This is a genomic window from Rhizobium sp. YTUHZ044, from assembly GCF_051123975.1.
GTDB lineage: Bacteria > Pseudomonadota > Alphaproteobacteria > Rhizobiales > Rhizobiaceae > Rhizobium.
Genome location: NZ_CP101426.1, coordinates 2,484,086 through 2,539,758 on the forward strand (window position 1 = coordinate 2,484,086; position 55,673 = coordinate 2,539,758).

Annotated in this window: 57 protein-coding genes, 1 tRNA gene, 1 pseudogene and 1 riboswitch (2 of these 60 running past the window's edge); of the genes and pseudogenes, 26 read left to right on the plus strand and 33 right to left on the minus strand. The window is 62.4% G+C overall.

What is annotated here, in order from left to right:
• Positions 1-338, plus strand: partial view of a DUF6130 family protein gene (locus tag NL154_RS12445; RefSeq protein ID WP_221122676.1) — the 3' portion only. Its footprint begins 112 nt before the window's first position; only the last 338 of its 450 coding nucleotides appear in the window; the start codon falls outside the window, past its left edge; it ends in the stop codon at positions 336-338.
• Here NL154_RS12445 and NL154_RS12450 read toward each other — a convergent pair.
• A pseudogene (locus NL154_RS12450) lies at positions 338-448 on the minus strand (dihydrofolate reductase family protein); the annotation flags it as partial. The gene NL154_RS12445 and the pseudogene NL154_RS12450 sit on opposite strands and share 1 nt — an antisense overlap.
• 49 nt (positions 449-497) lie before the next feature.
• Between NL154_RS12450 and NL154_RS12455 the strand changes: the two are divergent.
• From NL154_RS12455 to NL154_RS12465, 3 genes are all read left to right on the plus strand, one after another.
• The gene (locus NL154_RS12455; protein WP_210630847.1) at positions 498-1,100 is read left to right on the plus strand and encodes a hypothetical protein; all 603 of its coding nucleotides are present in this window, start codon (positions 498-500) and stop codon (positions 1,098-1,100) included.
• Positions 1,101-1,460: 360 nt separating this feature from the next.
• Positions 1,461-1,727 carry a DUF2277 domain-containing protein gene (locus NL154_RS12460; protein WP_210631600.1) on the plus strand — a complete coding sequence of 89 codons (267 nt, stop codon included), beginning with the start codon at positions 1,461-1,463 and terminating at the stop codon, positions 1,725-1,727.
• Positions 1,728-1,881: 154 nt separating this feature from the next.
• On the plus strand, positions 1,882-2,268 hold the full coding sequence (locus NL154_RS12465) for a cupin domain-containing protein (RefSeq protein WP_210630846.1): 387 nt from the start codon (positions 1,882-1,884) through the stop codon (positions 2,266-2,268).
• A 72-nt stretch (positions 2,269-2,340) separates the two neighbouring features.
• On the opposite strand, the gene NL154_RS12470 is transcribed toward NL154_RS12465, so the two are convergent.
• Together NL154_RS12470 and NL154_RS12475 are read right to left on the minus strand one after the other, a co-directional pair.
• Positions 2,341-2,787, minus strand: a complete 447-nt coding sequence (locus tag NL154_RS12470) for a DUF4168 domain-containing protein (RefSeq protein WP_210631599.1) — start codon at positions 2,785-2,787, stop codon at positions 2,341-2,343.
• 174 nt (positions 2,788-2,961) lie between these two features.
• Positions 2,962-3,825, minus strand: coding sequence for a DMT family transporter (locus NL154_RS12475; protein ID WP_210631598.1), 864 nt, complete (start codon positions 3,823-3,825; stop codon positions 2,962-2,964).
• 181 nt (positions 3,826-4,006) lie between these two features.
• On the opposite strand from NL154_RS12475, the gene NL154_RS12480 reads away from it, so the two are divergent.
• Entirely contained in the window at positions 4,007-5,428 is a 1,422-nt protein-coding gene (locus NL154_RS12480; protein WP_210630845.1) for a PLP-dependent aminotransferase family protein, read from the plus strand.
• Positions 5,429-5,559: 131 nt separating this feature from the next.
• On the opposite strand, the gene NL154_RS12485 is transcribed toward NL154_RS12480, so the two are convergent.
• The 4 genes from NL154_RS12485 to NL154_RS12500 all read right to left on the minus strand — a co-directional run bounded on the left by NL154_RS12485 (position 5,560) and on the right by NL154_RS12500 (position 9,759).
• The gene (locus NL154_RS12485; RefSeq protein ID WP_210630844.1) at positions 5,560-5,961 is read right to left on the minus strand and encodes a response regulator; all 402 of its coding nucleotides are present in this window, start codon (positions 5,959-5,961) and stop codon (positions 5,560-5,562) included.
• Positions 5,962-5,971: 10 nt separating this feature from the next.
• On the minus strand, positions 5,972-7,714 hold the full coding sequence (locus tag NL154_RS12490; RefSeq protein WP_434732751.1) for an ATP-binding protein: 1,743 nt from the start codon (positions 7,712-7,714) through the stop codon (positions 5,972-5,974).
• 167 nt (positions 7,715-7,881) lie between these two features.
• Positions 7,882-8,511, minus strand: a complete 630-nt coding sequence (locus NL154_RS12495; protein WP_434732752.1) for a Vgb family protein — start codon at positions 8,509-8,511, stop codon at positions 7,882-7,884.
• A 27-nt stretch (positions 8,512-8,538) separates the two neighbouring features.
• Positions 8,539-9,759 (minus strand): helix-turn-helix domain-containing protein, encoded by a 1,221-nt coding sequence (locus NL154_RS12500; protein WP_221145413.1) that lies wholly within the window; start codon positions 9,757-9,759, stop codon positions 8,539-8,541.
• 115 nt (positions 9,760-9,874) lie between these two features.
• Here NL154_RS12500 and NL154_RS12505 point away from each other — a divergent pair, with 115 nt between their 5' ends.
• From NL154_RS12505 to NL154_RS12520, 4 genes are all read left to right on the plus strand, one after another.
• A complete protein-coding gene (locus NL154_RS12505; protein WP_210630841.1) occupies positions 9,875-10,672 on the plus strand; it encodes a DUF899 domain-containing protein in 798 nt (265 codons plus the stop codon).
• Positions 10,673-10,677: 5 nt separating this feature from the next.
• Complete coding sequence (locus NL154_RS12510) at positions 10,678-11,013, plus strand: hypothetical protein (RefSeq protein WP_210630840.1); 336 nt, start codon at positions 10,678-10,680, stop codon at positions 11,011-11,013.
• A gap of 145 nt (positions 11,014-11,158) precedes the next feature.
• Positions 11,159-12,181, plus strand: coding sequence for an LLM class flavin-dependent oxidoreductase (locus NL154_RS12515; protein WP_210630839.1), 1,023 nt, complete (start codon positions 11,159-11,161; stop codon positions 12,179-12,181).
• 182 nt (positions 12,182-12,363) lie between these two features.
• Positions 12,364-13,269, plus strand: coding sequence for a LysR family transcriptional regulator (locus NL154_RS12520; protein WP_221164145.1), 906 nt, complete (start codon positions 12,364-12,366; stop codon positions 13,267-13,269).
• A 14-nt stretch (positions 13,270-13,283) separates the two neighbouring features.
• Here the strand turns inward: NL154_RS12520 and NL154_RS12525 are convergent, their stop codons facing one another.
• The 3 genes from NL154_RS12525 to NL154_RS12535 form a co-directional block, all read right to left on the minus strand.
• Positions 13,284-14,516: an MFS transporter gene (locus NL154_RS12525; protein ID WP_210630837.1), complete on the minus strand. Its 1,233-nt coding sequence runs from the start codon at positions 14,514-14,516 to the stop codon at positions 13,284-13,286.
• The gene (locus tag NL154_RS12530) at positions 14,513-15,163 is read right to left on the minus strand and encodes an ArsR/SmtB family transcription factor (RefSeq protein WP_210630836.1); all 651 of its coding nucleotides are present in this window, start codon (positions 15,161-15,163) and stop codon (positions 14,513-14,515) included. Before NL154_RS12530 ends, NL154_RS12525 begins: the two co-directional genes overlap by 4 nt.
• Positions 15,164-15,349: 186 nt before the next feature.
• A complete protein-coding gene (locus NL154_RS12535) occupies positions 15,350-16,447 on the minus strand; it encodes an adenylate/guanylate cyclase domain-containing protein (RefSeq protein ID WP_434732753.1) in 1,098 nt (365 codons plus the stop codon).
• Between the two features lie 456 nt (positions 16,448-16,903).
• Here NL154_RS12535 and NL154_RS12540 point away from each other — a divergent pair, with 456 nt between their 5' ends.
• Positions 16,904-17,128: a hypothetical protein gene (locus NL154_RS12540; RefSeq protein ID WP_210630834.1), complete on the plus strand. Its 225-nt coding sequence runs from the start codon at positions 16,904-16,906 to the stop codon at positions 17,126-17,128.
• 80 nt (positions 17,129-17,208) lie between these two features.
• Here the strand turns inward: NL154_RS12540 and NL154_RS12545 are convergent, their stop codons facing one another.
• Positions 17,209-17,517: a GCG_CRPN prefix-to-repeats domain-containing protein gene (locus NL154_RS12545; protein WP_210630833.1), complete on the minus strand. Its 309-nt coding sequence runs from the start codon at positions 17,515-17,517 to the stop codon at positions 17,209-17,211.
• 173 nt (positions 17,518-17,690) lie between these two features.
• Positions 17,691-18,137, minus strand: a complete 447-nt coding sequence (locus tag NL154_RS12550) for an SRPBCC family protein (protein ID WP_210630832.1) — start codon at positions 18,135-18,137, stop codon at positions 17,691-17,693.
• 463 nt (positions 18,138-18,600) lie between these two features.
• A riboswitch (FMN riboswitch) is annotated at positions 18,601-18,743 on the plus strand.
• 79 nt (positions 18,744-18,822) lie between these two features.
• On the opposite strand from NL154_RS12550, the gene NL154_RS12555 reads away from it, so the two are divergent.
• Together NL154_RS12555 and NL154_RS12560 are read left to right on the plus strand one after the other, a co-directional pair.
• On the plus strand, positions 18,823-19,257 hold the full coding sequence (locus NL154_RS12555) for a 6,7-dimethyl-8-ribityllumazine synthase (RefSeq protein ID WP_210630831.1): 435 nt from the start codon (positions 18,823-18,825) through the stop codon (positions 19,255-19,257).
• A 300-nt stretch (positions 19,258-19,557) separates the two neighbouring features.
• Positions 19,558-20,247: a VOC family protein gene (locus tag NL154_RS12560; protein ID WP_434732754.1), complete on the plus strand. Its 690-nt coding sequence runs from the start codon at positions 19,558-19,560 to the stop codon at positions 20,245-20,247.
• A 132-nt stretch (positions 20,248-20,379) separates the two neighbouring features.
• Here the strand turns inward: NL154_RS12560 and NL154_RS12565 are convergent, their stop codons facing one another.
• Both NL154_RS12565 and NL154_RS12570 read right to left on the minus strand, forming a co-directional pair.
• Entirely contained in the window at positions 20,380-21,156 is a 777-nt protein-coding gene (locus NL154_RS12565; protein ID WP_221164142.1) for a DUF1194 domain-containing protein, read from the minus strand.
• Positions 21,157-21,375: 219 nt separating this feature from the next.
• The gene (locus NL154_RS12570) at positions 21,376-22,278 is read right to left on the minus strand and encodes a LysR family transcriptional regulator (RefSeq protein WP_210630828.1); all 903 of its coding nucleotides are present in this window, start codon (positions 22,276-22,278) and stop codon (positions 21,376-21,378) included.
• Positions 22,279-22,464: 186 nt separating this feature from the next.
• Here NL154_RS12570 and NL154_RS12575 point away from each other — a divergent pair, with 186 nt between their 5' ends.
• Positions 22,465-23,190: an SDR family NAD(P)-dependent oxidoreductase gene (locus NL154_RS12575; protein WP_221145423.1), complete on the plus strand. Its 726-nt coding sequence runs from the start codon at positions 22,465-22,467 to the stop codon at positions 23,188-23,190.
• Positions 23,184-23,672 carry a RidA family protein gene (locus NL154_RS12580; protein ID WP_221145424.1) on the plus strand — a complete coding sequence of 163 codons (489 nt, stop codon included), beginning with the start codon at positions 23,184-23,186 and terminating at the stop codon, positions 23,670-23,672. Before NL154_RS12575 ends, NL154_RS12580 begins: the two co-directional genes overlap by 7 nt.
• A 54-nt stretch (positions 23,673-23,726) precedes the next feature.
• On the opposite strand, the gene NL154_RS12585 is transcribed toward NL154_RS12580, so the two are convergent.
• Complete coding sequence (locus NL154_RS12585) at positions 23,727-24,266, minus strand: Pycsar system effector family protein (RefSeq protein WP_210631596.1); 540 nt, start codon at positions 24,264-24,266, stop codon at positions 23,727-23,729.
• A 130-nt stretch (positions 24,267-24,396) separates the two neighbouring features.
• Between NL154_RS12585 and NL154_RS12590 the strand changes: the two genes are divergently transcribed.
• The 4 genes from NL154_RS12590 (at position 24,397) to NL154_RS12605 (ending at position 32,344) form a co-directional block, all read left to right on the plus strand.
• On the plus strand, positions 24,397-28,113 hold the full coding sequence (locus tag NL154_RS12590; protein ID WP_434732755.1) for a FecR domain-containing protein: 3,717 nt from the start codon (positions 24,397-24,399) through the stop codon (positions 28,111-28,113).
• Positions 28,113-30,080: an adenylate/guanylate cyclase domain-containing protein gene (locus tag NL154_RS12595; protein WP_221145425.1), complete on the plus strand. Its 1,968-nt coding sequence runs from the start codon at positions 28,113-28,115 to the stop codon at positions 30,078-30,080. Before NL154_RS12590 ends, NL154_RS12595 begins: the two co-directional genes overlap by 1 nt.
• A 554-nt stretch (positions 30,081-30,634) precedes the next feature.
• The gene (locus NL154_RS12600; RefSeq protein WP_210630823.1) at positions 30,635-31,192 is read left to right on the plus strand and encodes a DUF308 domain-containing protein; all 558 of its coding nucleotides are present in this window, start codon (positions 30,635-30,637) and stop codon (positions 31,190-31,192) included.
• 171 nt (positions 31,193-31,363) lie between these two features.
• Entirely contained in the window at positions 31,364-32,344 is a 981-nt protein-coding gene (locus tag NL154_RS12605) for an SDR family oxidoreductase (RefSeq protein WP_210630822.1), read from the plus strand.
• A gap of 566 nt (positions 32,345-32,910) precedes the next feature.
• Here the strand turns inward: NL154_RS12605 and NL154_RS12610 are convergent.
• Positions 32,911-33,663: a nucleotidyltransferase domain-containing protein gene (locus NL154_RS12610; RefSeq protein ID WP_221153461.1), complete on the minus strand. Its 753-nt coding sequence runs from the start codon at positions 33,661-33,663 to the stop codon at positions 32,911-32,913.
• A 272-nt stretch (positions 33,664-33,935) separates the two neighbouring features.
• Here NL154_RS12610 and NL154_RS12615 point away from each other — a divergent pair, with 272 nt between their 5' ends.
• Positions 33,936-34,631 carry a fumarylacetoacetate hydrolase family protein gene (locus tag NL154_RS12615; protein ID WP_434732756.1) on the plus strand — a complete coding sequence of 232 codons (696 nt, stop codon included), beginning with the start codon at positions 33,936-33,938 and terminating at the stop codon, positions 34,629-34,631.
• Positions 34,632-34,641: 10 nt separating this feature from the next.
• Complete coding sequence (locus NL154_RS12620; protein ID WP_434732757.1) at positions 34,642-35,172, plus strand: gamma carbonic anhydrase family protein; 531 nt, start codon at positions 34,642-34,644, stop codon at positions 35,170-35,172.
• A 176-nt stretch (positions 35,173-35,348) separates the two neighbouring features.
• Here NL154_RS12620 and NL154_RS12625 read toward each other — a convergent pair whose 3' ends face one another.
• Both NL154_RS12625 and NL154_RS12630 read right to left on the minus strand, forming a co-directional pair.
• On the minus strand, positions 35,349-36,056 hold the full coding sequence (locus NL154_RS12625) for a methyltransferase family protein (RefSeq protein WP_210630818.1): 708 nt from the start codon (positions 36,054-36,056) through the stop codon (positions 35,349-35,351).
• A gap of 214 nt (positions 36,057-36,270) precedes the next feature.
• The gene (locus tag NL154_RS12630; protein WP_210630817.1) at positions 36,271-36,672 is read right to left on the minus strand and encodes a hypothetical protein; all 402 of its coding nucleotides are present in this window, start codon (positions 36,670-36,672) and stop codon (positions 36,271-36,273) included.
• A 311-nt stretch (positions 36,673-36,983) separates the two neighbouring features.
• Between NL154_RS12630 and NL154_RS12635 the strand changes: the two genes are divergently transcribed.
• Complete coding sequence (locus NL154_RS12635) at positions 36,984-37,355, plus strand: hypothetical protein (RefSeq protein ID WP_434732758.1); 372 nt, start codon at positions 36,984-36,986, stop codon at positions 37,353-37,355.
• A gap of 20 nt (positions 37,356-37,375) precedes the next feature.
• Here NL154_RS12635 and NL154_RS12640 read toward each other — a convergent pair whose 3' ends face one another.
• The 6 genes from NL154_RS12640 to NL154_RS12665 form a co-directional block, all read right to left on the minus strand.
• Positions 37,376-37,774 (minus strand): ester cyclase, encoded by a 399-nt coding sequence (locus NL154_RS12640; protein ID WP_221153458.1) that lies wholly within the window; start codon positions 37,772-37,774, stop codon positions 37,376-37,378.
• Positions 37,775-37,842: 68 nt separating this feature from the next.
• On the minus strand, positions 37,843-38,418 hold the full coding sequence (locus NL154_RS12645) for a transglutaminase-like cysteine peptidase (protein ID WP_434732759.1): 576 nt from the start codon (positions 38,416-38,418) through the stop codon (positions 37,843-37,845).
• A 158-nt stretch (positions 38,419-38,576) separates the two neighbouring features.
• Positions 38,577-40,082 (minus strand): hypothetical protein, encoded by a 1,506-nt coding sequence (locus tag NL154_RS12650; protein WP_434732760.1) that lies wholly within the window; start codon positions 40,080-40,082, stop codon positions 38,577-38,579.
• A gap of 143 nt (positions 40,083-40,225) precedes the next feature.
• Complete coding sequence (locus NL154_RS12655; RefSeq protein WP_064803581.1) at positions 40,226-40,624, minus strand: Fur family transcriptional regulator; 399 nt, start codon at positions 40,622-40,624, stop codon at positions 40,226-40,228.
• A complete protein-coding gene (locus NL154_RS12660; protein ID WP_210630811.1) occupies positions 40,621-41,433 on the minus strand; it encodes an iron chelate uptake ABC transporter family permease subunit in 813 nt (270 codons plus the stop codon). Before NL154_RS12660 ends, NL154_RS12655 begins: the two co-directional genes overlap by 4 nt.
• Positions 41,426-42,376 carry an ATP-binding cassette domain-containing protein gene (locus NL154_RS12665; protein ID WP_210630810.1) on the minus strand — a complete coding sequence of 317 codons (951 nt, stop codon included), beginning with the start codon at positions 42,374-42,376 and terminating at the stop codon, positions 41,426-41,428. The genes NL154_RS12660 and NL154_RS12665 overlap by 8 nt, the downstream gene beginning before the upstream one ends.
• 101 nt (positions 42,377-42,477) lie before the next feature.
• On the opposite strand from NL154_RS12665, the gene znuA reads away from it, so the two are divergent.
• The 4 genes from znuA (at position 42,478) to NL154_RS12685 (ending at position 47,194) form a co-directional block, all read left to right on the plus strand.
• Positions 42,478-43,560: a zinc ABC transporter substrate-binding protein ZnuA gene (znuA, locus tag NL154_RS12670; protein WP_434732761.1), complete on the plus strand. Its 1,083-nt coding sequence runs from the start codon at positions 42,478-42,480 to the stop codon at positions 43,558-43,560.
• 144 nt (positions 43,561-43,704) lie between these two features.
• Positions 43,705-44,910 (plus strand): zinc metallochaperone GTPase ZigA, encoded by a 1,206-nt coding sequence (zigA, locus tag NL154_RS12675; protein WP_210630791.1) that lies wholly within the window; start codon positions 43,705-43,707, stop codon positions 44,908-44,910.
• Positions 44,911-45,385: 475 nt separating this feature from the next.
• On the plus strand, positions 45,386-45,769 hold the full coding sequence (locus tag NL154_RS12680) for a VOC family protein (protein ID WP_210630789.1): 384 nt from the start codon (positions 45,386-45,388) through the stop codon (positions 45,767-45,769).
• A 93-nt stretch (positions 45,770-45,862) separates the two neighbouring features.
• Positions 45,863-47,194, plus strand: coding sequence for a hemolysin family protein (locus NL154_RS12685; RefSeq protein ID WP_434732762.1), 1,332 nt, complete (start codon positions 45,863-45,865; stop codon positions 47,192-47,194).
• On the opposite strand, the gene chrA is transcribed toward NL154_RS12685, so the two are convergent.
• Positions 47,195-48,616, minus strand: a complete 1,422-nt coding sequence (gene chrA, locus NL154_RS12690) for a chromate efflux transporter (protein WP_434732763.1) — start codon at positions 48,614-48,616, stop codon at positions 47,195-47,197.
• 1 nt (position 48,617) lies between these two features.
• Positions 48,618-49,433 carry a chromate resistance protein ChrB domain-containing protein gene (locus NL154_RS12695; protein WP_210630785.1) on the minus strand — a complete coding sequence of 272 codons (816 nt, stop codon included), beginning with the start codon at positions 49,431-49,433 and terminating at the stop codon, positions 48,618-48,620.
• 332 nt (positions 49,434-49,765) lie between these two features.
• Here NL154_RS12695 and NL154_RS12700 point away from each other — a divergent pair, with 332 nt between their 5' ends.
• A complete protein-coding gene (locus NL154_RS12700) occupies positions 49,766-50,080 on the plus strand; it encodes a hypothetical protein (RefSeq protein ID WP_221145435.1) in 315 nt (104 codons plus the stop codon).
• Between the two features lie 513 nt (positions 50,081-50,593).
• On the opposite strand, the gene NL154_RS12705 is transcribed toward NL154_RS12700, so the two are convergent.
• The 7 genes from NL154_RS12705 to NL154_RS12735 form a co-directional block, all read right to left on the minus strand.
• Positions 50,594-50,896: an acid shock protein gene (locus NL154_RS12705; protein ID WP_210630781.1), complete on the minus strand. Its 303-nt coding sequence runs from the start codon at positions 50,894-50,896 to the stop codon at positions 50,594-50,596.
• 805 nt (positions 50,897-51,701) lie between these two features.
• Positions 51,702-51,998 carry a hypothetical protein gene (locus tag NL154_RS12710; RefSeq protein WP_210631595.1) on the minus strand — a complete coding sequence of 99 codons (297 nt, stop codon included), beginning with the start codon at positions 51,996-51,998 and terminating at the stop codon, positions 51,702-51,704.
• Between the two features lie 141 nt (positions 51,999-52,139).
• Positions 52,140-52,215: transfer RNA gene (locus NL154_RS12715), tRNA-Lys, on the minus strand.
• A gap of 219 nt (positions 52,216-52,434) precedes the next feature.
• Positions 52,435-53,346, minus strand: a complete 912-nt coding sequence (locus tag NL154_RS12720) for a PhzF family phenazine biosynthesis protein (RefSeq protein WP_210630779.1) — start codon at positions 53,344-53,346, stop codon at positions 52,435-52,437.
• A 227-nt stretch (positions 53,347-53,573) separates the two neighbouring features.
• Positions 53,574-54,344, minus strand: coding sequence for an NUDIX hydrolase (locus NL154_RS12725; protein WP_434732764.1), 771 nt, complete (start codon positions 54,342-54,344; stop codon positions 53,574-53,576).
• Positions 54,345-54,352: 8 nt separating this feature from the next.
• Positions 54,353-55,462, minus strand: coding sequence for an endonuclease/exonuclease/phosphatase family protein (locus tag NL154_RS12730; protein WP_434732765.1), 1,110 nt, complete (start codon positions 55,460-55,462; stop codon positions 54,353-54,355).
• 117 nt (positions 55,463-55,579) lie between these two features.
• Positions 55,580-55,673 carry the 3' end of an ABC transporter ATP-binding protein gene (locus NL154_RS12735; protein ID WP_210630774.1) on the minus strand. The gene runs 926 nt beyond the window's last position, so 94 of the gene's 1,020 nt are visible here — the last part of the coding sequence; its start codon lies off the right edge, out of view; its stop codon occupies positions 55,580-55,582.

Genomic DNA, 55,673 nt, shown 5'->3' on the forward strand with positions numbered 1-55,673 from the left:
AAGCCGCGCCCAAGCTCTTCGTGGATCAGCCCCTTGCAGAACCGCTGGCCACCAGAGGCGTGGCCATCATTCCCTATAGAACCGAGAACTTCCGCATCCTGCCCATTTTCGGCGCCAGCGCGACCGATGTCTCGCCTCGGGCCGGACACCTTCATGTCAGCATCGACGACCTGCCATGGCGGTGGGCCGATGCGGGCGGCACCGGCGCCATCGTCCTGACCGGCCTGCCGCCGGGCGAACACAAGGTGCTCATCGAACTTGCCACTCCAGTGCACGAAGTGCTGGGCGGAAAGCCTGTGAAATTTACCGTACCGCCGGTCGGCGGCGCGCAACATTAGGGCTCGCCCTGCCCCACCACGGCCGGGTGCAAGTAGATCCGATATTCGTCGATCAGACCAAGTTCGGTCAGGATGTGGACGAACTCCGGGCCAGCGACGTCGATCTCCCCAATTTCACCCAAGCACGGTGGTAGCGGACTTGGATGAGCGGAATCTGGGATGTCGATCTTGCTAAGAAGTTTGTCGTTACTGGTTGGAATAACATTGGCGGTGCCAGCCTTTGGCGATTGCTTAACCGCCAGTGAGACCAAACAGGGCGTGCTGCTGACCAGAGAAGCGCCTTTCTATTCCGTATTCTACAAGCCCGACGGCCCGGGTCTCACCGAACAGCGGCTGATGGAGCGCGACGGCTCACTGCAGCCGGTGTCGGCCGTATATGTGCACCCCTTGCTCGTCGAAAAGAGAGTGAGTGCCAGCGGCACGCATGAGCTGAAATACGCGAACGCGATTGCGTTGGACGATCTACCACAGAAGAAGGCCTGGCAATCCGGCACCACGCTTTTCATCAATGGCAAAAAAACTGATTCGGGCACGACTTTTATACGGTTCGACGGCTTGGGAGAGGAAACAATTGCATCTTGTTCCTACAAAGTTTGGGCCATTAACAGTCGTCTGAAACTGACGGAATTGCCTCCGATCATTTTCGAACAATACTATTCCCCCGAGCTTCATCTCGTTCTTCGTTCGGTGAGGCTGAGCCCCTCCAACCAACCGTTGAGCGAGGTTCGATTTGATCGGTTCCAAATCGGCTGGGGCAACTAGAGATATCGTGTCCCCTCTATCTTCCCAGAAAGCCCGCTGGGCGCACTCTCCCTGCCTATCACTCCGTCGTCGCGAGTCGATGGCGACTGGCGGCTGTGCCTTTCCCTATCCGGCAGTTTGGTCGAATTGTCCTCACTCCGAACATCTCGTCATCGACGGAGAGTTTCGATGCGGAGGCCCGGAGCCTCCTCCCACTCCATCACAAGTGGCGGCACTCAAGCGGCGTCCGGTCGTGGATCCCTGAACTCGTTCAGATCGGCGCGCCATCTCCCACGCCTCGTTGCAATTCGCGCTCACGCGACTACCTTTCGTGCGAGGCCACTTTCCCCAGTGGCAAAGAGAACATCACGCGAGCAAGCCATGTGCCGAAACATAAAACCACTGTTCAACTTCGATCCGCCTGCAACGGACGAAGAGATTCATGATGCCGCGCTCCAGTTCGTGCGCAAGCTCAGCGGAGCGACCAAGCCGTCGAAGCGCAATGAGGCCGCGTTCGAACGCGCGGTCAGTTCGATCGCAGCTTGCGCCCGTGAATTGCTCGATTCGTTGGAGACGTCTCAGCCGCCTCGCGATCGCGAGGAAGTAGCGGCGAAGGCGCGTGCGAAATCCGCGATGCGGTTCGCGTAAAAAAGGGTCCCGTTCTTACGGGAAGCCTCAGCCGGGCTGCGGATACATTCGCTTACAAAAATGCCGGTTTCCCGACACATGCCCGGTTCAATCATCGACTGAAATGGCGATGCGGCCGATTCGCTGCAATGGTCAATACAGGAAGGATGACACGATGAAAATGATCCAGGCGATACCGCTCGCCCTTCTCCTTGGCGGCGCGGCGATAGCGCATGCGGAACAGCCGCTGCAGCGCACCGACCTCGTCAGAAGCGATATCGATGTACCCGGCCACGAGGCCGTTCAGGTGCGCGTCGATTTCGCCCCCGGCGTTCTCGCGCCGAAGCATGCGCATCCGGGCGAAGAAATCGCCTTCGTTATCGAGGGCACGCTGGAATATCGGCTCGACGGGCAGGAGCCGGTAACGCTGAAGGCCGGCCAATCGCTGTTCATTCCCTCCGGCGTCGTGCATTCGGCCAGAAACGTCGGCAGCGGCAAGGCTTCGGAGCTGGCGACCTACATCGTCCGTAAGGGCGAAGCGCTGGTCGTGCCCGCCAACTGAGGCCGCGTCAGGATTGGGGCGGGCGCGGGAAGCACTCGCCGCGTGGACCCGCGCCTTGGCTCCAGTTTAAGCCTATTGCTGCGGCTGCGCCGGCGGCGGGGTGCCGATCTTGTCCAGAACCTTCTTAGCGAGCGCCGGGTCGCTCTGCGCTGCCGTCAGGATCGACGAATATTCCTCGACGGAGATGTCGTTGGAGGCCTGGACGGTGTCGACCATCTGCTTCTTGGCTTCTTCCTGCAGCTTTTGCTTCGCAGCTTGGTCCTTGGTCGCGTCGATCTTGGCCGAATATTCCTGCCTGACCTTGTCGACCTGCACGTAGGCAACGGCAAAGGCCTCGAGTTTCTGATCACTGACAGGGGCAGCCGCACCGGTACCACCCTGTCCTTGCATCGGCGCCTGCCCCTGTGCCGGCGGCTGCTGTTGCGCCTGGGCAAGCTCGGTCGCGGATGCCGGGCTGAGAGCAAGCAGACTGAACACCGCGGCTGTCATCGTTGCGAGGGATGTGTAACGAGTGATCATTTTCATTCCTTTTCCGGTGATTTGGACGGCAGCAAAGACCGCCTCGGTCGATCGCTCAGCCGCTGGAAAGGCTGGCGAGGTCACGACGATGAAGCCCGGAAAAGGGCTCGGTGCGGCGGTAAAGGGGCCATTTTCTGACGATTGAGCGGCAGCTTTGTGGCCCCAGCTCAACTATTACCGCGCGAACCTGCGCGCCCCCATTACGCAGAAAATGACAGCCACCGTCACCGCGAGCATCGCCCAGGTGACCGGTTCGTGCAGCAGCGTGGCGGCGAGCGCCAGGCCGAAGAAGGGCTGGAGCAGTTGCAGTTGGCCGACGGCGGCGATGCCGCCTTGCGAGAGGCCGCGATACCAGAAGATGAAACCGATCAGCATCGAGAACAGCGAGACATAGGCAAGGCCGATGAGCGCCGGCGTTCCAATGCCGGCGAAACTTTCCGGCCGGTAGACGAACGCGACTGCAATCATGATTGGGAGCGAAAGGACCAGCGCCCAGGAAATCACCTGCCAGCCGCCGAGCGTGCGCGACAGCCGGCCGCCCTCGGCATAACCGAGGCCGCAGGCGACGATTGCCGCGAGCATCAGCAGGTCGCCGACCGGCGAGGCCGTCAGACCTTGCGTCAGGGCAAAGCCCGCCACCAGCGCGCTGCCGAGGATGGAGAACAGCCAGAAGGCCGGCTTCGGCCGTTCGCCGCCGCGGATCACGCCGAAGGTCGCCGTTGCCAGCGGCAGCAGACCGACGAAGACGATCGAATGGGCTGACGTCACATGCTGCAGCGCCAGCGCCGTCAGCAGTGGAAAGCCCGCCACGACGCCAAGCGCGACCACGGCAAGCGAGATGATATCGCGCCCGGCCGGCCGCTTCTCACGAAAGACGATCAGCAGGCAGAGCGCCAGCACCCCGGCGATCGCCGCGCGCGCAACAGTCAGGAAGACCGGATCGAACTGCGCCACCGCCACGCGCGTCGCCGGCAGCGAGCCGCTGAAGATCACCACACCAATCAAACCATTGACCCATCCTGCCGTCATGCGCTCCATCATGCGTTCCCTTCCCAGATGCATGTCGTCGAAACCCTGCGGCCTTGAGAGAACGGCATGCATAAACAATAACCTGAGGCGCGTTAGCTGAATCGAATTCACAAGAACGGGCCGTCCAGCCTTATCCGCCAAAACCGATAGCCACGACAGTGACGGTCTGATACGGTTTCGCAAAACTGTTATGGTTCAAAAGGCAGTACGGATGAACGAAAAGATAGCGGGACGCACCCGCGTCGAGATGGTGATGGCGACGATCCGGCAGCGCATCGCCGGGCGCAGCCTGACGCCGGGGGCAAGGCTGCCTTCGGTGCGGAGCCTGGCGTCCAGCATGAAGCTCTCGACTTCGACCGTCGTCGACGCCTATGAGCGCCTGGCCGCCGAGGGCGCGATCATCTCACGGCCGGGTTCCGGCTTCTATGTCGCCAACCAGGCGGCCCCCTTCGCACTGGCCGAGGCCGGGCCGAAACTCGACCGCGCCGTCGATCCCTTGTGGATTTCGCGGCAATCGCTGGAGTCCGATGAAGCCGATCTCAAACCCGGCTGTGGCTGGCTGCCGTCCTCCTGGCTGCCTGGCGAGGGCATGCGCCGGGCGCTCCGAACGCTTGCGCGCGCCGAGGGGCCGGCCCTTGCCGATTACGGCTCGCCGCTCGGCCTGCGGCCGCTGCGCCAGCTGATTTCGCGGCGCATGGGCGAGCGCGGCATCGAGGCTTCGCCGGCTCAGATCCTGCTCGCCGAGTCCAGCACGCAGGCGATCGACTTGCTCTGCCGTTTCCTGCTCGAACCCGGCGACACGGTGCTGGTCGACGATCCCTGCTACTTCAACTTCCACGCATTGCTGCGCGCCCACCGGGCGAAGATCGTCGGTGTGCCCTACACATCGTCAGGCCCCGATGTCGAACTCTTCGCGCAGACGCTCGCCGAGCATCGGCCGCGGCTCTACATCACCAACTCGGCCATCCACAATCCGACCGGCGCGACACTCTCCCCCGTCACAGCCCACCGGGTCCTGAAACTCGCCGACCAGTTCGATCTCACCATCATCGAGGACGATATCTTCGCAGATTTCGAATATTCGGTCGCGCCTCGCCTCGCCGCCTTTGACGGGCTCGAGCGCGTCATCCATATCGGCAGCTTTTCGAAGACGCTTTCGGCCTCTGCCCGCTGCGGCTTCATCGTCGCCAGGCCCGAATGGATCGAGGGCCTCACCGACCTCAAGATCGCCACCTCCTTCGGCGGCGCCCGGATGACGGCCGAGTTGGTGCTCAAGGTCTTGAGCGACGGCGGTTACCGCAAACACATGGAAATGCTCAGGCAGCGGCTGGCGCGCGCCATGACCGAGGTCACCGCTCGTCTGAAGGGCTTCGGGATAAAACCCTGGCTGGAGCCCCAGGCCGGCATGTTCCTCTGGTGCCGCCTGCCCGATGACATCGACGCAGCTGATGTGGCGCGAGCGGCGTTGGAAAAGCGGATCGTGCTGGCGCCGGGCAATGCGTTCAGCCTGTCGCAATCGGCGACGAATTTCATGCGCTTCAATGTGTCGCAGACGCTGGATGAGAGAGTATTTGCGGTATTGGGGGATGTGTTGGGAAAGGCCGCGCGATAAAGCTACAGCACATCCCTCGGAAAAACCGCGAAGACATCAGAGCGACCGAAAGGTCATGCGTGAGACACCCCCTCTGGCCTGCCGGTAGAATCAGCCAACGATTTCGGACGCGCTGGTCTCACCCCACCCAATCAAAACGACCGATTGAGCGCCTTATCGTTCTCCAGCCGCGTCACGCAGCCCTCCAGCTTGGCGAGCAGCAGGTCGAAGTCGAGCGGCTTCGTCAGATAATCCGCAGCACCGGCCCGCAGGCCGGCGAGCGTGTTTTCCCGGTCTGTCAGCGCCGTCAGCATGATGAAGGGAATGTTGGAGAGCTCCGGGTGATTGATCTGGATTTCCGCCAGAAGCTGATGCCCATCCATAACAGGCATGGAAATGTCGCTGATGACGATATCAGGCCATTTCGACAGGATCATTTCCAGGCCCTCTGCGCCGTTCGAGGCCTGGAGCGTCCTGTAGCCGGCTTCGCTCAACTCTTCGACGAGGAGATTCCGGATCTCGACTTCGTCTTCTATGCACAGGACTGTAACCATAAGCTCTTCCTTAAGCTGCGACTTGTTGATCCGACAATAGAAACTCTATTGGCAGAGAGATGGTGAATGTTGTGCCTTTGCCAAGCTCACTCGTCACCTCGACGGTGCCGCCGTGCAGCTCGATGACCTGCTTGACGACGTTCAGGCCAATGCCGGTTCCGGCAATACCCGTCGCGCTGCGGGCGCGATAATAAGGTTGAAACAGTTTCGGCAGATCATCCGCATCCATGCCGATGCCGCTATCGGCAACGGCGATTTCCACCATTTTCTCTTCAACCCGAGCGTGAACATAAATGTCAGGCTGATCGGGCGAATATTTGACGGCGTTCGACATCAGATTGATGAAGACCTGTTCCATCGCGCTTCGATCGAAGGTCAATACGTCAGGTACGAGTTCGAGATCGAGATGGAAGACATGCGAAGGGCTGAGTTCGCGCTGCCGATCACAGCAGGCGACGAGCAAGGCTTTCAGATTACCTTCGCTCCTCTTCAGTATGATCTGTCCGGTTTCGAGCCGGCCGCTCGCAAGGATGCTCTCCATGAGATCGACCATGCGCACCACCGCGCTGCGGATCACTCCGGCTTTTTCGTGAACATACTCGCCGCTGACGTTGGTCGTCGAGCGGCAGAGCCGCTGGGCGGCCGCATCGATGATGGCAAGCGGCGTTCGAAATTCGTGCGAGGCCATAGCAACGAACTGGCGCTGCAGCGCATTCACCTGGCGTTCGTGCACCAGCAGGCGGTCCAGCTCCTGCCTTTGTCTTTCGATTTTGGCTGTTCGGTCCGCCACCATCTCTTCCAGATGGTGGCGGTGGTGGGTGAGTTCGGCCTGGCTGTCCAGCAGGGTCAGCGAGGTGCGATGCAGTCCTCGTCCGAGCCAGAACACCGCGGCGATCAACAGAGCCAGACAGCCGAGCCCTGCCGGCGCGATCTGCTGGAGCAGCATGAAGCCCGGGCGGATCGGCTGCCACACGAGATAGCCGATCACCCCGCCGTCATAGGACGAGACAGGCACTTGCGCCCGCTCGTCGTCTCCCTTCGAAAGGGAAAAATGCAATCCTTCGAGCCGCGCATAATGGGCAATGCTTTCAGCCGCTTTTCCGTCGATGAACTTGACCGAGACGGCGATGAACTCCTGACCCGCTTCGATCTGCATCCTTGTCGAACTCGGCATAACAGGGCGCGCGCTTGTTATCGCCGGTCTGTTGCCGATCATGATCGTGCGTACCCTGGCCAGCTGGCCAAGCGGTTCGCCACCGCTTCTTTTGCGCTCGACGAGAGCCGCCCGCGTCTCGCCGGCCAGCGCCGTCATTTCCTCGCCGTCGTCGCTGCCGAGGCGCGGCGGCATGGTGTCCGTTCCGTCGCGGAACGCAAACAGCAGGCGATTGGTATTGTCGAAGATGTAGGTTCTATCGTGTCCGAAATATTGGCTCGTCCAGCGGCCGACATTGTCAAGCAACCATTCATGGTTCCGCTGCTTGGAATAAAGAAAGGCGTCGTCCCATTTCGTGACGCTTTCCTGTTCCCGGGGAAGCGCCTTGAACTGCTCATCCAATCCTTGTCGCACAAAGTCGGCCTGGCGGCGCAAGTAGAGATCATCGACGTTCACGGCGGCAATCCATGCGAATCCGCACAGCAATACGGCCGCCGCACAGGTGAGCGCCACCAGGACGAGCGTGATGTGCGATGTGAGCCTGACCTTCAATACTTGCAACCTTTTGATGGCGCCCCTTCCCTCGAAATTGACACGCAAAAGTTGACGGACGGTGAATTGCTCCCCGCAGGTATTTGCGTGGCCGGAGCCGCCGGCACCTACGAGAGCCTAAGCCTGAGGTGCCCCGCAAGGGGCGCCGAAGGGCGAGGCGGGTGCGCTGACGCCGGCTTCTTGCAATGAGCAGCCCCACCCTGGCGGCGCAGCCCTCACGGCCGGCGCACAGTGCGGATCTTGCCGCTATTGCCTCCGCCACAGAAGAAGCAGCCGCCGCCGTCGGATTCGAGGCCGGAGACGCCAGTGCCTTCGGGCATGTCGAGCCGCTCCAGCACCTCGCCGGACTCGGGGTCGATGCGCCTGACATCGCTGTCGTCGCCCTCCCAGGTGCCGTGCCAGAGCTGGCCGTCGACCCAGGTGACGCCTGTCACGACGCGGTTGGATTCGATCGTGCGCAGGATCTTGCCGGTCTCAGGATCGATCTGATGGATCCTGCGGCCGCGATGCTGGCCGACCCAGAGCGTGCCCTCGGCCCAGGCAAGGCCGGAATCGCCGCCATTGCCGGGGGCCGGGATGGTGGAAAGAATCTGGCCGGTCTTCGGGTGGATCTTGTGAATGACGTCCTCGGCAATCTGATAGAGGAACTCGCCGTCGAAAGCCGTGCCGGCGTGAGAGGCGACTTCGATCGACCGCACCACTTCGCCGCTGTCGGGATCGAGTGCGTTCAGCCTGTCGCCCGAGGCGAACCAGACATGCCGGCCGTCGAAGGTGACGCCGTGAACGCGCTCCGCACCCGGAAAGGGTCCATATTCACGCAGAATGGTCGCAGCCGATGTCTTCATGTCTTCCTCCTTGTCGGTTGACCCATACTAGTCGCTCGGCAGCGGTCCCGGGAGTAACAAGATCGTCGGGAAAGAGGAGAGCGGCGGGCTCATCCAGCGGCGCGCCCGCCCGCGTCCGATCGCTTGCACCTTCTCCTCGCCGGCGAGCGCATCCAGCGCCCGCTGCACGGTGCGCGGACTGGTGCCGAGCGCGATTGCCAACGCCGAACTCGACCACGCTTCGCCATCGGCGAGCAAGGCGAGCACCGCCGCATGCGGCCCTTCGACGAGCGGGGCAAGCACTGCAACCTCAGCGGCGCCGGCAGGGGAAAGGGTAAAACCGCGCTCGGTAGCCGAGACTTCCGCCAGCCCGGCTAATTCCGTCCGCAGCCGGCCGATCTCGACGCGCAGCCGGGCGCGATGCGATTCATCGGCATGCTTGCCGCGGAAGGCGCGTGCGATCAGCGCCCCGCGCGACACATCCGCCGGCCAGGCTTCGGCAAGCGCACGAGCGAGGGCGAAAAGCACCGGCCGGCTCGCCAGCGGCACCACCGCACTGCCCGCGCGCACGACATGGCGGCAGGCATCGACGACGAGCGTGCCATTTGAAAAGAGCGCCTCCACCTCGGCAAGCAGCAGCGGCCGTTCATGCCCACGCGAAACCAGGCGCGCCGCCGGCAGATCGAGCACATGTCCAGCGGTCTCGACCTCCGCCGTGAGCACGGGCATGTCGGCCCGCCGCGCCGCAAGCCTTGCCCGTTCGAGCGCCGCGCGCGCCGGCTGCGTCCGCAAGCGCCGGACCGCGATCCCAGCCGCGACAAGCTCATGGGCGGCCAGCAAGGCCGGCGGCAGCGGCGTCGGGTCGAGCGCGGCCAGCGCCTGCTCGGCCTCGTCGAGCCGGCCGATCAGCACCATCAGGCGAATGGCGATATTGCCGGCATGGGCGGCGTTGACCCGGTCGCCATGCGCTTCCAGAACCTTGCGCGCCCCCTCCAGCACCTTCGGCGGCCAGGTGAGATCGCGCGATACGAGCGCGATCTCGGCCTCGGCGACGACACAGCGGGCGCGGGCCACCGCCTCCCGCGGTCCGAATGCGCGCGCAGCGCTCTTCAGCAGCGCCTTGGCGCGGATGAGGTCACCGAGCTGCGCCATGGCGATGCCGCGCAGCGCCAGCGCAGGCGCATCGTCGCGCAGCGCCACCCGTTTCAGCGCGCCAAGCGTATCGCCCGATGCCAGCGCCTGCGCCGCGGCCGTAATCAGCGAGTCCATTCAAATCCCGTCACACTTGTCACTCCCGGCATTTGTCCCTCCCGCCGTAATCTTCTTTCAACGGCAGGCAAGCGCGCCGGATGCTACGACGAGAGACAGGCAAAGGAGAAGACCCATGACGGCAATGCTGAACGCAACTCGCGAGCAATGGCTGGCGGCGAGACTTGATCTGCTCGAGGAGGAAAAGGAACTGACCCGGCGAAGCGATGCGCTGGCGGCCAAACGCCAGCAATTGCCCCGTGTGAGGATCGGCAAGGACTACCACTTCGACACCGAAGGCGGCGGTGCTTCGCTGAAGGATCTCTTCGGCGGGCGTTCGCAGCTCCTGATCTATCATTTCATGTTCGGGCCGGATTACAGCGCCGGATGCCCCTCCTGCTCCTCGATCGCCGACGGCTTCAACGGTTTCTTCGTCCACCTGGAAAATCACGACGTCGCCTTCTGGGCGGTCTCGCGCGCGCCGCTTGCAAAGCTTGAGGCCTTCAAGCGGCGCATGGACTGGAGCTTTCCCTGGGCCTCGTCAGCCGGCAGCGATTTCAACGCCGATTTCAGCGTCTGGTTCAGCCCGGAGCAGCAGCGTCTCGGCGAGATCGAATACAACTACCGTCGCGAACCGCCCGCCCCCGAACCGCCGGCGGGCAAGACCGTGCCGGACTGGCAGTCGCGCGGCAGCGACGAACCCATCGTCCAGATCGCGTCCATGACCGGCACCGACGTTCCCACCTACACCCGCGACCGCCCCGGCGTCAGCGCTTTCGAACTCATCGATGGCGGCGTCTACCACAGCTATTCCAGTTATGCGCGCGGACTCGACGGGCTCTGGGGCGTGTACCAATGGCTGGACCGCGCGCCGAAGGGCCGCAACGAAACCGGCATCTGGTGGCGCCACCACGACCGCTACGGCAAGGAGTGACAACAATGGCGCTCTTCGCTCACGCCTCAAAACGGGCTGACGACGTCAGCCCCTCCCTCGGCACCGCGAGTTGGCTGTCGATCGCCGCCGCTGACGGACCCGCCGACGAGCCGGTCAAGCCCGCTCTCGCCGCCGCCGATTTTCTGTCTCTCGCCGCCGCCCCAACATTTGCGATCATGGCGCTGCTGACGGCAGTAACCGGCAGCGCCGACACGATCTGCACGACTACATCGGATGCCTTCCCGATCGGCGGGATGGTGCCGATGTACCTGCTGATGAGCGCCTTTCACCTGGCTCCCTGGCTGGGGCTTGCCAGCAGGCTGGGGCTGGGGTGCAGATGACGGTTCGGCGCCTCTGACATTGCTTCGCGTCCCGCTTGAGCAAACGCCTCCGGGAAAGCGCGCCGTTCTCTCTGGTTGTGATTGTCTTACGCACCGAAACTATGCCATGACCGATCCACTATGACGCAACGGATAAAGGTGCGACATGAAGAAGATCGGTTTTCTCTCGTTCGGGCACTGGACGCCCTCGCTTCAATCGCAGACGCGCTCGGCGGGCGATGCGCTGCTGCAGTCGATCGACCTTGCCGTGGCGGCCGAGGAGCTCGGCGCCGATGGTGCCTATTTCCGCGTGCACCATTTCGCCAGGCAGCTCGCAGCGCCTTTTCCGCTGCTGGCGGCCGTCGGCGCCAGGACCAACCGGATCGAAATCGGCACGGCCGTGATCGACATGCGCTACGAGAACCCGCTCTATATGGCCGAGGATGCCGGTGCTGCCGATCTCATCGCCGGGGGGCGGCTGCAACTCGGCATCAGCCGGGGCTCGCCCGAACAGGTGATCGACGGCTGGCGCCATTTCGGCTATGCGCCGCCGGAAGGTCAGAGCGAGGCCGACATGGCCAGGCATCATGCCGAAGTCTTCCTTGAGGTGCTGCGCGGCGAAGGCTTCGCCAAACCGAACCCGCGGCCGATGTTTCCGAATCCACCCGGCCTCCTGCGTCTCGAGCCGCATTCGGAAGGCCTGCGCGAGCGTATCTGGTGGGGGGCGAGCTCCAACGCCACCGCCGTCTGGGCCGCCAAGCTCGGCATGAACCTGCAGAGCTCAACACTGAAGGACGACGAAACCGGCGAGCCGTTCCACGTCCAGCAGGCCGACCAGATCCGCGCCTATCGTGAAGCCTGGAAGGCGGCCGGCCATACACGCGAACCGCGCGTTTCGGTCAGCCGCAGCATCTTCGCGCTCGTCGACGAACGTGACCGCGCCTATTTCGGCTTTGGCGGCGACGAAGGCGACAAGATCGGCTTCATCGACGAGAAGACCCGGGCGATCTTCGGCCGCAGCTACGCCGCCGAACCTGACGTGCTCATCAAGCAGCTTGCGGAAGACGAGGCGATTGCCGAGGCCGACACGCTGCTGCTCACCGTGCCAAACCAGCTCGGCGTCGCCTACAACGCCCACGTCATCGAAGCGATCCTCACCCACGTCGCTCCGGCGCTCGGCTGGCGCTGACAGCGAGGCTTGCGCGAGCCTTCAATAGAAGCGGTGGTGATGAGAAACGGCAGCTGTCGTCGGCCGCCATCATTTCGATGCACCCGGGACCTAACTGGCGCGGTCGACGTTGATGATGCGAGCCTTGAATCTGTCACATCGCGACCGACTTAAGGCTGCAGTCAAATCGCTCGAGTTGCCTAATGCCGCGCACGAACCTGAACGATATCCTGATCTTCATGGCCGTCGTCGATGCCGGAAGCTTTATCGCCGGCGGCCAGGCCATGGGCCTCTCCCGTTCGGCAGCGGGAAAGGCCGTCACCCGCCTGGAAGAGCGGCTCGGGGCGCGCCTGCTCAACCGGACAACGAGAACACTGAGCCTGACCGACGAAGGACGACTGTTCTACGAGCACGGGCTGCAGATCCTGGCATCGGTCGACGAGGCGGAGGCGAGCATTGCGGGGCAAAGCGGCACGCCGCGAGGCGTTCTCAGGCTTGCCGTTCCCGGTCTCTTCGGACGGCTCGTCGTCCTTCCCTTACTCGAAAAATATCTTCGCACCTGGCCCGACATGCAGGTCGAAGTGAACTTCACCGATCGCCCGGCCGACAACGTCGAAGATGGCTTCGATCTGGCGATCGGGATTGGCGCGACGCCATCGGCGGCCGACAGCCGGTTGATCGCGCGCGTGATCTCCAGTGACAAGGCGCGGCTCTGTGCCTCGCCCTCCTACCTCTCCGAACGCGGCATGCCTCGCGATATAGGGGATCTGGCGGCCCATGACTGCCTGTTCTTCACCAGCCGCGGCCAAAGGCAGGGCTGGCGCTTTCGCAGTGGTGGCGGCTGGATCAAGGCGCAGGGGCGCAGCCGCCTGAGGCTCGACAGCGGAGAAGCCGTTCGTGACGCCTGCATGGCCGGCCTCGGAATCGCCCTTCTTCCGCACTTCGTTGTCGCCGCCGAGTTGACCGCCGGTCGTCTCCGGCAGGTCCTGTCTGACCTCGAAACCGACGACACGAAGATCGTGGCGCTCTATCCCGACAAAGGCATGCTGGAGCCGCGAGTGCGCTGCTTCATCGATCTGTTGTTCGAGGAAATCGGAGGGCAAGGCTAGGGCCTGCGCGGGGCTCATGCCACGGCCTTGTCAAAACCGCGAAAGCTCTTGAGCGCCAGCGGAAAGAGGGTCGCAGCGAGGTAAGCGAGGCCGCAAAGGAGCAACGCCGCGCCAAGCCCGATCGTGCTGATCAGCGCGCCACCGACGAGGCCGCCGAAGGGGATGAGGGCAAAGCAGAGAGCGGTATTCATCGCCGTGACGCGGCCGGTCAGCGGTTTGGGGATGCGCTCGAAGATCACCGCCGACAGGATAGGGTTGAGGAAACCGGAGGCAAAGCCTGCGATTGCGAGCGTCGCAAAGACGGAGCCGAGCGGCGCATCCACCGCGAGCACCAGAAAGCGTGGACATCCGGTCAGGAGGAAAGCCACGGTATAGACGATCAGACGCGGCATGCGCTCGCCAATAACAGCGGCAATCGCCGCCCCCGCGACGGAAGCGCCGCAGAAGGCGGCGAACATCGCTCCGAGCAGCTCCGGCCCATGACCGGCGTTCTTCGTCCAGACGGGCAGCAGCACGGCGTGATAGGCTTGATCGAGCAGATTGGTGATCGCCACCATGGTGACAATACTGACGAGCACGGCATCGCTGCGCAGAAAGCGCCAGCCTCCCCGGAGATCGTCGAGATAGGATGACGCTGGCCGCGCGTCGGACGCGGCGAGGATCGCAGGAGTGCGGCGGATGCCCGGTATGCCAGTCGCAATGATTACGGTGGCCGCGGCAAAGGTGGCGGCGTTGACGATGAGCGCCTGCCCCGGGCCGATCAGCCCGATCAGCAAGCCGGCGCCGGCCGCGCCCATCGTCGAGGCCAGCCGCTCGATGGCGCTGGAGACGCCGGTCACCCGTTCGAGCGGCACATCGGCGAGAGCGGCGATATCGGGAACCATCGCCTGCTTGGCGGCGTCGGAGGGACCACGCAGCACACCCATGGCAAAGACAAGAGGCAGCAGCATCGGCACCGTCAACACGCCGAAGAGATCGAGAAGCGGAACGAGACCCACCACAGCCATGGAAGCGGCGTCGCAGATGATGGCGATGCGCTTGGCGCCGACCCGGTCGATCAGCGGCCCGCCGAGCGCTTTGGCGAGCACGTAAGGCAGCATCTCCATCATCGCCGTCAACCCGGTCAGCACCGGGCTGCCGGTGGCGCTCAGCACCAGCCAGGGAACGGCGACAGTCGAAAGCCGGGTGCCGGACAGCGATAGCGTCTCGGCGGCGGCGAGCGCGAGAAACGGCTTGCCCCTTCTCACGGCTCGTTATCCCGCTCGCGGTGCGGAACACGGCCTGGATAGGGGAAGGCGTGCAACATGACATAGAAGGGAACGATGTCAGGATTGCGAGACGCCGCCTCCCCCAACGGCGGGGCCTCCCGCATCGCTTCGAGAATGATATCGCTCAGCCGTTTCGTCAGGGCTTCGGCCTTTTCAGCGGTCATCGGGATGATGATGTCGTCGGCGGCCGTCGCCTTGCGCCATTTGGCCGGCAGCTCCGCATATTCCTCAAGCGCCTGCTGCATCTGGCCAACCTGCAGCGAGAGCGCCGCCTGATTGAAGGCGACATCGAGATCGAGCGCCTCCCCCTGCGTCTCGCTTGCGGGCACCGAGGTCAGCTCATGGCGCGCGCGCCACCAACGGTCGCGTCGTGAGCCATGCGGCGCCTCCTCGATGAAGCCATATTGGGCAAGCTGGCGCAGATGATAGCTGGTCGCGCCGCTGTTCAGGCCGAGCCGCGCGGCGAGCTGCGTCGCCGTGGCGGGGCCGTCGATCCTCAGCATGCCGAGCATGCGCAGGCGGACGGGGTGCGCCAGCGCCTTCAGTGCGGTGGGTTCGGGCACGACCCGGCTGACGGTCCGGGAGATGGCGGCATCTGGGGAGGGTCGGGGATTGTACTCATTCATGACCCAAGGATACAATCGCAAACATATCTTTGCAAATATTTCTTTGCAGACCTTTTCCGAAGGAGATTCGAAAACGATCTTCAGCGATGGCCAGGCTTGATCACACGCCTACGAGAATGATTCTTCTGCGCGGTTTGTGGGAAAACATGCCATGGCAGGTGAAGGCGGACAGCCCGATCTCAGGGTTCAAACCCCAGCCAAAGTGAAGATGGGGCAGGGCTCGGTGATGCCGCGCAGGGCATGCTCGCCGAGCGGCGTCAGCGCGGCCTCGGTATTCGCCGCCACGGCACCTGAGATCAGAACGCTGTGGCCGAGCGGCTTGCAGAGCCCTTCCAGCCGGCTGACCAGATTGACCGCCGGGCCGATGGCGGTGAAGTCAAGCCGGTCGGCGGCGCCGATATTGCCCCAGAGGATTTCGCCGAAATGCAGGGCGGCGCCGAAGGGCAGCGGCGCCAGCCCCTCAGCCTCGCGCATCCGATCGAGATGGATCATGCCGGCGCGGCTGGCGGCGACGGCCCGAAGCGCCGCCTCGCAGGCTTCTCGATCAGCCCGGGCCTCGTCACCGGAAGCGGCGGTGACGGGAAAGATCGCCAGCACGCCGTCGCCGATGAATTTCAGCACCTCGCCGCCGAAGGCGTGCACGGCGCCGGCGACGCGGTCGAAATAGGCGTCGAGCGCTGATATCATCGCCTGCGGCTCCGTCACCTGGGAAAGTGCGGTGAAATCCCGCAAATCGGCGCAGAGAAGAGCGGCGCGAATGGTTTCGCCGGTGCCGCGGGCAAGTGCACCGGACTGAACCCGAGCCGCACTGCGCCGGCCGAGATAGGCTTCAAGCAGTGCCGCCCGCGCCTCCCGCGCCGCAAGGGCCGCAAGCGGCGCGGCGGCAAAACGCGCGATCTCCTGCAGCCGCGCGGCTTCATCAGGAGAAAATTCGTCCGCCCCCGTCCTCCTGCCGACGCCCGCCCAGCCGAGCACAGCGCCGTCCCGCGAAGCTCCAATGCTCTCCTCCCAAACCGGCCCAAGCCCGGCCAGCCATTCGCGCCCGGCATCGCTTTGAGGTGCGGCGGCAAAACCCAACGCCTCGATGACGGCTCCGGTTTCGGCTCGCCACAGCCAGGTACGGCGCGCGATGATCGGATGCGGCACCGAAAGTGTCAGCGCGCCGCCGGAAAGCGCCAAGCCATCGGCCAGCAGCCGGCGCCCGAGCTCGGCCAGAAACCGTTCGGGACCGGGCGAAGCCGCAGCCTCGTCAATCAGCCAGGCAAGAGAGGAAGGCAGATCCATGGGTTAACATTGGCATTGCAACAGGACGTGGGCAACCCCGAGACATCAGCCCACGGACACTCCCGCGGCCTCTGAGGTGGTCTCCGGTATCCGCCTGTTGGCAACCAAAACCCCCGACGTCATCCTCGTCCTTGTGCCGAGGATCTGCGACGATCCAATTATGCATCTGAAAATAAACGGTTTTCGTTCAAACAACTGCCCTGGTCAGATACTCGGCACAAGGCCGGGCATGACGGAGGAGACTTTGTCGGCAACTGAGGACACCTCAGGTGTCCGGGGGATTTCCTTTCGGCACTTGCGCCAGCCGGGTCCCTCCGCACCCCTGTCAACCCCACCGTCCAACAACTCTGTGGAAAACCATTCATCACGGTGGAAAACAACCCAATAAACACTTTTAAATTGCGCGACATTGATTCGATTATGTGCCAGCCTGTCATTAGCGATTGAGGGGTTGCGATGGGCACGACATACTGGCCGAAAGACCCGCTTGACGGGAATGACATGACGCTGCTGACGTCGATCCTTCGACGCTGGTGCGAGCGCTATGGGATCGACTTTACAGCCGAGGAAAGCAAGCGGAAGGCGAAGGAACTCGTGGAATGGTTCGAGTTCGGCGTCAAGGATCCGGCCGAGCTTGAAGAGCTGATCGACGGAAAGCACTGGCTCGTCAGCCGCATTTGAGCGCATTCGTTATTTCAACGGATAAAGGCCGGGCGAAACATCGCACCGGCCCTCGTTTGTCTGCCTCTGTCAAAGGCTTTTTAGTAGTCATCCCGCCAGCGGCGTTCGCGGTCCCAGCGCCGCTCATAGCCCCAGCGCGGGCCATCCCAATCGCGATGACGCCGCTCCCAGCCCCAGCGGGGCGGACCGCCATAGAAAGCTACAGGCGGCGGGCGGTGCCAGTTGCGCCGGCATTCGCCCCAGCGGGTCAGGTGCCAACCGCGACCACAGGCGTAGTCGACCTTTGTGACAGTGCTCTCAACCTTGATTGCCCCGATCGGCATCGCCTGAGCCGTGCCGATCGAGAGGCTGCCAGCGAGCAAGGCAGCCGCGATAGAAAGTGCCTTCATCGAAAACTCCATTTCATCCAGCCGCAATCACCTTAGGACCGCCAAATTGAACTGGAGATGAACTGCACGTTCATGTTTGCGGACGAAAAAGCAGCACTTTTTTGACCGCGGCAAACCGTTCTTCCCGTAGCGTCAAGCGCTTGAGGGGCGTCCCGCCGCCTGCCGAAAACCGTTCATCTCCTGCCGTAAAATGGATCTGGACCGGGGTTGCGCCCGGCGGCGACCTCGGTGAGCCGTCCGAGGTAATGCGCCCAGCCTTCCTCGTGGCCAGCGCACTGCTCCGCACTCGGCAGGCCGCTATGGGTGAGCCGCAAAAGCGTCCCGCCTCCCTGCTCGATCAGGTCGATCTCGACCAGACTCGACCCGGGCGGCACCACCTCGCTGCCATCCCAGCCGAAGCTGTAGGCAAGCCGATGCACCGGCACCACCTCGCGAAACGAGCCGCGCGCAAAACGGGCGCCGGTGACGTTGACGAGATAGAGCCCGCCGGGCTCCGGCTCGACCTCGGCCTCCGTCCCCATCCAGCGCAGGATCTTCTCCGGATCGGTCATCAGCGCAAACACCGCCGCCGGCGGCGCTGCAAGATGCGTCTCGCGGCGCACGACGAAAGATTCTGGCATCGCTCTCTCCCATGGTTGCTGCTCTACCCCTCAGTGAGGCGGAGCAGCATGCTTTTTCGACATGGATATTCCTCAGCAGAAGCATGTAGGCGGAAGGGCATGCTCAACAAGGGTGGTGGAGCATGTGCCCTTCGCTGACGCTCAGCGCATTCGCTCCCATCGTCGCTCACCCCCTCATCTGCCCTGACGGGCTTCTTTTCCCCGCTGGGGCGAAGGGGAAGCAAGCCTCACGGTGACCATACCTACCGCAAACATCTCAAATGGAGCGAGGCGCCCGCCGCGATTCCCCTTCTCCCCAGCGGGGAAAAGAAGCCCGGCAGGCAGATGAGGGGCGGGGAGCGAAAGCGATGAACGCCTTGAGCTGCAGCGAAAGGCAAATGGCCATATTAGAGGACACACCAACGCACCCATCCGGAAACCATCTTACCCTATTGCCAGCCCGCCGCCTTGCCCCTATTGTCCGCGCCGTTCTCAGGGCGGGGTGAAAGTCCCTACCGGCGGTATGCAGTTTCGATTGCGAGCCCGCGAGCGCCTTCCTCGGAAGGGTCAGCAGATCAGGTGAGATGCCTGGGCCGACGGTCATAGTCCGGATGAAAGAGAACGTGCGCTGCTGCTGCCCTCCGGGCTGGCGGCGGATGCTCGTGATCGCCTTGGGTGATGTGTCTGTACGCCAAAGGAGATTACCATGACACCCACCCGTTATGCCTTCGTCAAAGCCGGCTGGCACGCCGATATCGTCGACCGTGCGCTTGAAGGCTTCCAACAGCTTGTTCCCGCCGAACAGATCGACATATTCGATGTCCCCGGCGCTTTCGAAATGCCGCTTTTGTCGCGCGATCTTGCCGCGACCGGACGTTACGCCGCCGTCATCGCCGCTGCCTTCGTCGTCGACGGCGGGATCTACCGCCACGAATTCGTCGCCCAGGCCGTCGTCGACGGCCTGATGCGTGCCGGCATGGATACGGGCGTGCCGGTGCTATCCGTTTCGCTGACACCGCACCAGTATCAGGAGACGGAACACCATACCCAGATCTATCGCGCGCACTTCGTCGAGAAAGGCCGCGAGGCGGCACGCGCCGCCCTGATGATCGGCAAAACGCGCGCCGCCCTTGCGGCATAGAAGCCCGCGCGACAGGCGCAGGATCGGTCCGCTATCCCCCAACTGACGAAGTCGGCCAACCGCTCTTTCGTCATGCTCGGGTTTGTCCCGAGCATCTACATCAGGTGCAGCAGATCATCGGCCAAGGCCGAGGACGACGCCAAATAGAGGACGGGCTTGTCGACAAACTGACGGCGGGAGAAGCCCGCCGTCTTCTCCAACAGCAGAATAATTGATTCGACGCCCACCCCACGCTGTGGTCCACTCGATCCCGACATGTATCGCCATTCTTAATGCGTCCAAACCTCAAGGGAGCTGAAGATGAGCAATGCAATGCGCAGTCAAACCCCCATCGAAATTCCAGAAACACGGCCGATCGACACCAAGCTCGAAGTGGTCGTCATCCCCGTTTCCGACGTCGACCGCGCCAAACGCTTTTATGAGAACCTGGGCTGGAGGCTCGACGCCGACTTTGCCAATGATGTCGATTTCCGGGTGATTCAGTTCACCCCGCCGGGCTCCGGCTGCGCCATCATCTTCGGCAGGAACGTCACGGCCGCCGCCCCCGGCTCAGCGCAAGGGCTCTACCTGATCGTCTCCGACATCGAGGCCGCGCGGCGCGATCTCATCGCCCGCGGCGTCGAGGTGAGCGAGGTCTTCCACGACGCATCGGGCGTCTATGCCGGCACGGACGAGCCCTATCTCTTCGGCCGCCTGCGCGTCGCCGGCCGCGACCCCGAGCACCGCAGCTACCGTTCCTTCGCCTCCTTCAAGGATCCGGATGGCAACGGCTGGTTGTTTCAGGAAGTCACCACCCGCCTGCCGGGACGCATCGACGCCGATGAGACGGCCTTCTCGACATCGAGCGACCTTGCGGCGGCACTCCGCCGCGCCGCCCAAGCCCACGGCGAACACGAGAAACGCAACGGCGGCAAGCATGACGAGAACTGGCCGGACTGGTACGCCGAATACATGGTCAGCGAGCAGGCCGGCAGGCAGCTGCCGTTGTAGGTTGCGGCGACAGACGCTGGGAGTACCCGCTTCGCCTTCGAGCCCCTCAGGGCGAGGCTTCTTTCCTTTCTAGGGGTGCCATGCGGCACCCCCGTCTCTGCTCGTCCCAAGTCGCGCGCCATAGCCCGCACCTCATCGATCAAATATATCCCGCCACTGCTTCTCGCCGATCAGACAATCCGTCGTCGGCGCGTCGGCGGCGATCCTCTCCACCCCAGGCGACGGGGAAATGCCGCTAATCTCGAGCACCAGCTTTCGGCGCACGGCGATGGCGAAATCCTCGATCTTGTTGACCGGCAGCACGAAGCTGCCGGGGCCGCCGATCACGCAATCGGCATAATATTTGTCGAGCCCGCCGGGTGCATCGGAAGGACGCAGCATGATGGTCAGCCCGTTGATGATCATGCCTGATGCCACCGCCTTGTCGCGAGCGGGTGTGACAGGATCGCCGGAATTGTTGGGGCCGTCGCCGGAAATGTCGATCACCTCGCGCCTGCCGCGAAAGGGACCGGTGATGATCATGCTGGCGCCCTGATCGATGGCGGTGGAGATCGAGGTGCGCCGTTGCGTGGCGATCGGCCGGGCATCGAGCTTGTCGGCGAAAGCGATCGCATCCGCTTCCGTCTCGATCACCTGCCAGTCGATCATCGAATCCTGGACGACATAGCCAGCCCATTCGAAATAGCTGATGGCAATGCGGCCGGTGAGACCGCCCTTGACCGCATCGATGAATTCCTTATGCTTCAGCGCCTCGACATAACCGTCGCGCTGAATGCCGATCTCCTCGAAATCCATGGACCGCGAGGTGTCGACGGCAAGCACAAGCGTCACGTCGACCTCGTTTCCGCCCGCCCCAGCTGCCGGCGCGACGCCGGTAATAGCCATGAGCACAGCAAGTGTCGTCAGCATCGGCAAATCCTCGTCAGGAAGCGAACAAACTGTAACACAGCTTGCGGAGGTGCGGGTGCTCGGACGCGCCGGCGGTTTCAATTTTCAGTGATTACAAAGCGCCAGGCGCGCCAAATTGAGGGTGTCGAAATCGTGGCGCCTGTGAGTGCTCGTTTGGCGTATTCCCGGGCCTTATGTCAGGCCTGCTATGGGACATCTGTCCCTTATGCCATCCCGCATTCAGTGGAGCGGCAACCACAATGGGCTTTTCCATGTCTTCAGCGCTTCCAGAAAGACCTGAAGGCGCAAGGGCAGGAAGCGCCGGGTGGGGTATACGGCATGTACGAAGATTTCCTCCGACGACCAGTCGGGCAGCAGGCGGATGAGCTCACCTCTCCGGATTTCGTCGTCGCAATAGGTCGAGGGCAGCAGCCCGATTCCGTGGCCGCGATAGGTAAAGGCGCTGACTGCATCAAAATCCCGGCTGGAGACCGGCCCCTTAACACGGACGTCGATCGCTCGCCGACCGCTGACCAGATGCCACTCCCCTTCGCCGTTGCGGCCGTTCAGGAGCACGCAATCATGATCCCTAAGGTCCTCCGGCTTCGAAGGAAGCGCCCGGCCTTCGAAATAGCTGGGTGCGGCGACGAGATATCGGACGCTCTTGCCGAGCCGTTGCGCGACGATGGAGGAGTCCTTCAGCTCGCCGAAACGGATGGCGAGGTCGATATTTTCGGCGATCAGATCAAGAAACAGATTGGTGACGAAAAGATCGATTTGAATATCGGGATAGATCTTCAGAAAACAGGAGACGAATTCGTAGAAGGGTTCCTGCCCGAAGATCACCGGAACGGAGATCTTCAACAATCCCTCCGGCTTTCTTTGCGTTTTCGTAAGAGCCTGCTCGGCGTCCACGAGATGAGCGAGCGGCTCGCTGCACCTATTGTAATAGGCCTGCCCCTGCGCGGTAAGACTGAGCTTACGCGTCGTGCGCTGGATGAGCGTCACACCGAGCTGTTCTTCTAACGATGTCACCTTCCGACTGACGGTTGAAACGGGCATGCCGAGGGAATGGGCCGCACGGCTGAAACTCCCGTACTGCGCCACCTTTACGAAAACAGCGATGTCGTTGAGGTCCGCCATGCCTTCACTTTTGCATCATTGCAAAAGAGAATCCAGATATTTCCATCTAATCGAGCAATAGGGTTTTCGCCATATTCACCTTGCGAAAACACACCAACCGATGGCCGGCGCTAAGGCGCCGGCCCATCTCGAGCGACCCGCCCTCGCAAGGCTCGTGTTGCCCGAACCAGATTAATGGAGTTCAACATGACCAAGCAAAAGACAGTCATCATTACCGGGGCCTCCCAGGGTATCGGAGCAGGCCTCGTCAATGCCTTCGTCGAACGCGGCTACAACGTCGTCGCCACCTCCCGCCAGGTCAGCGCGTCGGATGCTCTCACGGCTTCCGACAGGCTGGCCCTCGTCGACGGCGACATCGGCGATCCCGAGACTGCGGCCCACGTGGCCAAAACCGCGATCGACCGTTTCGGCTCGATCGACGCGCTCGTCAACAATGCCGGCATCTTCTTGGCCAAGCCGTTTGTCGATTTCACGATGACGGATTTCAGGACGTTGTCTTCGACCAATCTCGAAGGTTTCATCCATCTGACCCAACTGGCCGTCAGACAGATGCGCGCACAGAAGTCAGGCGGCAGCGTCGTCAGCATCACGACGCCATTGACCGATCATCCGATCGCCGGCTTCTCCGCTTCGGTGTCGATGATGACGAAAGGCGGCATCAACGCGATCTCCAAGAACTTGGCGATGGAATATGCGAACGAGAAAATTCGCTTCAATATCGTGGCTCCCGGTGTCGTGGACACGCCGCTGCACAAGGACAATCCGAAGGATTTCCTGAGCACGCTGTCGCCGATAGCTGGCATTTCAAATGTCGATGAGATCGTCGAAGCGGTCCTCTTCCTGATGGAAGCCCCGCGTATCACCGGGGAGGTGCTGCACGTCGACGGCGGAGCACATCTGGGCAAATGGTAAACCATCGAAAAGCGCAGGCAGCCAGCGCGGAACGGCGGCTGCAGGACCTCGGCATCACGCTTCCCCCGCCGCCGACGCCCTTCGGGGCCTATGTCGAGGCAATCCGGACAGGCAAGCTGGTCTTCTTCAGCGGCATGCTGCCGGTCATCGACCGCAAACCGCGCTATATCGGCCGCGTCGGCGGTACGCTGACGGCCGAAGACGGCAGGAAGGCAGCCGAAACGGCGACGCTCAGCGCCCTCGCCGCCGCCAGAGAGTACCTCGGCTCGCTGGACAGGGTCGTCAGGGTCGTCAAGCTCGGCGTCTATATCGCCACCGAAGGCGATTTCCGCGACCACCCGAAGGTCGCTGATGGAGCATCCGAAATGCTGCTCCAGGTCTTCGGCGAGGAAAGACTCTCCGGCCGCGTCGTCCTCGGCGTCGCCAGCCTGCCCTTAGGTGTGCCGATCGAGATCGAGTTCGTCCTCGAAGTCGAAGATTGAATGATCAGGGCGCGCCTCGGCGCGCCCCGCATCCCTGGCATCGCCGCCTCACCCTCACCCGGCAATCAAAAGCAAGACATAGGCGATCACGCTCACCATCAAGCCACGAAAGGCGAAGGTGACGCAGCGATATTTGTTGCAGGCGATGGCAGAGAGGATGTTGGCGTTTTCAAAATACTGGTCGAAGAGGTAGCGCTCGTCACGGCGAACAGCGGCCTCGAAGAACATGTCGCGATGCTTGGGCCAAGAGCCCCAGAACAGCGAGGTGGAGGCGCCGAGACGCCGCGGCAGCACGACAAGAATCGCCGACAGGATGGAGAAGACCGAGGCTGCGGCAAGCAGGCCGGAAAACAGTATGCTGCCCGGCGTGCCGCCTGTGTAGCGCCCCAGGCTGAAGACGGCCCGCACCTCGCTGGAACTCACCAGAAAGGCAAGCATGAAAGTAAAGATATAGGCGGCCTTCTGATCGGATATCTTGATCTGATCATAAAATATGTCGTTGATTTTCTTGATATGATCGAAATACTCGGTGCTGACGTCCCCGCTTGAGGGATTGCTCAGCATTACCTCAGTGGCATTTTCAAACTCGCTCACCTGAATACTCCATACCCCAAAGTGTTTCCCTGATATTACACTCCTCGGCGAAAGCAAGAACACGTGTGCAACATGCTTGACTTTTCCACTCTACGCGGACAAAGGGGAAGCGGGGTATGGGGTCGAGGACATGCGGGGTTATTCCAGTAACATCTGTCGCATCGGGATGGCGCTTGCGTTTGCCGTGCCCGGTTTCGGGCTGCCGGCGATGGCTGATCCCGTGCCGCGCGCCACGCCGGTCGCCGGCTCGGTGATCGCCCGAAAGACCGGCGAGGAAGTGCGATTCATCGACGTGTCGGACTGGCGCGTCGTTGACATCAACCAGGATCTGTTGACTGGCGACGTGCTGCGCACCAATGCCAATGGCCAGCTCGCCATCGTCTTTTCCGATCATACGCAGGTGCGACTCGGCCGCAATTCCTCCCTGCAAGTCAAGAAGATGGCCGCAAGCGGCGATACGGTGCTCAATCTCCAATCCGGCACCATCTGGGCACGCGCAGAGCGCGGCGGCCAGGGCCTGACCGTGGAAACACCGGCCGCCGCCGCCGCGATCCGCGGCACCGACTGGACGATGACTGTCGAGGGCGCCAAGACCTCGATGATCGTGCTCGAAGGCCGCGTGGCGCTCTCCAACCCGCAGGGCAGCGTCGAGGTCAGCGAGGGTGAAGGGGCAGTCGCCACCATCGGCCAGGCGCCGCACAAGATCATCAGCGTCAATCCCGACGACCGCGAGCAGATGCTCTTCTATCTGGACCTGCGCGACGGCTTCGACCTGATGCCGACCTCGCCATTGCGGGCCGACCGCATGGCGACGGAGCGCCGCCGCCTGCTGGCGCTGCCGCCGGAGCGCCGCACCACCGAAGACTGGCTGGAACTCGCCGAAGTGCAGAGCGCCTTCGACGGACGCCAGGCCGCAGCCGCAACACTAGAGAATATCCGCGGCCGCAAGCTGACGGCAGCCCAGCAGGCCCGCATCGACCTGATCGACGCCACCATCGCCGGCTCTGAAAAGCGCTATGGCGATGCCGCCAAGCTCTTCCAGAGGGCCCTGCCGCATCTCGATCCGACACGCCGCAACATGGCGCAATATGGCGCCTATTTCGCCCGCTCGCTTGCCGATCCGAAGCATGCCGAACCGCCGCCGGCCAATACCACCGGCCCCTACGGCGCCATCATGCAGGCCTATACGGCCGGCTTCCTGCAAAACCCGCGCGCAGCTCTCGAGATCATCAAGAAAGCCGAACAGCGCTATCCCGACGATCCGACCCTGCCGGCGGTCCGCGCCCAGCTGGCGCAGCTCACCGACGACCGCGAACAGATGAAGGAAGCGATCGAACGCTCGCTGGCGCTCGACCCCGACCATCCGATGGCGCTCTCCGCTCGCGCGAGCTACAAGGCGGTTTATCAGAGCGACATCAACGGCGCGCTTGCCGATCTGAACCGCGCCATAGCACTTGCCCCCGGCGCATCAGGCACGCTGAATTCGCTCGGCCTGCTGGAGAGTTCGCGCGACGCCAATGGCGAAGCGGAAAAGGCCTTCAAGAAGGCGATCGAGCTCGATCCGCAGGACCCGCTGCTGCACGCGAACTTGGCAATCCTCTATCTCGACCAGGGGCAGATGAAGGAGGCCAAGCGCGAGATCGATACGGCAATCGCCCTCGATCCATCCTTCGATCTCGTCCTGCTCGCCCGCGGCCGCTATTACCTGCAGACCGGCGAGCGCGACAAAGCATTGCAAGATCTGCTTGCCGCCAGCACGGCCAATCCGGCGCATTCGCAGTCGCAGTTGATGCTCGCTGCCGCCCATTACGAAAAGGGCGACCGCATTCCATCCCAGCAGGCACTCGACAATGCCGACCGCCTCGACAAGAACGATCCGGCTATCTCGGCATTCCGCACTGCCGTCGATATCGACGATTACGACGCCGACGGCGCGATCCGCAACGCGCAGGAATTCCTGCGCCGCTCGCGCGCCCGCGGCGGCGATTACAGCGGCCTCGGCGCCAATGCGAGCGCCGGCTCGACGCTGAACGACGCCTTCCGGCTCCAGGGGCTGGATGCCTGGGGCCGCTATTACGGCGATGCGGTTTTCGATCCCTTCCAAGGCAGCGGCTATATCGATCAGTCGATCAAGGGCAGCATCTTTCCTTTCGTCAACGCGACGAACTTCAGCGACGACAATATCATCCAGAACCGCGGCAACGCGTCGAGCTACTCATCCTTCATCCAGGGCCTGCTGATCTCTCCGCACATGCTCTCCGGCCGCTCGCGCTCGGCAACCCTATTCGACGTGCCCTTCATCGAAGGCTCGCTCGGCGGCGGCATCAACAGTGTCGACGGCCATACAAGGCGCATCGGCGAAGCCGATATCCAAGGCTATTCAAACGCGACGATCCCGATCAGCTTCTACGGCAATCTGACCTGGGAAGAACTGGCGCTCGACCGCGACTACCGGGATTTCGGCGGTGTCCAGACGGATAACAAGCTGCTGGGCGCCAACGGTTATCTGACGGCAACAGTCACGCCTGACGATCGCGTAGTAGCCTTCGTCAACCATGGCAAGAATGATGGAACACTGAATGCGTTGTCCTCAAACACCGGGTTCATGGAACTCCTGTTCCGTGTCCCTATCGCGCTGCCTCTCTACACAACAGAGCAGACCGCACGAGAAACCACATATGCCGGCATCGGCTGGAGCCATACGTTTGCCTATGAAAACGTGTTGAATGGAGCGTTGCTTTATTCAGGAAGCAAATCGACCACGAACAGCGCGCTTGATGTCGACGTGGACCCGGTGTTTATCGGCGCAGGGGTTCCCTTCGTCATTCCCTTTACCAACGTCACTCAGGAGATCGAATCTCATACCTATATCGGCGCTTTGAGCCATTCCATAGGTGCCGGACCTTTGACATTTCGCTACGGCATCGAAGGCGGCTGGATGGATGCCAGCAGCAGCGTCGATACGACGCTCCTGGGCTTGACAGCTCCTCCCGATCGTACCGAGAATACCATCGATATCGGCCGCGCCTATGTCGATGTGCTGCATGAGATCACGCCCGATCTCAAGGGCGAATACGCCTTGTTCGCCACGCGCATGGAGGGGGACGGCATTGATATCAGCCGGCTGGAGCCGCGCTTCGGTCTTGCCTGGGCGCCGGTTGAAAACCATTGGCTGCGTGCTGCCTTCATGCGTCAGAGCTTTGATACCACCGTGCCGACTCTTTCCCCGATCGGCGTACTTGGGCTGCAGGCGAACCAGTTTTCGAACAATCTGCAAGGCTATACGGATACGGTCGCCCTCCAGTGGGATGCCGAATGGACCGACCGTTTCTTCACGTCAGTGGAGTACCAGCATCAGGAACTGCATGATTTCTCGATCGATTTTCCGCTCATCTCGCTGCCCTCGGATACGAGTCTGCCGATCTCGCGCGGCCGCATCGATCGCGCTGCCGTCACCGCCAACGTCGTGCTCGGCCATGGTTTCGGCCTTTCCGCCACCTACGCCTACATGGATTCGGAAAACAGGGATCCGCTCGAACCGATCTACGGCGGCCCCCTTCCCTTCATACCGCAGAATTCAGGACAGATTGCGCTGACCTGGGTCAACGAAGCCAAGGTCAAGGCGACGGTTGCCGCCAACTATATCGGCGAGCGCGACGGCGATCGGTTCGGCACCAAACTCGACGATTATTGGAGCCTCGACGCCCACTTGGTCTGGGAGCCCTTCGACAAGCGCATGGAGCTGGAAGCGGCCGCCTATAATCTGCTCGACGAGGACTTCGAGATCACGCCCGGCGTGCCCGGCTGGGGCCGCGCCTTCAAGGGCACCCTCAAAGTCCGCTTCTGATGCGGGTGCGGGACAAGCCCCTGCAGGCCAGGCAGACCAGGAGCCGCCATCTCAGGCTGCTGGTGCTATCGCTGACCACGCTGATCGCCATCTTGCTCCTGTCGCGCCTGCCCGCCTGGTCGCTGCTGGAGCTCAGAAGCTTCGACTATCTCTCGACCGTCGACGACCCCCGTCCGCCACCCGGCGGACCCGTCATAGTGGCGATCGACGAACCCTCGCTTGCCGATATCAATGCGCAGTGGCCCTGGCCGCGCAGCCTGCATGCCGAGCTCATCAGCCAACTGCGCGCCGCCGGCGCCCGCGTGATCGGCCTCGATATCATCATGGCCGAACCCTCTACATCTGATAATGACGCGGCGATCACCAGGGCGGTCGGCCCCGATGTGGTGCTGGCCGGCGACGAGACACTGATCGAGACGCCGCAGGCCTCGCAACTGATCCGCGCGACACCCCTGCCGCAAATGATCGAAGCGGGCGCCGTCACCGGCATCGCCTCGATCGATCTGAGCGGCGACGGCATCTTCCGGCGCATCCCGGGCTATGAGGATGGCTTCGCGGCGATGCTAGCAAAGGTCTCGGGCGTGGCGCCCGAAGCGCTGCCGGCTGGCCGGCTTATCCAATCCTTCGGCCCGGCCCGCAGCTATCCCACAGTCTCCTATTACCAGGCGCTTGACCCGAAGAACCTGTTGCCGCCGGGCTACTTCAAGGACCGCGTCGTGCTCGTCGGCTTAAGCCTGCAGAACGCACCTGCCATCGACAAGGGCGGTGTCGATGCCTTCGCCACACCCTATACAGTTCACACCGGCAAGCTGGTCTCCGGCGTCGAAATCCAGGCGACGATCTACGACAATATCCGCGGCGGCCTATCGATCGCCGAGGGCCGGCTGCCGACGGTTGCCGCCTGCATCCTGGTATCGGTGCTGCTTGCCGCCGCCACCGTCTGGCGCTCAACGGGCTGGCTGACGGTGGTGAACAGTGCGGCGGCGCTCCTCGCCTTCGCGGCCGTCAGTGCCGCCGGCATCCGACTTACCCATGTCTTCGTTTCACCGCTCGGCCCGACCGTCGCCTATATCTCCGTCGTCTTCGCCCAGGCCGCCTTCGATTTCGCCGAGGAGCGCCGCAACAAGCGTCAGATCACCCGCGCCTTCGCCCAATACATCTCGCCTGATCTTGTCAAGCGCCTGTCGAGTGACCCGTCGCAGCTGAGGCTCGGCGGCGAGCGGCGCACGCTTTCGGTGCTGTTCTCGGACGTACGCGGCTTCACCACGATCGCCGAGACGCTGAAGGACGATCCGGAGCAGCTGACCGGCCTGATCAACCGTCTGCTGACGCCGCTTTCAGACGTGGTGATGGATCACGGCGGCACGATCGACAAATATATGGGCGACTGCATCATGGCCTTCTGGAATGCGCCGCTCGACGACCCCGACCATGCGCTTCACGCCGTGCGCGCCTCGCTCGCCATGCAGTCGGCGATTTCCCGGCTGAACGGGCAGCTGGAGCGGGAGGCGGCTGCACTCGGCCGCAAGCCGCATGTTTTGAAGATGGGCGTCGGCATCAACACCGGCGAATGCATCGTCGGCAACATGGGCTCGACCCGCCGCTTCGACTATTCCTGCCTCGGCGACAGCGTCAACCTCGCCTCCCGCCTTGAAGGCGCATCGAAGAATTACGGCGTGGCGCTGCTGCTCGGAGAAGAAACCGCCAGGCTGGTCGCTGACACCTATATCGTCGTCGAACTCGACCGCATCATCGTCAAGGGCCGCACCGCCCCCTCACCCGTCTTCACCGTCGTTCACAAAGCCGACGCCAAAGCGCTGGCCGCCCACCAGGCCTTCATCGACGCCAAATATTCCGCCACGCTCGCCCCGTCGGACCCGGTCTTCGACAAGCTGTCTGCCGATATTCCCGAGCTTGCCGGTTATTATGCGATCGTCAGGGATGCGCTGACGGAAGGCGGGGAGTAATCGCGCAGCGACAGTTGTGCACAGATGCTCCTCCAGGAACCGCTCGTTTTCCCCAACGCTGTTCCTTTGCATCCATCCAGCCTTGGCGCACCCGCCTCGCCCTTCGAGGCCCCTGCGGGGACCTCAGGATGAGGCTCTCTTGAGCTTCGGCGCGGCATCCTCCAACGCGCTCCTCATCCTTGTACGTTGCCGTTGCTGTATAGTGGCGTTGTGCGACTGGGATGCCTATTTCAGGTGGGAGTGGATGGGCGTGCCGCGTGGCACCCCCCTCTGTCCTGCCGGACATCTCCCCCACAAGGAGGGGAGATCGGCTGGGCGTAACGGCTTCCCCAAACAACTAAAGCACCATGATTGTCGCTGCCGGCTGGGAAGGAGCGACGGTCAGGCCACTTGCCAATCTCCACCCTTGTCGGGGAGATAACGCCTCCCTTCTGGTAGATAGATTGTCAAGTCTTTCGGTGCATCGCGGCATCACAAGAAGGTGTGCGGCCGAGACGTTGACTCTCGTCTTTATTTACCTACTAGTAGGAAGGCAATTACAAAGGAATCTGCCGATGCAAACTCAATCTTCCCCCCAGTCCGACTGGCTGAGATCCTATTATTTCATCCGTGCCGCCTTCTCCGTGATCTGGATTGCCGCCGCCATTCTCCTTGCCCGGCAGCCAAGCGCCGTGGCCTTTCTGCTGGTGATCTATCCCCTGTGGGATGCGCTGGCCAATCTGGTCGACACCAGGGTCAATGGCGGCCTGCAGGCCAACCCGTCTCAGACGTTGAATGTCGCCGTCAGCACCGTCACGGCCCTCGCCGTCGTCATCGCGCTCGGCCACAGCACCTACGCGGTCCTGACCGTGTTCGGGGCCTGGGCGATCCTTTCCGGCCTGTTGCAGCTCTATACCGGCGTCAGGCGCTGGCGCATCTACGGCGCCCAATGGGTCATGATCATGAGCGGCGCGCAATCGGCCCTTGCCGGCGGCTTCATGATCAGCCAGTCCTTTGCCGCCGCCGCGCCGAATATCCTCGATATCGTGCCCTATGCCGGGTTCGGCGCCTTCTACTTCCTGCTGTCCTCGGTCTGGCTCGTCGTCGCAGTCCGTCGCAAGGCACGTGCATAAACGGCCCCGGACACACGGCGGCAATCTCGGGGCATCCATCGCCACCGGCGGGGGTCGGGCACCAGCCACTCCCATGCTCTCGGCAGCACACGAGATTGGGGGAGACGCCCCCCTTCTTTCCGGCTATTAAGAGTGACCGCATATCCCGCCCACAGGCCCTGAGGTCACTCCATGGCTTTGAAAGTCCTCTTCATTGGCGGCACCGGCCAGATCTCCCATCCATGCGTCGAACGCGCCGTTGCCGAGGGCCATCATGTCAGCGTCTTCAATCGCGGCCTGAGAAGCACAGCCTTGCCTGACGGGGTAACCCCGATCGTCGGGGAACTCGGATCGAGCGCCTATGCCAATCTCGCCAAAGCGAACTATGATGTCGTCTGCCAGTTCATCGCCTTCACGCCAGATCAGGTGGCACGTGACATCGAGGTCTTCGCCGGAAATTGCCGCCAATATATCTTCATCTCATCGGCCTCGGTCTACGAAAAACCGCCGCGTCATTACGTGATCACCGAGAAGACCCCGGCGATCAATCCTTACTGGCCGTACAGCCAGGCCAAGATCGCCTGCGAGGAACTGCTCAGGAAATCCGGTGATCTTGCATGGACGATCGTCCGCCCCAGCCACACCGTCCGCACCGGCCTGCCGATCATGATGGGCGACAGCGACATCATGGCGAGGCGCATGCTGGACGGCGACCCCATCATCGTGGCCGGCGACGGCCACACTCCATGGACACTCACCCGCTCAGTCGATTTCGCGGTGCCTTTCATCGGCCTTTTCGGCAATCGCGCGGCGCTCCGTGAAATCTTCCACATCACCTCGGACCGCGCCCACATCTGGAACGATATCCAGAAGACCATCGCAAGATTGCTCGGCGTGGAGGCCAAGATCGTCCACGTGCCGACGGACACGCTGATCAAGTACAATCCGGATTGGATCGGCCCCCTCCTCGGCGACAAGGCTTGGACTGCGATCTTCGACAATTCGAAGGTCAAGCGCGTGGCTGGCGACTTTACCTGCGCCGAGAGCCTGGACGAAATCCTGGCCGACTCTATCATGCACCTCAAGCAGCGCCTGGCGAAGAGCCGCCCGCCGAAGGGGGAGCTGGATGCGTTGATTGATAGGATTTGCGCAGAGCAGAGTGCTCTTGGTTAGGTCTGCTCTTTAGGGCTGAGGCTCAAGGTCAGATAGAATTTAAGTCAGCATCTCCAAAAGGGCCGAGGGCGAACGGAGGAGGCCTCCCACCACGACCCCTACAAAACCAAGTGCCAACGCTCCCCAAGCCCGTGACTTTGCCAGCCGAAATAGGCACCTGCTGCGGTAGCTGTAACAGTGACCGAAATGTTCCACACGATCGCCACCAGTGACATCAACCGGGCCCACAGCTCATTGCTTCTTTTTCGTCACGGTAGAAATCATCCTCCAAGCCCTTGATGGGTCTGATATAATAATCAACCTTCCTTCCCACCAGATAGGCCCCCGCGCTAATTCAGGACATACGCTCAAGAAAGCTATCCCTGTTTTCAAGGCATCGGCTTCCAAGGCTGTCACGCGATAGCCCAACGTCTGTTTTAACGCGCGGCATTCTCCAACGCTTTTTATCAGGCGCGGCATCCTCCAACATCCCTCATCCTGAAGGCGCGCAGGCCAAAGGCCGGAGCCCGAAGACAGGGCGCAACCCTGCTTCTTGCCTACATCCGACACCGGCGCACCGCTCGCGCCTATTCTCGCCGCCGCGCCTCCACAGGAGCCTCCTGCCTGAAGCAGTCGAAAAAGCGCCCGCCATGCAGGGCAATTTCCCGATCGGCGAGAGCCAGGAACCGGGCGCCGTCACCCTGCACCGCCAGTCTGAACGCGGCATCGAAGTCTGCTGCCAGTTCCACATCGAGCTCCCGCAGGAGCCGCGGCGCCCACTTGCCGCGACCAGCCCATGCGCCGCGCCCGCGCAGCATCAAATCGGCGAGCTTCTGATAGAGAAGCGCGGCGATGGCGGCAATCTCTTCAGGCGGGCGGTGGCCGCGCAGGTCATCGGCGAGATCGGTGACCTGATAGCGCAGCATATCGTAGCTCGGGCCATCGAGAGGCTTCGGCCCTGCGGCAAGAACGCTCGCCGCCTTCGCCTGGATGAACCGCGCACGCTCGATGTCAGGCCCGACGATGCTGCCCGTCGCAACCATATGGACCATGATGGGACAGCCGCCCTCCGCATCCTGATGGAGATAAAACGCCAGCGTCTGCGGATCATGGACGAAGGCTTCGACCGGAAAACGGTCTTCGGTGAAGGATTCCCGCCAGGCCCGCTCGAGCGACGGAAATACAACGACGAGATCGATGTCCGAAAACTCGGTCCCCTCACCGCGCATGATGGAACCGGAAACATAGGCGAAGGCGGCCCCGGCATAACGGCTGGCCAGAGAGCGGCAGGCGGCGGCAAGCGTCCGCTCGGCAACAATTTGTTTCCCGATATCGTCCATGTTCTCGTCCTCGAATGCGGGAGACGAGCGGCAACAAAAAACCCGCTCGTTTCCGGCGGGTTGGTGTCTTCTGCGATGAACGGAATTCAGTTCACGCGTCTGCCACCCGCCGCCAAGCGGTGGTCGTAGACGTCGTGGAGACTGCGAAAATCCTGCTCATGAACGTAAGTTATCGCCCGCCGGCAACAGCGTCAATCCGCCAAGCACGCTTCCCCGCGACACTGTTTTCCGTCTAAGATGAGCCTAAGACTCGTTGAACAGGAAGCCCCGCCATGCCCCATCCCGCCACCGTCATTCCGCGTCCCGCACCGGTTTTGCTGCCGGTTGATGGCAGCGACGAGCGTTTTCCGGTGCGCCGCGTCTATTGCGTCGGGCGTAATTATGCCGACCATGCGATCGAGATGGGTCATGATCCGAGCCGCGAGCCGCCCTTCTTCTTCCAGAAGAACGCCGATAATCTGCTGCCGCCTGGCAATGCCTTCCCCTACCCGCCGCTGTCGAACGACGTGCATTACGAGGTGGAATGCGTGCTGGCGCTGAAATCGGGCGGTGCGAACATCCAGGCCGCGAATGCACTTGACTGCATCTACGGCTATGCCGTCGGCATCGATTTCACCCGCCGCGACCTGCAGGGCGAGGCCAAGAACCTCGGCCGTCCCTGGGAACTCGCCAAGGCCTTCGAACATTCCGCCCCCCTCTCGGCGATCGTGCCGGCGAGCCGCCTCGGCCATCCCGCCGACGGCCGGATCTGGCTGGAGCAGAACGGCAGGCGCGCCCAGGACGGCGACCTCAACCAGATGATCTGGAAGGTGCCGGAGATCATCGCCGAACTGTCGAAGCTCTTCGTGCTGGCGCCCGGAGACGTGATCATGACCGGCACGCCGGCCGGTGTCGGCGCGGTTGCCAGGGGCGACCGCATCACCTGCGGCATCGAGGGCGTCGCGATGCTCTCCGTCGACATTGTCTGAGGAGAGACCCATGCCCGTCTACGCCCTCGGCGGCCTGATGCCGAAACTGCCGCCCGCCGGCCTCCACTGGATCGCGCCGGATGCGCATGTGATCGGCGATATCGAACTCGGCGAGAATGTCGGTATCTGGTTCGGATCGGTGCTGCGCGGCGATAATGAGAAAATCACCATCGGCGCCGGCACCAATATCCAGGAAGGGGTGATGGCCCATACCGACATGGGCTTTCCGCTGACGACAGGCAAGGGCTGCACCATCGGCCACCACGCCATCCTCCACGGCTGCACGCTCGGCGACAACGTGCTGATCGGCATGGGTGCGACCATTCTCAACGGCGCCAAGATCGGCAACAGCTGCCTCGTCGGTGCCAATGCGCTGGTGACGGAGGGCAAGGAATTCCCTGACAACTCGTTAATCGTCGGCGCACCCGCCCGTGTGGTGCGGGTGCTTGACGAGGCGGCTGTCGCGGGTATTCGCCGCTCGGCGGAAAATTATGTGGCGAATTGGCAGCGGTTCGGGCGGGATCTCAGGTTGATTGCGTGATTGCCGGTGGCAGCCCTCGCGGCCCTCATCGGAAAGCAAGCCTAGCGGCTGGCTGGCAACCTCGGACTTCGCGCAGGCCCGGCCACACGGCATACTGATCAACCCTCATCCTCGGATGCGCAGGCGAAAGGGCCGGAGCCTCGAAGGACGAGGACCGGTCACAGGCTTGAAACCGCTCACCAAACACCGGGAATCCACCGCCAGCGCACCCGTTCCATATACTCCGCATATCCTTCAAGCCCCTTGCGCAACTCCGCCTCCTCTCCGAGCGTCCGGCCAAAGAGCACGACGACGAGCAGCCCCACGGGGATCAACGCATAGATCGACGCGAGTGACAGCGCTGTCCCGGCGGCGAGCAAAATGGCGGTTGCATAGCCGGGGTGGCGGATGACGGCGTAGGGGCCGCTGTCGATCACCTTGTGGTCGCGGTCGGTCTGGATGCGCACCGTCGGCTCGAAATGCCGGTTGACCGATTGTGCCCAGGTGAGGCCGAGATAGCCCGCGCTCATCACGAGATAGCCGAGGACAACGACCCACCAGGGTTGCGGCGCCCAGTGGAAACGGCCGTCATCGAACGCGCCGACCGGAAGAATGGCGGCAAAGAGAATGATCGTCAGCGTCGCGACCACGGCGTCCCAGCGCTTGGTTCCCTTCTGATATCGGCTACGCGCCGCAAACAACTCCGGATTCGTCCGCCAGATCCAGACGAGCGCGATTGCTGTCAGCGCCACGAAGAGGCCGAGAAAGATCCAGCCGCGCGGCCAGGCGAACGTGCCGGCGGGCCAGAACAGTGCGACAATCATCACTGCAACGGTTATCGCGAGCGATCCGAGCGACGGCGCCGCCGCAAACGAGCGACGCGGCCGGCTGTGTTCCTGCGTCATGACCGTTTTTCCGTTCCACCGGGCAAGCGCCTTCTGCTGTCGGCAGCGGCCGCAAAAGTCTGACTGTCCTACGCCTGATTTAGGAAGTGAAACGCGCGCAACAACCCGTGGCGAGACGGCAAATGAAACCGCCCCGATAACAGGCGTCATTGTTTCCGCAGTTGCGTGGCCGGAGACTGCCGTTGCGGCAGGATTGGATATTGCTGAAAAACGCCTATTCGGCCGCTTCCAAGAACTGGTTCTCGCCCGACGAAGCGGCAAGCGCCCGAACCTTGGCTTCCGTCTTGGCGATCAGCTGATAGAATTCGTCCTGTGCTTCCACATCCAGCTGAATGACGGCATTGACGTCATCAGGGGTATCGCAAACACAGGCAACCGCCGAAATTGGACAGATGCCGCCGGGATAACGCTTACCGGTCCCCGTGTAGGCACGACGGCCCCAGCGCTCGGAATACACCGTTTCCTCCCGATCGAGATGGAGGATCGTGCCTTTACAGGCGGTCACGATGGCCGCCTTGCCGTAGGCGAACCAATGATAATTCAGCTTCCGGAGAATATATTTGCCAGTGATGTCTTCGCCAGCCAGTTCGGCAGGGTCTTCTATCATTCGGATCATGAGAGCGTCCTCAACATGAGAGCAATATCCGTCATCTCTACTTGCCTCGCAAGTCGAAAAGTGCAGCTTTTGTAGTAGCTTAGTCACAAAGTGTTTCTGATTCTTACATCTTGCACGCGCCAGGCAGCTTGCTGGCCATGCAATCCATCGTCGAATTTCCTGCCTTTGCACCCGATTCCGCCTTTTCCAGCGGGCAGCCAAGCCGCCTTGCGTTTTCCCGTTGAGGCCCAATATATGAAACCTGGATCGGCCAATCAGCCGTCGGATGACGGCTCAACTGGTCCGCCGGTTCACACCAGCAGGAGTGCCCCATGGTCGAAGCCGTCAACCGCATCTCCTCCACGGCCGCGTCCGAGCCCACCAAGCTCGGCATCAGCACCTCGATCGGCTCGGAACCCGACAATGCCTGGGTTGCCGCCCGCCAGTCGCAGATCACGGCCGATCAGCACGCATCCAAGGGAGCCGCGGAGACGAATGGTGCGGGCACTCTTGTTCCGCATGCGGATCTGCTTGTCGACCACGAGGAGCATCCACGAAAGCAGCATGGGCATGCGCGATCGGGCGAAGGGGAAGATGCCGGCGAAGACGCGGAACAGCCGCTCCTGTCTGGTGAAAGCGAGCGGATCGGCACCCGCAATTTCGACGACGATACGCCTTTCGGCGAGCGCGTCGCCATCCTCTGACGAAGTCCCGCTCCGCCGTGTCACAGCCCGTCCACAAGCTGAGCCTCGATCGCCGCCTTGTCGATGACCGACCAGACCTCGATGATTTTTCTGCCGCGAAATTCGTAGATCACGTTTTCGGTAAAGGAAAGGTGCCTGCCGTTCACATCCAGCCCGAGAAATTTTCCTTTCGGCGAACAGTCGAAGCCCAGACGGCAGGCAACGTAAGGCGGATCGATAAGAAGCATTCGCACATTGAAAGAAAGATCGGGAATCAGATCGAAATCCCGCACCAGCATGGCGACATAGCCCGCAAGTCCAAGCCGCCGGCCATTATGGACCGCATCCTCGTCGACGAACTGGCCGAGATCGGGCCAGTCCTGGCGGTTCAGGCAGGCGATGTAGCCTCGGTAAAGATCGGCAAGTTCGGCTTTGGTCACGAACGAATTCCTTGCTCGGCTGAAGCATTCGGCAGCGGCGGCGAACGCGCCGACTCGCGGCTTTCAGCTCAGGAGAACTCGCCGGCGCGGGGACCGGCAAGCGTCACGCGCCAGCCTGTGCGCGACTGGAAATCCTGGGTGGCCAAAAACGTGTAACCCGTCGTGCGCCAGGGCTTCACGGTGCTGGTCAGATTGTCGAGCACATAATCGCCGCCGGCCGTGCGGGCAATCAGAACGACGTGGTTCTGATCATGCGGTCCGATCACCACGGAAAGCGCCAGCCTGTTCGATGGAAAACCCGCCTCGATCAAGTCCTTCATCTTCTGCAGCGCATAGTCCTCGCAGTCGCCACGGCCGGCAGCTGGCAGTGACCAGACATCCCCATTTCCGGATGACGAGCGATCTTCCGCCGAAACGATACGTCCGTTTACGGCACGATTGACCTTTTGAAGAAGCGCTATTCCCGCCTGCTCGTCCAACTGTTGCGCCACCGTCCTGCCGCACAGCCACTTGTACTTGGCGCAGGCCGCAGCGAATCCCACCGGTGCGCCGATGCTTCGCTTCACGGGCAGCGATGATCCCGCAACTGCCTGAAAATGCGGAACAATTACCAAAAATATCGCAAGAGAAAGGAGACGCTTCATGGCCGATTCCTTCTGTTCGTAACGGGAGAATATCACGACCAGTATAAAAATTTATTAAAATTTTATACTTGCGAATTTAACTCTATTTGGCGATAGAAACAGATTAACCATTGTTTATTCTTCATGTTAATCCCTTGTTAGTATAAGTCTTCTCCCCATTAACGGTTAATTAACCTTGGGAGACGAGTGAAATGATCAGCAGAGCAGCAAAATTCAGCCTCGCTGTGGCGTCCCTTCTGGCAAGCAGCAGCTTGGCGACGGCAGCCCCCACAGTCGTTAACTGCAAGGCCGCAGTCCGCGGCACCCTCGAATACAGGCTGTGCATGCCCACGCGGGCAATACAGACCGACAGCAAATTCGGTCCGAACGATAAGGATCGCAGCAGCCATGACGCCGGTGGCAAGAAGACTTCCAGCACCAGCTCGCACGCCATCAATGGCAACGGTGGCAATGGCGGGGACAGTAAAGACGTCGGCCAGAATGGCGGCAGCGGCGATCAAGGCGGCAGCGGCGACCAGGGCGGCAGCGGCGATCAGGGCGGCAGCGGCGACCATGGCGGTAGCGGAGATCAGGGCGGTACCGGCGATCAGGGCGGTAGCGGTGATCAGGGCGGTACCGGTGATCAGGGCGGCAGCGGCGACCAGGGCGGCAGCGGCGACCAGGGCGGCAGCGGCGATCAGGGCGGCAGCGGCGAGCAGGGCGGTGGCGGCGATCAGGGCGGCAGCGGCGATCAGGGCGGTGGCGGCGATCAGGGCGGTAGCGGTGATCAGGGCGGTAGCGGTGATCAGGGCGGCAGCGGTGACCAGGGCGGCAGCGGCGACCAGGGCGATAAGGGCGACAAGGGCGGCAAAGGCGACAAGGGCGACAAGGGCGACAAGGGCGACAAAGGCGACAAGGGCGGCAAGGGCGACAAGGGCGACAAGGGCGGCAAAGGCGACAAGGGCGGCAAAGGCGACAAGGGCGGCAAAGGCGACAAGGGCGGCAAAGGCGACAAGGGCGGCAAGGGCGACAAGGGCGACAAAGGCGACAAGGGCGGCAAGGACCACGATGATCACGGCCGCGGCAAAGGCGGGAAGGATCACGACCACGCCAAGGACGAACCCGGTAAGGGTGGAAAAGACCATCACGGCGGCAGCAAGGACGGGGAAGATCACGGCCACGGCAAGGGCGGCAACGACGACACGGGCAGCAGCGGCAATGGAGGTGCCGGCAAGGGCGGCAACGACGGCGCGGGCAGCAGCGGCAATGACGGTGCCGGCAAGGGCGGCAACGACGGCGCGGGCAGCAGCGGCAATGATGGTGCCGGCAAGGGCGGCAACGACGGCGCGGGCAGCAGCGGCAATGACGGCGCCGGCAAGGGCGGCAACGACGGCGCGGGCAGCAGCGGCAATGACGGCGCCGGCAAGGGCGGCAACGACGGCGCGGGCAGCAGCGGCAATGACGGCGCCGGCAAGGGCGGCAACGACGGCGCGGGCAGCAGCGGCAATGACGGCGCCGGCAAGGGCGGCAACGACGGCGCGGGCAGCAGCGGCAATGATGGTGCCGGCAAGGGCGGTTCCGGCAAAAACTGATCGGAACGATTGAGGCGGTTTGCCCGCGCCACTCCGCTGGCCGGCAGAGCGGGCGAACCCCTCTTTCCTGAGGCTCGCGCTTGTCGCGAGCATCTCCGTGCGGTCGCACCAAGCAGATCCTCGAAGCCAGCGCGAGGCTGACTCGGACGGAAAAAGGTTGTCAGCATGTGGAGGGCCGGTTTGCCGGCCTTATCCTTTTGAGCGCCCTGTTGTTTGCAACGGGACGGCTCCCCGTCTTACGCCGCGCAGGCCTCGCACAATCCGCGAATCTCGATCGTGGTCTTCTCGGGCTTGAACTTCTGCCCGCGCACCCAGCTCATCAGCCGGTGGTCGACCTCGTGATCGTGGAATTCCATCACCTGGCCACAGCTTTCGCAGATGGCAAAGGCGACGATGCCGTGGCTGTGGCAATTGTCGCCCGGATGGGCGCAGGCGACGAAGGAATTGATGCTTTCGAGCCGGTGCACGACACCATATTCGAGCAGCTTCTCCAGCGCCCGGTAGACCTGCAGCGGCGCGCGAAAACCATGGTCGCGCAGCTTGTCGAGGATGGTATAGGCGCTGAGCGGCCCCTCGGCCTTCTCAAGCACCTCGAAGACCAGCGACTGGTTCTTGGTGAGTTGCGGTGTTGTCATGAGCCTTGTCCTTGCGCGAGCGCGCGGCGCCTGACGGGAAGCAGGCTGAGAATGAAGAGGATCAGCGCCGCAACCACGATCGAAGGACCGGACGGCGTGTCGTAGGTCAGCGAGCCGAACAGCCCGCCAACGACGGCGGCCGCTCCGATCAGCGAGGCCAGCACAGCCATGATCTCCGGCGTGACCGAGAAGCGCCGCGCCGCCGCCGCCGGAATGATCAGCAGCGAGGTGATCAGCATGATGCCGACGATCTTCATGGCAATCGCGATGACGACGGCCATCAACAGCATGAAGAACAGCCGCGCCCGCTCGGGTCTCAGCCCCTCGGCCTCGGCAAGCTCGGCATTGACGGTGGCCGCGAGCAGCGGCCGCCAGAGCCAGGCGATCGCCGCCAGCACGAACAGCCCGCCGCCCCAGATCAGCGCAATATCGGTGGTGGACACGGCGAGGATATCGCCGAACAGGAAGGCGATGAGATCGATCCTGACCCAGCTCATGAAGGCGACCATGACGAGGCCGATCGCCAGCGTCGCATGCGAGAGGATGCCGAGCAGCGCATCGGCCGACAGCGCCTGGCGCTTCTGCAGGAAGAGCAGCAGCACCGAGACGAGCGCGGCGACAGCGAAGACGGCTAGCGTCAGGTTGAATTCGAAGAGCAGCGAAAGCGCGACGCCGAGCAGCGCCGAATGGGCGATCGTATCGCCGAAATAGGCCATGCGCCGCCAGATGATGAAGCAGCCGAGCGGCCCGGTCGTCAGCGCCAGCCCGACGCCGGCAAGGATGGCGCGCACGAAGAAATCGTCAAGCATGGCGGCCCTCCCCGCTGCGGGAATGGGCATGTTCATGAGCATGATCGTGCCCATGATGATCGCCATGAGCGTGGGCATGCGCATGCCCATGATCTTGGCCATGTGCATGCTCACGGGAATCGTGAGCGTGCTCATGCGCGTGATGTCCATCTTCGGGATGGCAATGGTCGGTCACTGAACCGTCCGCATGCAGCACGCGACCATCCGGCAGGTGTGTGTGGTCGTGATGATGGCTGTAGACGGCGAGCGTCTGAGCCGCCCGGCTGCCGAACAGGCGCACATATTCCGGGCTGCGGCTGACGGCCTCGGGCGTGCCGCGGCAGCAGACATGGCCGTTGAGGCAGATCACCGTATCGGTCTCGGCCATGACGACATGGAGATCGTGCGAGATCAGCAGGACGCCGCAGCCGCTGGCGTTGCGGATCGATTTGATGAGGTCGTAGAGCGCGATCTCGCCGGAGAAATCCACCCCCTGCACCGGCTCGTCGAGCACCAGCAGGTCAGGCTTGCGGGCAATCGCCCGGGCCATCAGCGCCCGCTGGAACTCACCGCCGGAAAGGTGCTGCACCTCGGCGCCAATCATGTGGGCAATGCCGGCGGCTTCGAGTGCGGCCTGTATGTCGCGCTCTGGCAGCGGCCCGGTCAGCGTCATCAGTCGGCGCACCGTCAGCGGCAGCGTCCAGTCGATCGAAAGCTTCTGCGGGACATAGCCTACCTTGAGGCCGGAGAGGCGCTCCACCCTGCCCTCGTCCGGCTTCAGCACACCGATTGCCGCCTTGGCGCTCGTCGATTTGCCCGAGCCGTTCGGCCCGATCAGCGTGACGATTTCGCCGCGCGAAACGGAAAATTCCACGCCGCGCACCAGCCAGCGGCCGCCGCGCAACACGCCGACATTTTCGAGCGAAACCAGCCGTTCGCCCTTGGTATTTGCGGGAGAGAGCATCAAATTTTCCGAAAGCGCTGTTGCATCCTGCTATTGCACACGTTATAGCATAACGCAATTGATGTAATAACATAACATTTGTAATTCAAGCGGAGCATATGATGAAACGCGCCTTGGGGCCTGCCCTGAAAACCCTGGCCCTCAGAATTTCGGCTGCCCTCGCCATCCCGGTCCTTGCGATCCCCGCCCTGCTCTTTGCCGGGACGATGCGGGCTGCCGATGCGCCCGTCGTCGTCACCTCGATCAAGCCGATCCACTCACTGGTTGCGGCGATCATGCAGGGCGTGCGCGAGCCGGAATTGATCGTCGATGGCGCCGCCTCCCCGCACACCTACAGCATGAAGCCCTCGAACGCGCGGACCTTGCAGGAGGCGAAGGTCGTCTTCTGGGTCGGCCCGAACCTGGAGGCTTTCCTGGAAAAGCCGCTCGAGACGCTGGGCTCGAACGCCAGTGTCGTCGAACTCGACAACGCTCCAGGACTGGCCAAGCTGCCCTTCCGCGAAGGCGGCGCCTTCGAGCCGCATGACGACGGGGACCAGGAAAGCGCCCCCGAGCATGCGGATGCCGCCGAAGATGACCATGGCCACGATCATGCGGCTGAGCCCGGACATGACAGTGGCCACGCGCATCACGATGATCATGAAGAGCATGAGCACGGCCACGGCGCCTTCGACACGCATCTCTGGCTCGACCCGATGAATGCCAAGGCGATGGCGACTGTCATCACCACGACACTGGTCGCCGCCGACCCCGCCAATGCACTGACCTATCAGGCCAATGCCAAGGCGCTTGACGATAAGCTGACGGCGCTGGACAAGGAGATCGCCGCCACCGTCGCCCCCGTCAAGGACAAGCCTTTCGTCGTCTTCCACGACGCCTACCAATATTTCGAGAACCGTTACGGCATCCGCGTCGCCGGCTCGATCACCGTCAGCCCGGAAACCATTCCCGGCGCCGAGCGCGTGTCGGAAATCCACCGCAAGGTCGGCGAACTCGGCGCAACCTGCGTCTTTGCCGAACCGCAATTCGAGCCGCGCCTCGTCAAGGTCGTCATCGAAGGCACGAGCGCCAAATCAGGTGTGCTCGATCCGGAAGCAGCGACCCTCAAGGCCGGCCCCGATCTCTACTTCACTCTCATGCGCGGCATTGCCGACAGCATGAAGGCCTGCCTCTCCAGCGCATGACATTCATGCGACGCGCGGGAGCGCCTTGATAAAAGGCCTCCCGGGGAGAGCTGAGGCGGAAAGAGGCGGATGACCCCGTTCCGCCTTTTTTCGTCGCCACATATGTAATGATATAACATCAAATATCGATCCGATGAGGTTCCCATGGACAACAGACTTCCGGTCACGGTGCTCTCCGGCTTTCTCGGCGCCGGCAAGACGACCCTGCTCAACCATGTGCTCGCCAATCGCGAGGGCCTGCGCGTCGCCGTGATCGTCAACGACATGAGCGAGGTGAACATCGACGCCGCACTGGTGCGCGATGGCGGCGCCAATCTCTCTCGCACGGAGGAACAGCTGGTCGAGATGACCAACGGCTGCATCTGCTGCACTCTGCGCGACGACCTGCTGAAGGAGGTGCGTCAGCTCGCAGATCAGGGCCGCTTTGATTACCTGCTGATCGAATCCACAGGCATCGCCGAACCCCTGCCCGTCGCCACCACCTTCGAATTCAGCGACGAGAACGGTGAAAGCCTGTCCGATGTCGCAAGGCTTGATACGATGGTGACCGTCGTCGATGCCGCCAATCTGCTGGCCGACTATGCCTCGGCCGATCTCCTCGCCGACCGCGGCGAAACCGCAGGCGACGGCGACAACAGGATGATCGTCGACCTGCTGGTCGAGCAGATCGAATTCGCCGATGTCGTGGTGCTGAACAAGATCGGCACGGCAAGCGACGAGCAGCGCGACGCCGCACGCAAGATCATCATCGGCCTCAATCCGGATGCGAAGCTGATCGAGGCGGATTTCGGCAAGGTGCCGCTCGCGGAGGTGCTTGGCACCGGCCGTTTCGACATCGAGAGGGCCGAGACCCATCCGCTCTGGTACAAGGAACTGCACGGCTTCAGGGATCACGTGCCGGAGACCGAGGAATACGGCATTCGCTCCTTCGTATATCGCGAGAAGCGGCCCTTCCATCCGGCAAGATTGCAGGCTTTTTTCGATCGGACATGGCCGGGCGTGGTGCGCGCCAAGGGCTTCTTCTGGCTGGCGACCCGACCGCACCATGTCGGCGAGATCAGTCAGGCCGGCGCGATCGTGCGCACCGGCAAGATGGGCCTGTGGTGGGCTTCCGTGCCGCGCGAACAATGGCCCGACGCGCCCGGTTTCCTCAGCGCCATCGGCCCCTATCTCGACCCCGTATGGGGCGACCGTCGCCAGGAAATCGTCTTCATCGGCGCCGACCCGATGGACGACGCGTGGATCAGCAGCGAACTCGACGCCTGTCTGGTGGAAAGTGATGCCTTCACACCTGAACGCTGGCGCAACCTGCCCGACCCCTTCGCCAGCTGGAGCCGGCAGGCGGCATGAAGGCGACAGCGATCAAACGATATCGCTGCGTCTGCGAGGAATGCGATCCGTTGCCGCCGGTCGAGGGGCTGCATCCGTCGACGCATGAGGGCGATGTGAAGGTTGATGCCGAAGAGACTGCTTGGCATCATCGCCGCTGTGCGCCGGAAGGTTTAGGGCAGGCGTCACCTCACCCACCCTCATCCCTGTGACGAGCACAGGAATGAGGAAGGCGGGGAGAGCGACTGTGCTTATCCCTTCACCGCCCTCATCCATTCCCAATCGGCGTTTTAGTTTAATTTTACACACTCCAGTGAACTGCCGTTCTTCCCGACACGACGCGATCGACGCATAGTCCCGAAGATCGGATTCGATTTTGTGCGGAATTGGGCGCAGATTCAAATAACGGAGCGCTGCTCCGCACCTTCGATCGAGCACCTGGGGCAATTGGATCCGTCGTCCGGGATCGCTCGCCTTAAAGATGATGGAGGAAATCATGCCCGGCATCAGCATGCGTTATATCGTTGACGACGTCGACGCCGCGTTGGAATTCTACACGCGGCATCTCGGCTTTTCGGTCGCGCTTCACCCGGCCCCGAGCTTCGCCATTCTGACGAGGGACGGTTTTCGTCTGCTCGTCAGCGGCACAACCGGACCGGGCGGAGCCTCCCAGGCGATGCCGGACGGACGATGGCCGGAGCCCGGTGGATGGAACCGCATCCAGATCGAAGTCGCCGACCTCGAAGCCGAAGTCACTAAACTGCGCCAGGCGGGCGCGCATTTTCGCAACGACATAGTCCAGGGCATCGGCGGCAAGCAGATCCTGCTGGAAGACCCGGCCGGAAACCCTGTCGAGCTCTTCGAAGCGCCAAAGCGATAAGCGCCGCGGCATCGCAAGAATGGCGGCCGCGCCTTGCCAGCTCTGTGCGAGCGTGTAGTTTCGGACTCGCATCAATTCAGGGGTAAGCAAAATATGTCCGAATCCGCGGGCGGGCTCTTCGACTTTGTCGGGATACTAGCCGTGTTCTTTCTCGTCGCTGCCAATGGCTTCTTCGTCGCCGCAGAATTCGCACTGGTTTCGATGAGGCGCAGCCGTGTTACCGAGCTTGTCGCGGCCGGTCGCATGAACGCCTCCGCTCTCCAGCGCGCCATCGACAATCTCGATGCTAATCTCGCCGCAACCCAGCTCGGCATCACCATCTCGTCGCTGGCTCTGGGCTGGGTAGGCGAGCCGGCGCTCGCCCATCTGATCGAACCGCTGCTCTCCTGGCTGCCTGAACCGTGGGCGACAACCGGCGCCCATACCGTCTCCATCGTCATCGCTTTCGTCATCATCACGGCGCTGCACATCGTGCTCGGCGAACTTGCGCCGAAAAGCCTGGCGCTGCAGCGCAGCGAGGCGACCTCGCTTGCCGTCGTGCGTCCACTCGGCCTCTTCCTGCTATTGTTCAAGCCGGCGATCTTCACCTTGAACAGTATGGGCAACCTTGTGCTGCGGGCGGTCGGCCTTCGCGCCGGAACCGGAGAATCCTCGTTCCACTCCCCGCAGGAGTTAAAGTTGCTGGTCGCCGAGAGCCAGGAGGCCGGTCTTCTGAACCAGGTGCAGCAGCAACTCGTCGAGCGGGTATTCAACATCGGCGACCGGCCGATCTCCGACATCATGACCCCGCGTCTCGACATCGAATGGTTTGATGCCGACGACAGCGAGGCGGAGATTCTGAAGACGATCCGAGAGTGCAGCCATGAGCAGTTGCTGGTCGCCCGCGGCTCGATCGACGAACCGATCGGCATGGTGTTGAAGAAGGATCTTCTCGATCAGGTCCTCGACGGCGGCAAGGTCAGGCCGCTGGAGGTGATCAAGCAGCCCCTGGTGCTGCACGAGGGTAGCAAGGTCGTGCGCGTCATCGACAGCTTCAAGGCGTCGCCCGTTCGCCTCGCCATCGTCGTCGACGAATATGGCAGTCTCGAAGGCATCGTCACCCAGACCGACCTGCTCGAAGCCATCGCCGGCGATCTGCCGGGCGCCGACGAGGAGCCCGACATTGTCGTGCGGGAAGACGGTTCGCTGCTGATTGACGCGATGATGCCGGCCTTCGACGCCTTCGAACGGCTGGGCCTCAAGGATCGCCCCGACGCCGATTTTCATACGCTGGCGGGCTTCGCGCTGCATCAGCTCCAGCATATCCCGGAAGCCGGCGAAACCTTCCTCTTCGAAGACTGGCGCTTTGAGGTGCTCGACATGGACGGCATGCGCATCGACAAGATGCTCGCAACCCGCGTTCCCGCCGAGGGAACAGAGGCCTGATCAGTTTATCGCCAGCGTCCAGAGCATGCCAGCGATCGCACAGCCGAAGAGCGTCGTGATAACCGAGGTCTTGAAGCGGAAAAGTGCGATGGCGGCGGCGACAGAGAGCGCGATCGCCGCCGGTACGGCAGATTGCAGCTGTGGAATATCGAGCCGCAGGTTTCCGAAACTGACCTGCGCGACTTCGGCAAACAGCGTATGCAGGCCGAACCAGATGGCGAGGTTGAGAATGACGCCGACCACCGCCGCCGTGATCGCCGACATTGCCCCGGCAAGCGCGACATTGCCGCGCAACTTTTCGATAAAGGGCGCACCAAGAAAGATCCAGAGGAAACAGGGCACGAAGGTTACCCATGTCGTCAGGATCGCAGCAAGGGTGGCGGCAAGCATCGGATCGAGCGAGCCGGGATTGCGAAAGGCGGCCATGAAGCCGACGAACTGGAGCACCATGATCAGCGGCCCCGGCGTCGTCTCGGCCATGCCGAGACCGTCCAGCATCTCGCCCGGCTTCAGCCAGCCGAAATGCTGCACGGCCTCCTGCGCGACATAGGCGAGCGCGGCATAGGCGCCGCCGAAGGTGACGACCGCCATCTTGCTGAAGAACAGGCCGATCTGGCTGAAGACGTCACCTGGGCCGAAGAACGCGTAAAGGGTGGCGACCGGCACCAGCCAGAGGGCGAGCAGTATAGCTGATATGCGCATCGACCAGGCGAGGTTGGCGCGCGCATGCGCCGGAATACCCTCACCTAGCGCCGATTCCGCATCCGACAGCATCGCGCCGCTTGCGGCCTTATGGCCGCCGCCCGCCTTGAAGGCGTCGAGACCGAGCCTGCCGCCGAAGAAACCGATGATTCCGGCGGCCAACACAATCAGCGGGAACGGCACGTGGAGGAAGAAGATGGCGACGAAGGCCGCGGCCGCCACGGCAAGCATGACGCGGTTCCTCAGCGCCCGGCTGCCGATGCGGATGACGGCCTGCACGACGACGGCAAGGACGGCCGCTTTCAGGCCGAAGAACAGGCCGGCGACGATGCCGACGCTGCCATAGGCCGCGTAGATGTAGCTGAGGCCGAGGATCGACAGGAAGCCCGGCAGCACGAAGAGCACGCCGGCAACGAGACCGCCCAATGTGCGGTGCATCAGCCAGCCGATATAGACAGCGAGCTGCTGCGCCTCGGGGCCAGGAAGCAGCATGCAATAATTCAGCGCATGCAGAAAGCGATGCTCGCCGATCCATCGCTTCTCGTCGACGATAATGCGGTGCATGGCGGCGATCTGGCCGGCCGGGCCGCCGAAGCTCAAGGCGGCGACGCGCAGCCACACCCGGAACGCCTCCCCAAACGAAACGCCGTGGTGATGCCCCTCGCCCGCGTCCTTCTTGCCCGCCTGTCCGGCGGGCGCATTCTCCGTCATGTCGACCATCTCATACTCTCTTTTTCGGCGCGGGCCAGTTGTGGGTCTCTTCGGTCGCATCGCGGCACCAGCGGAAGAAGGCATCGTAGAGAAGCATTCCGGCCTCGAGCTGCTCCAGATCGTCGGAATACATTCTCGAGAGGCCGAGCGAGGCGGCAAGCAGACCGGATGCCTCGGGCGCGAGATCGAGCCTGGCCGTATCCGCCGCCCTGACGATCCGCGCAAGGCGCAAGAGCGGTTCGGAGGCCAGGCCGAACTCCTCGACCATCACGTCGAAGGTGCAGAGCTCGCCACGATGGCTCCAGAACACGTCCTCGATATCGAAGGGCGCAGCCCCGAAGCGCTCGCCGACGGCGACAACTTCAGGCGCCGGCACGAACAGGAAGACGGCATTCGGATCGACGAAACGCCGAATCAGCCAGGGACAGGCAATGCGGTCGATTTTTGGCCGCGCCCGTGTCACCCAGACGGTGCGTCCCTGCCCGTCGCGACGCGGCAGCTTCGCCTCGGGCACGACGGGTCCCGCCGCGACCCAGGCTTCGAAGCCGCCTTCGAGGCTTTCCGCCTCGATCCCGGCATGCCTGAGATAGGCGGCGACACCATGGCTGAGTTTGGCGCCCCTGTGGCAGACCACGACGACGGCATCGGCATTGATGCTATCAGCCCAGGACGCAACCTCGGCGTGGTCGCGCCGGATCGAGCCCGGCACCAGGCGCGGATCGAGCCCGAAATCCTCGTCCGTGCGGACGTCGATGATGCAGGGCGCCCCAGGAGTACCAATGAGGCGGCTGAGCTTGTCGGGAGAAATTTCGAGAAATGACGGCATGACGCGTCCTCCGTTGATCGGGTTTACCGGACGCGATTCTTCAGCATGACGCCTCGTGGGGTGATCGCGACCCCAGATCCAAAGCATTGGCAAAGACACCCCGTCCTGTCAAGAACGACGCTTCCGCTGCGGTTATGCCCGTCTATACGGCGGCTGTGCTGTGCGTATGACAGCACGATCTCCTCAGGCGTCATCCCCGCAATTGCCTTTTGCTTTCCGCTCAAGAAGCCGCTCCAGGCTCAAAAATCCCGCCAACACAGGCACTTCGGCCCCAGAATGGAACAAAAGTCCCACTGATCCATTACTTCATCACCGAAAGAGGAGAAAGTACCATGACGTACGACCCCAATAATGCCAACGATCCGAACCGCCCGCTGAACCCGAACCTGGATCTGCGCACGACGCCGACGACGCGCAGCAGCAATACGTGGGTTGTTTGGGTTGCTGCATTGGCCGTGATCGCTGTTGCTGCATTCGCCTATTCGCAGTGGAGCAGCACACCTCCCGGCACTTCGCCGGATACGACAGCCTCCACGACCCAGTCCGAGCCGGCCCCGGCTAAGCCGATCGCTCCGACCGATAACAGCGCAACGCCTGCTCCGGCACCCGCACCGGCTACCCCGCCGGCCGCTCCTGCTCAGCAGTAACCGCTGCCGGTCGAAAGGAGCCGCGCTAGATACCTCCTTGGCGCGTCCGGCCAGGACACGCCAAGGAGGATCTATGCATCGAAGATGCGTATGATCCTAAGGTGACCGCAATCTCAGAGTGACGCGCGGGCACGAGCTTCTTTTGTGCGGCCGGCCCTTGAATAACCGCAATCGGCACTTATTTAGAGATTATTAAATTTGTCTCTGACGGCTGACCACGGATGTACTGGCAGCCGTCATTGAGACAGATCGAGGAAGGTCGGTGCGAGTTTCGCCCGGCCTTTTTTCTTGTTCTCGTCACCAACTCCGAACCAGTCCGGCTACCTGCCTTTATTGATTTCTTGCCGTCGGACCCTTAAGGCTCTGCCGGTCTGGAAAAGCGGTCTCGGCTACCGGAGGTCTTGTAACTGCCGCCGGAATGGCTCTCCATCGTGTCGACATCGCCGCCATCGGTCCGGACCGGGCCGGCGCTTTCGCAGGCTCGATTGGTCGAGCGACGCTGGGATTCAAAGGCTAGTTGGGGATTCTGTTATAGAAAGACTGAGGATCGTAGACGCACTCATGGTCGAGGAGGCAGATCTTGCCGTCTGCGTCTCTCACTCGCGCAGTGTCGTATTTGTCCCCCAGATTGCACCTCGCCGGCGGATAACGAAAGCTGCGGCCGCCGAATCCCATGCGCACGAAGACCCGCTTTTCCTGCTGAATGACGCGTCGGAGTTCCGCGCAGCTGTGGTCCCTGGCATTGACTTCCACCGTCTCGGCGGCAAAGGCTGCCGACGACAGCGATAACGCGACGGCCACGACGACACTTTTCATGGGTAACTCCTGAATGGGAGGGCTGAAGTAGGGCGCTCGGCCCAGAGGGCCAGTAGGGAATTTGCCTGCACCGCGTCGGAGCAGGAATTCCCGCCCGCTCTCATTCAAAGCGACCATCGCCTGACGTGTGGTGCCTAGTGATGCGATGCCCCTCCATCCGCAATCCATCTGTTGTTACCCTTATTGCCGCACGATCCGCACCGCAGCCTTGGCGTCGGCATGCCGATCATCGTACTGGCGCCGAACCGTCGCGCGAGCTCCGAATGGTCGATCCGGGCTTCGTGACAGCATGCCCACGCACCTCGCGCTGAGGCTCTCCCCTTTCTTGACCTCGGCCAATGTCAGCTGATCCCCGCCATAGGCCGTGGCCCTTCTCGCAGGTTTGGTCGAGCCCAGTCCTGAAGCCCCTCGTCGGCTGCCTTCGTTGACTGAGTAGCCGGCGTCGGCGCCAGACCTGACAAGGTCGATGCCCTTCTGGTGCTTCATGGTACAAGACGCTCTTTCTGAGCCTTCAAGCGGCGCACGATATTTTTCGACATCAGACTGCTGGCGATAAGGAGCTGATCTCTCAAGAAGTTGGCGTCGGCCAGCAGGTTGCGATAGTAGCGAGCGCATAGCTTTTATGTGCTCGCAAAATAGAGGCAGCCAGATCCACTTCTGAAGGTGGCCAACCGGTTACGGCGGCCCCGATGCTAAAGCCAGGCTGCTCTGACATGACATTTCCCTGGCATTGAGGCTCCGGGTTCAAGGAGTTTCGCTCCCATTTGTCAATGGTTCTCAAAGAGTTAAGACAGTTGCCGCATTGTCAGGGGAAATTGTAAAGCGAGGCGGGATCATAGACGCAGGCATAATCAAGGACGCACTGCCGCCCTTCAGCATCGCGGAAACTCGCCGTGCTGCGCTTGTCGCCCAGGCTGCATTGCGCCGGCGGATACCGAAAACTGCGCCCGCCAAAACCGACTCGAACGAAGACCTTCTTATTCTGACGGATGATCTGCGCAATCTCGCCGCAGCTATGTGCGCTCGCTTTGACTTCCATCACGCCGCCAGCAAGAGCCGGCGACGACAGCGACAAGGCAACGGCAAAGACGACGCTTTTCATGAAACCCTCCAGCTTCGGAGAAGAACATAGGGCAAGCGTGTCGGTGCAGCCAGTATCAACCAGATCTTCCGTTTCTGGAACGATTTCCATCAAACCGGAAGCCCGGTCCGAATTTAAAAATCTCGATCTTTTCAAGAAGATTGGTGGGTGATGTAGGGCTCGAACCTACGACCCGCTGATTAAGAGTCAGCTGCTCTACCAACTGAGCTAATCACCCGTTCGCGCTTGGCTGCGCGGTGTGACGGGGCGTATAAACAGGATCGGCAGGCTTGTCCAGCGCATCAGCGAAAATTCTTTGGTTAATCTCAAAGATTTTTCCGCAGCGCCGAAATGCGGCGCACAATCCTAAAAATCGGAAACGATCTCCGCGAGGGATGATGCGCCAATTCAAGGTGATAGAGCGTCCCGCCTGCCGGAGCGCGGCGCTCTCATAAACTCAAAGATCGAGTGTGCCACTCGCCAGTCGCACCGCCTGGCCGCCGATCCGCGCGTTGGAAATCGTCCCGCCTTCGACATCGATATGCAGGTGGATGAAGGACGGACGGCCCATCTCGACGCCCTGCTCGATCATGATCGGGTGGTGCCCGTCGGTCAGCCGGTCAAAATGGCGGATTGCGCCGGAGAGAGCGGCCGCCGCCGCCCCGGTGGCCGGATCCTCGACGATGCCCATGCCGCTGGCGAACATGCGCGCATGGAACTTCGCCACGTGGTTGACGCCGCCGCGGCAATAGACATAGGCCGAGGCCAGCGCGCCATCGACGAAGGGCACGATCTTTTCCCAAAGCTGCGGATCGAATTCCACCCGCTGCGCCGTGCCGACATCGTGCACCGGAATGAGCAGAAACGGAACGCCGGCGCTCCAGACCGACGGAACGTGGTTTTCGAAGCCGATTTCGGTGACCTTCAACGACAGCGCATCGGCAATACCGAGCTTGTCGAGCGGCATGACGGCCTGCTGCGATTTGCGCGGCAGGTCAAATTCGGCAAAGCTCGCCTCGCCCTGCCTCAGCCGCACGGCGCAACGCACCGGCCCGACATTTTCCTCAAGCACCATGACGAGATCGAGCGCCGCTGCGCCATGAGCCCGCTCGGCCAGCGCCACCGCCGTGCCGACTGTGGGATGACCGGCAAAGGGCAGCTCGCGGCCCGGCGTGAAGATTCTGAGCTTCGCCGCGTAGGCGGGATTGGTTGAAGGCTGCACGAAAACCGTTTCGGAGAGATTGATCTCCCGGGTGATCGCCTGCATCGCCTCGTCGCTGAGATTGTCGCCGTCGAAAACCACCGCCAGCGGATTGCCCGCAAGCTTTCGATCGGTGAACACGTCATAGACGCTGTAGCTTCGCGCCACATCGGCCTCCTTGAATCGATCGTCGCGCCGCCAACCTGCCCGACCATGCGACCGAGTGCAAGGCGCTAACTCGGGTAAGAACAACCCGTCTCCGGCACGAGACGTCGGCAGCCTGCAATTTGCGCGGGATCGTTAATGAAAATCGATTTTTTCTCGGAAGCGCTTGACGAGCGTGGTACCCCCGAAAGGGGCCTCGAAGGACGAGGGCGGCCTCCGATTGCCGCGCCCTATGCGCCACTCTTCCCGAAATACCAGTCAATCACCGGCAGCATGGCGATGTTATACGGATACGCGTCACGATCAGCCGAACGGATCGCCACCGCACCCGCGATCTCCTTGTCTTCGGCGACCAGCATGTGGGCCTCGATCCGATCGACCATCTCGTCTGCCGTCAGGTCGAAACGGAAGAGCCTCAGCAACGTCACCGTACGCCTGGCGTGGCTGGAAAAGAGCTGCTGCCCCGCCACCGAATCGGAAAGATTGAGGCCGGTTTCCTCGAGAACCTCGCGGCGCATATTGGCTTCGATGTCGCAGCGCCCGTTGAAGATATCCTCGGGTTCCAGCGAGCCGGCGGCGAAATAGACCTGGCCGGGATTGGCGGTGTGCGCACCCATGCGGATCGCAACCAGCGCGCCGTCGGAGCTTTCGAGCACGGGATAGGCGAAGATGTGCAGCCCGCCTTGGCGTTGGGGCTGGCGGCGCCAGTACATGAAGGCGGAAAAGGGCGTGACGTAGCCCTCACCCGAAATTCCTTCCTTACCGAGCGACAGCCGCTGCTGGAAAATCAGCCGCCCATCGAAGAGCGCCGGGTTGGCGGCGATCTCCCTCACCCAATTCTCGCGGATCGCCGTCTCCTCGGCGGCGACGAAAGGATGAGTGCCGGGCAGGACGCGGAGATCAACGCCGGCGATGGGGAAGACCGTGTTCTCCGGCGGCCAGCCGGCGAAATCATCGGGAAAATCGGCGTTCGGAAAATTTCTGCTCAAATTCGTTTTCATGTTCGCTTTCAGGGGAGATCCAGTGTCATGATGACGGGGCAATGGTCGGAGGCCTTCGGCCGGTCCCAGCCGCTACGGGGATAACGCTCCACCTCCTGCCCCGGCGGGAAGATGGTGCGGTAGGGTTGGCCGCTGCGGATGATCTCGGGCAGGCGGCCGGCATTATGGGCGGCAAGTGCGGGCGAAAGCCAGATATAATCGAGCTGGCAGAGGTGCTGCTCCTGCGGCCCGCGCGCATGATAAAGCGTCCAGCGGTCGAGGGGCTGACGACGGCGGACGACATTTTCCGCAAAACTGTCATGGCTGAAGACGTCGAGCGCGCTTTCGGTCTCCGCCTGATGCTCGAAATGATAACCGGCGCCGCGCCGCCCAACGACGGCGACGCGCTCCTGATAGTCGTTCATGTCGCCGCAGATCGCAAAGCTCTTCGAGGCGGTGTGGCCGGCGCCGAAGCGGTCCTCGATGATGCGACGCACGGCGCGCGCCTCGGCGCGACGGAGCGGCAGTGTCGATTGCCGCCCGTCCAGCCCGTCGCGCGGATTGCCCATCGACTTGAAATGCACAACATAGAGCGAGAAAGGCCTGCCGCCGATCAGGAGGTCGAGCTCCAGGCAGTCGCGCTTGAAGATCTTGTCGTCGATACGGTTGGTAAGCGCCAGTTCCTCGTCGAAGAGATCGAAATCGCGATAGGTCGTCATCGCGTGACTTCTGATATCCCTGAGTTCGATCTTCTGGCCATCGCGCGTTTCCTCGCGCATCAGCACGGCGACATCGATTCCGCGGCTGTCATTGCCCTCGACCAGGAATTTCTGCCGATAGCCGTTTCCGACCATGCGGAAGAGATAGCCGTATTCGAACGCCTGAAGAGCGGCCATATTGTCGATTTCCTGCAGGCAGAGGATATCGGCGTCGGCATCGGCGATCGCCAGCGCCGTCATCTGCCTCGTATCATCGGTGGCGGCGATCACGCGCGCCTGCTCGAGCTGCTGATAGACGCCCTCGCTGTTCACCTCGAAAAGCTTGATGACGCGGTCCTGGCGAAGCTGGTTGCGAAAACCCGTAAAATCGAAACGGGTGAGCAGGTTTTCGACGTTGAAAGTGGCGAGGCGAAGCGACATGGAATGAGTCCGGTTGCGCGCAGTACCTTATCCGGCAATCGCTGCAGGAAAAGGTGGCGGGCCGAGAAAATTGCGGACAAACGCCCCTCTTGCCGCCCCCGGATGCGATTATCTCGATCAGAGCCGCCACCCCGCGCGGATGACGACACGCACGGCTTCTCCGGCCTCGACGACGACGCGGCTGTAGGCGCGCAGCGTCTGGCCGTTGCCG

Coding starts and splice junctions, on each gene's coding strand:
- NL154_RS12500 (WP_221145413.1), bottom strand. CDS start 9,759: ATGGACTCGCTGATTACGGCCGCGGCGCAGGCGCTGGCATCGGGCGAT.
- NL154_RS12700 (WP_221145435.1), top strand. CDS start 49,766: ATGACGTACGACCCCAATAATGCCAACGATCCGAACCGCCCGCTGAAC.
- NL154_RS12630 (WP_210630817.1), bottom strand. CDS start 36,672: ATGATCCGAATGATAGAAGACCCTGCCGAACTGGCTGGCGAAGACATC.
- NL154_RS12560 (WP_434732754.1), top strand. CDS start 19,558: ATGAGCAATGCAATGCGCAGTCAAACCCCCATCGAAATTCCAGAAACA.
- NL154_RS12555 (WP_210630831.1), top strand. CDS start 18,823: ATGACACCCACCCGTTATGCCTTCGTCAAAGCCGGCTGGCACGCCGAT.
- znuA (WP_434732761.1), top strand. CDS start 42,478: ATGAAACGCGCCTTGGGGCCTGCCCTGAAAACCCTGGCCCTCAGAATT.
- NL154_RS12545 (WP_210630833.1), bottom strand. CDS start 17,517: ATGAAGGCACTTTCTATCGCGGCTGCCTTGCTCGCTGGCAGCCTCTCG.
- NL154_RS12550 (WP_210630832.1), bottom strand. CDS start 18,137: ATGCCAGAATCTTTCGTCGTGCGCCGCGAGACGCATCTTGCAGCGCCG.
- NL154_RS12480 (WP_210630845.1), top strand. CDS start 4,007: ATGGTTCAAAAGGCAGTACGGATGAACGAAAAGATAGCGGGACGCACC.
- NL154_RS12570 (WP_210630828.1), bottom strand. CDS start 22,278: ATGGCGGACCTCAACGACATCGCTGTTTTCGTAAAGGTGGCGCAGTAC.
- NL154_RS12590 (WP_434732755.1), top strand. CDS start 24,397: ATGCGGGGTTATTCCAGTAACATCTGTCGCATCGGGATGGCGCTTGCG.
- NL154_RS12610 (WP_221153461.1), bottom strand. CDS start 33,663: ATGGACGATATCGGGAAACAAATTGTTGCCGAGCGGACGCTTGCCGCC.
- NL154_RS12600 (WP_210630823.1), top strand. CDS start 30,635: ATGCAAACTCAATCTTCCCCCCAGTCCGACTGGCTGAGATCCTATTAT.
- NL154_RS12645 (WP_434732759.1), bottom strand. CDS start 38,418: ATGAAGCGTCTCCTTTCTCTTGCGATATTTTTGGTAATTGTTCCGCAT.
- NL154_RS12485 (WP_210630844.1), bottom strand. CDS start 5,961: ATGGTTACAGTCCTGTGCATAGAAGACGAAGTCGAGATCCGGAATCTC.
- NL154_RS12605 (WP_210630822.1), top strand. CDS start 31,364: ATGGCTTTGAAAGTCCTCTTCATTGGCGGCACCGGCCAGATCTCCCAT.
- NL154_RS12580 (WP_221145424.1), top strand. CDS start 23,184: ATGGTAAACCATCGAAAAGCGCAGGCAGCCAGCGCGGAACGGCGGCTG.
- NL154_RS12535 (WP_434732753.1), bottom strand. CDS start 16,447: ATGGATCTGCCTTCCTCTCTTGCCTGGCTGATTGACGAGGCTGCGGCT.
- NL154_RS12515 (WP_210630839.1), top strand. CDS start 11,159: ATGAAGAAGATCGGTTTTCTCTCGTTCGGGCACTGGACGCCCTCGCTT.
- NL154_RS12595 (WP_221145425.1), top strand. CDS start 28,113: ATGCGGGTGCGGGACAAGCCCCTGCAGGCCAGGCAGACCAGGAGCCGC.
- NL154_RS12685 (WP_434732762.1), top strand. CDS start 45,863: ATGTCCGAATCCGCGGGCGGGCTCTTCGACTTTGTCGGGATACTAGCC.
- chrA (WP_434732763.1), bottom strand. CDS start 48,616: ATGGTCGACATGACGGAGAATGCGCCCGCCGGACAGGCGGGCAAGAAG.
- NL154_RS12510 (WP_210630840.1), top strand. CDS start 10,678: ATGGCGCTCTTCGCTCACGCCTCAAAACGGGCTGACGACGTCAGCCCC.
- NL154_RS12520 (WP_221164145.1), top strand. CDS start 12,364: ATGCCGCGCACGAACCTGAACGATATCCTGATCTTCATGGCCGTCGTC.
- NL154_RS12575 (WP_221145423.1), top strand. CDS start 22,465: ATGACCAAGCAAAAGACAGTCATCATTACCGGGGCCTCCCAGGGTATC.
- NL154_RS12655 (WP_064803581.1), bottom strand. CDS start 40,624: ATGACAACACCGCAACTCACCAAGAACCAGTCGCTGGTCTTCGAGGTG.
- NL154_RS12730 (WP_434732765.1), bottom strand. CDS start 55,462: ATGTCGCTTCGCCTCGCCACTTTCAACGTCGAAAACCTGCTCACCCGT.
- NL154_RS12505 (WP_210630841.1), top strand. CDS start 9,875: ATGACGGCAATGCTGAACGCAACTCGCGAGCAATGGCTGGCGGCGAGA.
- NL154_RS12635 (WP_434732758.1), top strand. CDS start 36,984: ATGGTCGAAGCCGTCAACCGCATCTCCTCCACGGCCGCGTCCGAGCCC.
- NL154_RS12455 (WP_210630847.1), top strand. CDS start 498: ATGTCGATCTTGCTAAGAAGTTTGTCGTTACTGGTTGGAATAACATTG.
- NL154_RS12540 (WP_210630834.1), top strand. CDS start 16,904: ATGGGCACGACATACTGGCCGAAAGACCCGCTTGACGGGAATGACATG.
- NL154_RS12680 (WP_210630789.1), top strand. CDS start 45,386: ATGCCCGGCATCAGCATGCGTTATATCGTTGACGACGTCGACGCCGCG.
- NL154_RS12660 (WP_210630811.1), bottom strand. CDS start 41,433: ATGCTTGACGATTTCTTCGTGCGCGCCATCCTTGCCGGCGTCGGGCTG.
- NL154_RS12475 (WP_210631598.1), bottom strand. CDS start 3,825: ATGGAGCGCATGACGGCAGGATGGGTCAATGGTTTGATTGGTGTGGTG.
- NL154_RS12615 (WP_434732756.1), top strand. CDS start 33,936: ATGCCCCATCCCGCCACCGTCATTCCGCGTCCCGCACCGGTTTTGCTG.
- NL154_RS12495 (WP_434732752.1), bottom strand. CDS start 8,511: ATGAAGACATCGGCTGCGACCATTCTGCGTGAATATGGACCCTTTCCG.
- NL154_RS12470 (WP_210631599.1), bottom strand. CDS start 2,787: ATGATCACTCGTTACACATCCCTCGCAACGATGACAGCCGCGGTGTTC.
- NL154_RS12650 (WP_434732760.1), bottom strand. CDS start 40,082: ATGCTCGCGACAAGCGCGAGCCTCAGGAAAGAGGGGTTCGCCCGCTCT.
- NL154_RS12710 (WP_210631595.1), bottom strand. CDS start 51,998: ATGAAAAGCGTCGTCTTTGCCGTTGCCTTGTCGCTGTCGTCGCCGGCT.
- NL154_RS12725 (WP_434732764.1), bottom strand. CDS start 54,344: ATGAAAACGAATTTGAGCAGAAATTTTCCGAACGCCGATTTTCCCGAT.
- NL154_RS12565 (WP_221164142.1), bottom strand. CDS start 21,156: ATGCTGACGACACTTGCTGTGCTCATGGCTATTACCGGCGTCGCGCCG.
- NL154_RS12705 (WP_210630781.1), bottom strand. CDS start 50,896: ATGAAAAGTGTCGTCGTGGCCGTCGCGTTATCGCTGTCGTCGGCAGCC.
- NL154_RS12530 (WP_210630836.1), bottom strand. CDS start 15,163: ATGAATGAGTACAATCCCCGACCCTCCCCAGATGCCGCCATCTCCCGG.
- NL154_RS12665 (WP_210630810.1), bottom strand. CDS start 42,376: ATGCTCTCTCCCGCAAATACCAAGGGCGAACGGCTGGTTTCGCTCGAA.
- NL154_RS12460 (WP_210631600.1), top strand. CDS start 1,461: ATGTGCCGAAACATAAAACCACTGTTCAACTTCGATCCGCCTGCAACG.
- NL154_RS12695 (WP_210630785.1), bottom strand. CDS start 49,433: ATGCCGTCATTTCTCGAAATTTCTCCCGACAAGCTCAGCCGCCTCATT.
- NL154_RS12620 (WP_434732757.1), top strand. CDS start 34,642: ATGCCCGTCTACGCCCTCGGCGGCCTGATGCCGAAACTGCCGCCCGCC.
- NL154_RS12625 (WP_210630818.1), bottom strand. CDS start 36,056: ATGACGCAGGAACACAGCCGGCCGCGTCGCTCGTTTGCGGCGGCGCCG.
- NL154_RS12465 (WP_210630846.1), top strand. CDS start 1,882: ATGAAAATGATCCAGGCGATACCGCTCGCCCTTCTCCTTGGCGGCGCG.
- zigA (WP_210630791.1), top strand. CDS start 43,705: ATGGACAACAGACTTCCGGTCACGGTGCTCTCCGGCTTTCTCGGCGCC.